Raw genomic sequence first — 55,414 nt, 5'->3', positions numbered from 1 at the left:
GCCGGGCGTTACCGCTCAAGTGGCTGAGTTCTCTGCACGATCAATAGAGGAATTTGACGCCGCTGAGACCCGCCTCGCCTCTCTCTCCGCTCTTCCCAAGGAGAAGGCACATGACTGATCTCAAACAAAGGGTGGAAAGGGGCGAGATTAAAGCGCTCAGCATAAAGCAGCCGTACCCGCATCACATCTTCCACAATGGCAAGGACGTTGAGAACCGCGACTGGCCAACGAAGGGACGCGGCTGGTTCATCATTCATGCAGGCGTGTCGAAGAGCGAGTTGGATGATGACGAGATGCATCTTCCACGTGGGGGCGTGGTTGGTATGGCGCGTATTGTCGATTGCGTCACCAAGATGGATAGCCCCTGGTTCTTTGGCCGATACGGGTTCGTGCTTCGTGACGCCTTCCCCTTGCCGCTGATCCCATGCCGAGGGCAACTCGGCTTCTTCAACTTGGGACCGGACACCTGCCGCCAAATCGCCGCCCTCCTCGCCGCCCTCCAACAGGCAGGAGAGGCGGAATGAGCAAGCTGCTGGAACTCAAGCAACGGGTTGAGACGGCGGAGGGGCCGGATCGGGAGTTGGACTATGAAATCTGGGCAGCGCTACATGGCTGGAAGATCAGGCGCCATGGGAACACCAGATTCTTCCAGACACCAGACAACTATAACTCTGTGCGCGCCCTGCGCGCCCCGAAACTCACCTCCTCCTTAGACGCTGCTATTGCTCTCTTAGAGAGGATGCTGCCGGGGTGGCACATCGACCTGCGTCGATACAGTGACGGCTGGTATGCGCGCGTCCAAGAGCGGTCGTATGCGGTCCAATATCCCGTGTCGGCACAATTCGGGAATGCGGCCCTTGCCCTCATGCACGCCCTTCTCACCGCCCTCCAGGCTTCCACTCTCGCCAATGGAGAAGGGGAATGAGCGGACTACCTGAGAACGCGAAGCCAATCGAGACAGCGCCAAAGGACGGGACGCTCTTCCGAGCCCTCCATGAGCTCGACCCAGAGCGTGAGGTTCAGGGCAGGTGGAACGGAGAGAATTGGCAGGTGTCGGAGTTCTTCATCGATACAAAGACCTTCTACATGTACACGCGGCCAACTCATTGGGCTCCCTTCTCCGCCCTCGCCCTTGGACAGGGGGAATAGGATGGGGAAGAAGCCGGACGAGCCATTGCCGCTCTACCCCACAGAGGATCAGATCGCCCGCGCTGTGCTGCCGCCTGACAATGTGAAGTCATGGGACGGCATCGCCGCCGTGCTCGAGAAGCGCGGCTTCCCCCAGATCGATCCTCTCTTTGGCGGCCGTTACTGGCCAGCCGTCAAAGCCTTTCTCGACAGAAGACACGGACTCACCGACGCTACGCCCGCGCAAGATTTAGAAGAACTGGAGAACTGGAATGCCCCGAAGTCAGGACCACGAGCTGCACGCTCCCGGTCTTAAACGGATGAAGCGCCATAATGGGCGCATCGATCTCTATTGGGTCGCAGACGAAGACCTGGTGAAGAAGGGCTACCAGCCCAAGACTATCAGGATCCTCGGCCTCGACTGGAACCTGGAGACGGATCGTGTCGAGATCGCCGCTCGCTGCCGTCACTACCAAGCTGAAATGCTGGAGTGGGCGTCAGGGGGCGATACACCTGCGAACCCGCACGGCCATGGAACGATCGCCTGGGTCTGCACGGCTTTCGAGACCGACGAGGACTCGCCGTATCACGAGAAGCGCCCAGACACTCAGCGGTTCTACAGCCAGTGGATCAAGAGCATCGTCAAAACCGTAGGACAGCGCCCTATTGCCAGCGTGATCGGTCGGGACATTCGACGGTGGCGCGTCCAATGGCAGGAGATGCATGGAGAGCGCGCCGCCCGTGCGTGCATCCAGACCCTGCGACGTTGCATCAAGTACGGAGCCGGGGATTTAGGGAACCCCGCCTGCAAGACCCTTGCTGCAATGCTGGAGGAGATGGAGTTCCCGATCACCAAAGGCCGCAAGGTCCGGGCGACGTATGACTTGGTCCAGGCATTCCGTCCCAAAGCTCACGAGTCGGGCCGTGCATCCATTGCACTCGCCGTCACCCTACAGTTCGATCTTGGCCTCCGCCAGAAGGATGTCATTGGCGAATGGGTCAGGGCCGGCGATGGCTCGCGCGAAGGGATCATGGACGGCGAATGGCGCTGGCAATGGGGCCTTACTTGGGATCAGATCGACCAGAACTGGATCCTCAAAAAGCCGACATCGAAGTCAAACGGCAACGAGATCGCTGAGCACGACCTCAAGCTCTATCCCGATACCATGGCTGAGCTGTCCAAGGTCCCTTCCCATCGCCGCATCGGCCCCGTCCTCATCGACGAGGGATCGGGCAAGCCATATCGGGCACGACACTTCCGCGACCTCTTCCGCAGGATCGCCGATGATGCCGGATGGCCGAAGGGCGTCTGGAATATGGACTCCCGCGCTGGCTCGGTATCGGAAGCGTTCGAGGCAGGAGCTGATCCGGCCGACGTGATGAAACACGCCACTCATCGGCAGATCAGCACGACCATGGGTTACAACCGCGGCGCGGTCGTGCAGTCGGCACGCGTGGCAGAGCTCAGGGTCGCGAAGAGGCAGAAGAAGGAAAAGGGCGAGTAGAACAGCCCTCGAACGGTTTCGGTAACACGCCCGGTAACACTTCTAATCAAGAAGCTTAGATTTCAGTGCTATGTCTTTGAAAACATTGGTGGGTGTACAAGGACTCGAACCTTGGACCCGCTGATTAAGAGTCAGCTGCTCTACCAACTGAGCTATACACCCGTCGCCGAAGCGCTTTCAGCGGCGCGATCTCCGCTGAAGAGGCCGTGCGTGTAACAAACCGGACGGCCCCTGTCTAGCCCATTTGGAGAGGTTTTTTCCTTAAGCTGCGGATTTCGATTTGGCGCGGTGATAACTGCCGTCACCTTGTGTCAGAATCCGATCCTCGGGCTGGATTTGCCCGGGCTCGATCTCCCCCTGCCCTTCCAGTTCCTTCCAGAGCGGAATCAGCCGGTCGAGGTCCAGGCTCGGCCAGGCTTCGATGCCGTCGAGCACGAAATAGGTCTCCTGGTAGTCATCTATCCTGTAGAGGGTGCGCATGACACGGCCAAGATCGAAGGCGACGCGGTTCGGCGACGGGCTCTCGAGCGCAAAGATCGTCTCGCCCGGGGACGAGGCGATGCCCGCGCCGACAATACGCATCCCTTGAGGAGTCTGGGCGAGGCCGAACTCCACCGTGTACCAGTAGAGCCGAGCCAGATACTTCAATGCCCCATGCTCGGCGGCCACGAGGCCTGCCTTACCGTAGGATTCGAGATAGTCCGCATAGATCGGCTGCATGATCAGCGGCACGTGGCCGAACACGTCATGGAAGATATCCGGCTCCTCGATGTAATCGAGCTGCTCGGGCTTGCGGATCCAGAAGCCTGCGGGGAACTGGCGGTTCGCCAGCATGCGGAAAAAGGCGAGATCCGGGATCAGCCCGGGCACGGCCATGACTTCCCAGCCCGTCGCTGCCTTGAGGCGCTGGTTCATGACGCGGAAATCGGGGATCCCCTCGTCGCCGATACCGAGGCGGTCGAGGCCTTCGAGGAACTGGTCGGCGATGCGGCCCTTCAGGATTTCCCGCTGACGCTTGGCCAGGGTTCTCCAGGTGGCGTGATCGGTCTCGGTATAGTTCCCGAAGCCCTGATCACGGATGTAATCGCGCGGATCATCGCTGCCGGTGGCGGTGTTCATGGCGTTCCCTCCGTCGTTGTTGTGTTGTTAGGATAACACCCGCTTCAGGTCATTGTTCGCCGGATCCCGCCTGGAAAAGCATCCACGTGGTCATAAAATGACCGGAAGGCCACAATCGATGAGATTTTCATGAAGCGCCACCTGTCTCCCTCCGACCGCCGGATCCTGCGCGCCATCCAGGGGGATGGGCGCATTCCTAATTCAGCCCTCGCCGAGAAGGTCGGGCTTGCCGCCTCCCCCTGCCTGAGACGCCTGAAGGCGCTCGAAGAGGACGGGATCATCGAGGGCTACCGGGCGCTCGTAAACCGCAAGGCGCTCGGGTTCGAAGTGGAGGCCTTCGTGTTCATTAAGCTGGAGCAATCGGAGCCCGGCTGGCGCACCCGCCTCGTGGACCGGCTGAAGGGCTATGAGGAGGTGATCGCCTGCCATGCGCTCGCCGGCGAGGTGGACATCATCGTCCATGCGGTGGCGCGGGACATCGAGAGCTTCGGCGAGTTTACGATGAACCAGCTTCTTACTCTGCCCGGGGTCGCCGATGTGCGCTCGAGCTTCGTGCTCTCGACCATCAAGCCGCAGAGCCCGATCCCGGTGCCGGATTAGCCTTGAATGAAAAGGGGCTCGGAAATCCGAGCCCCGTGTTCAAGATTACTCTGCCGCGTGCTGCGCGTGGAGGCGAGCGCCTCGGCTCAACAGCTTGTTGAGCGCGCCGAGATAGGCCTGGGCGGAGGCGACCAGCGTGTCGGGATCGGCGGCGCGTGATGTTACGCTGCGGCCGTCGGCGGAGAGGCGCACCGACACTTCGGCCTGCGCATCCGTGCCTTCCGTGACCGCGTGCACCTGATAGAGCTCCAGCACGGCTTCGTGCGGCACCAGCGCCTTGATGGCGTTGAAGGTGGCATCCACCGGGCCGTTGCCCTCCTGCTCCTCGATCACGGCCTTGCCGTCGACCTGCAGGCGCATGGTAGCGCGCTGCGGACCGCGCGTTCCGGCGACGATGTGGAGCGAGACCAGCTTGATGCGATCATGCGCGGTGGCGATGTTCTGATCGACGAGCGCCTCGATATCCTCGTCGTAGACGTGCTTCTTGCGATCGGCCAGATCCTTGAAGCGCTCGAACGCATCCTGGAACTGGTTGTCGGAGAGGCTGTAGCCCAGCTCTTCCAGCTTGTTGCGGAATGCCGCGCGGCCCGAATGCTTGCCCATGACGAGCGAGGTCTTGGACACGCCGACGCTTTCAGGGGTCATGATCTCGTAGGTCTGCGCATTCTTCAGCATGCCGTCCTGGTGAATGCCGCTTTCATGCGCGAAGGCGTTCCGGCCGACGATAGCCTTGTTGTACTGCACCGGAAACGAGGTGGCGGCCGAAGCGAGCTTCGACGCACGCGTGAGCATCGTCGTCTCGATGCCGGTCTCGTAGGGCAGCACGTCGCCGCGCGTCTTGATCGCCATCACGACTTCTTCCAGCGCCGCATTGCCTGCACGCTCGCCGATGCCGTTGATGGTGCACTCGATCTGCCGTGCGCCGCCTTCCAACGCGGCCAGCGAGTTCGCAACGGCGAGACCCAGATCGTTGTGGCAATGGGCGGAGAAGATCGCCTTGTCCGCATTGGGCACGCGCTCGCGCACGGCGCGGAACATCGCGCGATATTCGTCAGGCGTCGCATAGCCCACCGTATCCGGCAGGTTGATGGTGGTCGCGCCTGCCCTGATCGCAGCTTCCACGCAGCGGCACAGATAATCGATCGGCGTGCGCGTGGCGTCCATGGCCGACCACTCGATGTCCTCGATCAGGTTGCGCGCCTGGGTCACCGTGGCGGTAATGATCTCCAAAACCTCTTCCTCGGTCTTGCGCATCTGGTGCGCCAGATGGATCGGCGAGGTGGACACGAAGGTGTGGATGCGCGGCTTCCTGGCATGACGCACGGCCTCGCCGGCACGGGCGATATCGGCCGAGATGGCGCGGGCGAGACCGGCAACGGTCGCGTTCTTCACCTGCTGCGCGATGAGAGACACGGCCTCGAAGTCACCGTTGGAGGCGATGGGGAAGCCCGCCTCGATGACGTCGACGCCCATGGCATCGAGCAAAGCTGCGACCTCGAGCTTTTCCTCCAGCGTCATGGTCGCGCCAGGGCATTGCTCGCCGTCCCGCAGGGTGGTGTCGAAAATCAATACGCGGTCCTTGGAGGAGCCGGTGGTGGAAGCGGTCATCGTGTCAGTCCTTCTCGGAGGGAGCGCTATCCAAGGTCTTTAAGCCATGCGCTCGAGGTTGTTCTTGAGATTTTCCAAAACCCCTGAGAGCCCAGGCGACAGCGCCCAGCCGACCCTCAGGGGCGGCTAAGGAGAAGGAGGCCAAGGAGAAGCGCGCGGCCGGCCGCTGAAGCGGTGCCGTTCTTGCCAGCGCTGTGGGAGCCGATTGCCATCGCTGCCCATTCCTCCAAAGACCGCGGCCCTGCCGCGAACAACGGGCACGTTTGTAACGGGACGTTCATGGAATGGCAAGCGCTTGAAACAAACGAAAAGCCAAAGCTCGACGATGGTATAGGAAATATCGTGCGTGGCTTAGCCTAGCCGGAGGCCAGAATGCTCTAGATCAGAGCAAGCTTGGCTTTTATTCAGACCATCCCAACCGGAATATGAGGTGCCTTCGATGAAGACCGCAATCCGTGGCTTATGGCTCACCGGCCTCGTGGCCCTGCCGCTGGCCGCCTGCAACCAGACCGCCTCGGGCTCAGGCGCAGCGCCCGCCAGCACAAGCGTCACACCTTCCAGCTTCCACATGCCGGACGGCTCCGGCTGCCGGGGCGAGATCGCCCGCTACCGGGCCGTGATGAGCAACGATCTCGCCATGGGCCACGTGAACCAGACCGTCTATAACCGTGTGGACCGGGAGATCGGGCAGGCCGAGGCCGCCTGCGCCGCCGGGCGCGATGCGGAGGCCCAGCGCATGATCCACGCGACGAAGGCCCGTCATGGTTATCTGTGAGTGAAGACCCACTCGAAGAAGGATTGCAGAAAGAGAGGCATCGTCTTCGGGTCGATGTCCTCCACTCCGCGGATGATCCGTACATCCTGCAATTCGGGCTCTGGGTCTTTGGCGATGTTGGCGCGGATCAAGGCTGCTCCCTCCTCGACCGTCATCGGCAAAGTCACCATGCGCAGAAGTGCAATGGTCGGCCAGCGCTGGACGATGATCCACTCGTCATCCACATGGAACTCGCTCTCCTGAAGGCCTGTCTCTTCGATCAGCTCGCGTGTCAGGCTGGAGGCAAGATCGACAGTGCCGTCAGGTCTGAGATCCGAGAGATCCGGCGTGCCCGCCGCGAAATAGACACGGCCCGCATTCGTGGTATGCACGCCCATGACGCCACAGATGAAAGCGCCATCCGATCCACGTAGCGCGCCCATGGCGAAGCCGTTGGCGATGCTCCTGTCGGGATAGCCGCTGTCGATCCACGCAACGAAATCAGCGTAATTCGTCTCGAAATAGGTGTTGCGGCACAGGTCCTGCTCGAACTCCACGTTGCGGAGCAGCAGAACCTTTCCGTTGAACATTTTTGGCTTGTCAGCCGTGCGGCGTTTCCAGTTCGCCTCGATGAAGTCCCGGTTCTGCTCAGCCCATGCCCATTCCATGGGCAAGCATCTCGCTTCGACGCGCGAGACGCGCCTGATCAGAACCTCGGGCATCACGCGATGATCTCGCCGCGAGTCACCATGACGGCCGTGCCGCCGATCTCGGCGGAAACCAGCGCACCATTCTTGATGGTCATCTGCAGGAAGATTTCGCTCGGACGGCCCATCTCGACGCCCTGCTCGATGACGATGTTGTGCTCACCATCTCCGAGCGGCTCGCATTGCATGAGCGCGCCGGCAAAAGCCGCAACGGCGGAACCTGTCGCCGGATCCTCCACGATACCCATGCCAGGACCGAACATGCGGGCGCGAAAACGCAGGCCATCTGTATTCGGCACGCGGGTGTAGACATAAGCTGCCGGATGATCGCTATCGAGGAAGGCCTTGTCGAACGCCTCGCCCTGCGGCCAAGCGCGGGCCAGCGCATCGAGCGATGCGACAGGCACGAGATCGTAAGCCACACCGCCCGTGTGGCGGCTCGGCACATGCCGCTCGAAACCGACCTCCTTGGGATCAAGGCCGAGTGCCCAGGCGCAAGACGTCGTGTCCTTGCCCTCGCCCCAGGAAGACGGCAGGCGCGGCAGGCGGAAGCGGGCCTCGCCGCTCACAGCATCCTTCACCTCGACCACGCAGGGCACGATGCCGACCAGCTCCTTCAGACCAAAGGCCACGGCGCCGGGCTGGCCGTTCTGATCCAGCAGCGCGAGCAGCAGCGCCGTTCCCACGGTCGGATGGCCGGCGAAGGGCAGTTCGCGGGCCGGCGTGAAGATGCGGATATCGGCGCGCTGATGTGGATCAGCCGGCGGGAAGACGAAGACGGTCTCGGAGAGGTTGAACTCTTTCGCGATGGTCTGCATGCGCGCGTCGTCGAGCCCATCTGCGTCGAGGACGACGGCCAGGGGGTTTCCGGTGAAGCGCTCCGACGTGAAGACGTCCAGGGTGATGAAACGACGGGCCATGCGGATCAAACCTCTTCGGCGACAAAGCGATTGGTGGGCGAGACGAACTCATCCTGCGCCGCGATGGTGAGGATCTCGCGGGACCCCGCCTCCTCCGTGCGCTTCAACAAGCCGTAGACAGAGGCGGAGGCTTCGGCAAGTGCTGTCGCAACGGAGCCCGAGCGCGCATAGTGGACGAAGAACAAGGCCGCGATCGCGTCCCCTGCCCCGTTCACGCTGAGCGAGAGCTTCGGCGTACGCACCCGCCAGAAGCGCCCACCCTCACCGGCGATGAGATCGATGGAGTCCGTAGGCGTCTCCCTGGTCTCGACGGAGGTCACGAGCACAGCCCTGGGACCGAGCCGCTGCACACCCAAGACGGCCTTCTTCACGTCGCCCAAGGTTTCCGTCGTGAGGCCCGCGAGATAGTTCAGCTCGAACTGGTTGGGCGTGATGATGTCGGCAGCAGGAACCGCCTGATCCCGCATGAACTCGGGAATGCCGGGGCGCACGAAGATGCCGCGCCCGACATCGCCGATGACCGGATCGCAGCAATAGAGCGCCTGCGGGTTGAGTGCTCGCACCCGCGCCACGGCGGAGAGGATCGCATTGCCGATATCGGCGGAGCCCATATAGCCGGAGAGAACGCCGTTGCAGCGCTCCAGCACGCCGCGCTCGGCAATGCCGTCAACCAGCTCTTCGATGGCAGGCCCGTCGAAGACCCGGCCTTTCCAGGAGCCATAGCCCGTGTGGTTGGAAAACTGCACCGTATGAATGGGCCAGACCTCGACCCCAAGACGCTGCATCGGAAACACGGCGGATGCGTTGCCCACATGACCATAGGCAACATGGGATTGGATCGAGAGAACATTCATCGTTTTAGCCCCTTCTGCTTCTTGGGTTAGCGCATCGCCGATCCGGCATCAAATCAGGGGATGTGATCTTATCCATCACGAGAAGCAAACATGCCGCCCCATGGCAGTCGGCTTACGCATTCGCTACAAGCACCGCCTGAAGGGATATTCGCGTGAATCTGGAAACCATCACCATCGCCGCCGTGGAGTTCATCCGAGCGCACCAAGCCTATGCGCCCTTGATCGTGGGCTTGATGACCTTTGGAGAATCCTTCGCCTTCGTCTCGCTCATCCTGCCCATGATCACCATTCTCGTGGCGGTGGGCTTTGCGCTGGCGGCGGCTGATGTCCCGTTCTGGCAGGTCTGGCTCGGCGCTGCGGCGGGGGCCTTCGTGAGCGCTTGGATCTCGTACGAACTCGGCTTCAAGGTGAAGAAGCGGGCCTATGGCGTCTGGCCCCTCTCGCGAAACCCAGACATGATCGAGAGAGGCGAACTCTTCTTCCAGCGTTTCGGCCCCTGGGCCATGTTCCTGGGCCGCTTCTTCGGTCCCACCCGCGCGATTCTCCCGCTGATCGCCGGCATCTTCATGATGCCGCGCGTGCTCTTCCAGGCTGCCAACATGGCGTCAGCCTCGGTCTGGGCTTTTGCCCTCCTTGCGCCCGGGGCCGGGCTGGCACACTACGTGCTCTGGTAGGGTTTTTTGGAACCGGGTCAGGTAAGGCTCATTAACCTCCCGTACCAAACGGAGGTTTCCTATGGGCAAAGGCAAGATGAGCGGCGACAACTCCGCCGAGAGCAAGAAGCACCCCGGCACTCACATCCGCGGCTCGGGCGGCACCATGAAGAATCGCACGGATCCCGGCAAGCAGGACAACAACAAGGCCGCCAACACCAAAAGCAACCAGCAGTAATGCCGGTGCTTTTCGGTTTCCTGATTTAAAGGCTCTCCATTTCCGGATGGTGGCAAATGCCTTCCGCAACGTTAATGAAGAGATATAATATCTCATAAGCATTGCTGGGACAGTGCGCCCAAGTGTGGACTTTCATCTCTGCATGCCGGTCACGATAGCAGCCTTGGTCGGACACTCGCTCTGATCCGCTGAAAAATAAGCAAAAAAGAAGGGGCGGAAACTTCCGCCCCTTTTGATGTCTGCTTTTACAGAAATCAATTCTTGGTCTTGTCGACCAGAGCCTTCTCCTTGATCCACGGCATCATGGCGCGCAGGCGAGCACCCACGTCCTCGATCGGGTGAGCAGCGTTGCGGGCGCGCACGGCCTTGAACGAGGTCTGGTTGACCTTGTTCTCGAGCATCCAGTCGCGGGTGAACTTGCCGGTCTGGATGTCCTCCAGAACGCGCTTCATCTCGGCCTTCGTCTCGGGCGTAATGATGCGCGGACCCGTGACGTACTCCCCGTACTCGGCGGTGTTCGAGATCGAGTAGTTCATGTTGGCGATGCCGCCCTCGTAGATGAGATCGACGATCAGCTTCACTTCGTGCAGGCACTCGAAATAGGCCATCTCGGGGGCATAGCCCGCCTCGACGAGGGTCTCGAAGCCGGCTTTGATCAGCTCGACGAGGCCGCCGCAGAGAACCACCTGCTCGCCGAAGAGGTCGGTCTCGCACTCTTCCTTGAAGGTGGTTTCGATGATGCCGGCGCGGCCGCCGCCGTTCGCGGAAGCATAGGACAGCGCGATGTCATGGGCATTGCCCGTGGCGTCCTGGTGGATCGCGATCAGGGTCGGCACGCCGCCGCCGCGCTGGTACTCGGAACGCACGGTATGGCCGGGGCCCTTCGGGGCGACCATGAGCACGTCGAGGTCCTTGCGGGGCTCGATGAGGTTGAAGTGCACGTTGAGGCCGTGGGCGAAGAGGAGAGCCGCGCCCTGCTTCATGTTGCCGTGCAGCTCGTTGCGGTAGATGTCGGCCTGCAGCTCGTCCGGAGTGAGCATCATGACCACGTCGGCCCACTTGGCGGCCTCGGCCACTTCCATCACGCGGATGCCGGCAGCCTCGGCCTTGGCAGCGGAGGGAGAGCCCTTGCGCAGCGCCACGACGATGTCCTTCACGCCGGAATCGCGCAGGTTCAGCGTATGGGCATGCCCCTGGCTGCCGTAGCCGACGATGGCGACCTTCTTGCCCTTGATCAGATTGATATCGGCGTCGCGATCGTAATAGACGCGCATGGTGCTCTAGTCCTTGTGTTTCAGGGGGGCGTTCCCCGGTCCTCATGGCATTGCGGTCAGGCCCAAGCCCTCGCGCAACATTTGTTTTGTCCTGCGCCGCTTTTAGCGAACAAAACTGCGCTGACAAGTCGAAGTTTGTAGGAAAGATGCGGAAATTGCCTCAGTTTGGCACTTTCGCCTCACCCACAAACGGTCCGAGCCCGGAGAGTTCAAAGAGCTCTCCAATGCTCTAGATTGGCTTCAAAGCGATCCCCCTTCGAAAGGACAAGCCGCATGCAGCGCCTCGCCACTCCCGATGAAGTCCTCGCCTTCTGGCGCAATGCCGGGCCGGAGAAGTGGTTTTCAAAGGACGAAGCCTTCGACCAAGACTGCCGGGACCGTTTCATGCCCACCTATGAGGCCGCCGCGAGGGGCGACCTCAACGAATGGGAACTCACCCCCGAGGGTGCGCTCGCCGTGATCCTTCTTCTCGATCAGTTCCCGCGGAACATGTTCCGCGGAACCCGCCAAGTCTACAAAACCGACCCCGTCGCCCTGATGGCGGCGGACCGCGCCATCGAGAGAGGGTTCGACCGAAAGGTGCAACCGGAGCTCCGCCGTTTCTTCTACCTGCCCTTCATGCACTCCGAGTCCTTGCGGCACCAAGAGCGCTCGGTGGCCCTGAACGAAGCCCTCGGCGAGGAAGACTCCATCAAATGGGCGCGCCACCATCACGACATCATCGCCCGCTTCGGTCGCTTCCCCCATCGCAACGTCATTCTTAGGAGAGAGACGACGCCGGATGAAGAAGCCTTCCTGAAAGAGAGCGACTTCAGAGGCTAACTCCCTACAGAATTCCTTCCGCTCCGCGTGCCATGGCGGCAACGCCGGTGCGGGACACTTCCACGAGTCCCACCGCCGTCATGAGCTTGATGAAGCGCTCGACCTCGTCGGTCGTGCCCGTCAGCTCGTAGACGAAGGATGTGAGCGTCGCGTCGAGCGTGCGTGCGCCGAAAGCGGAAGCGAGTCGCATCGCCTCCACGCGATGATCGCCCTTGCCGACCACCTTCACGAGACACAATTCGCGTTCCACAGCCTCGCCGGTCATCGTGAGATCCACCACGCGATGCACTGGCACGAGACGCTCGAGCTGGCTCTTGATCTGCTGGATGATGCTGTCCGTGCCCGTGGTGACGATGGTGATGCGCGAGATATGCGCCTCGTGCTCGGTTTCCGTTACGGTCAGGCTCTCAATGTTGTAGCCCCGGCCAGAGAAGAGGCCGGCGATGCGGGCGAGAACGCCCGGCTCGTTGTCGACGACCACCGCAAGAGTGTGCCGGTTGACGGGCTCGACGCGGTGCGCATCGGGATAATGGGTTTTCATCTGGAGCATGGTTCGTTGTCCGGCTTTATATTCTGGCTTCAGGCTGCTTTGCGGTAATTCTCGACTGCGTCTTCATCGACTTCGTCGGCGTCGACGATCCAGGTCTCGTTCAGCGCGGCGGCGCGCCATTCCTCGAAAGCGGGAAGCGAGAGGATCGTATCGGCATAAACGCGCGTCGGCGCATCGAGAGGAAAAGAATAGGTATCGAGGCGTGTCACGAGCGGCGCATACATGGCGTCCGCCGCCGAGAACGCGCCGAAGAGGAACGGCCCGCCTGTACCGAAGCGCTCACGCGCCTGTCGCACGACTTCGCAGAACCGTGCCACATCGCGCGCGACGGCCTCGCCGCGATCCTTTTGCGCGTACTTCTTGCCCAGATTCATCGGACACGCATTACGCAAAGCGAAGAAGCCAGCATGCATCTCCGCCGCGACGGAGCGCGCCATGGCGCGGGCCTTGCGATCCTCGGGCCATACAGGAGCACCGAAGGCATCGCCCACATATTCCATGATGCTGATGCTCTCCCACACGGTCACATCGCCATCGATGAGGATCGGCACTTTGCCGGCGGGAGAATGCCTGAGCACTTTCTCCTTCGTATCCGGCAGATCGAGCGGGATCGTAATCTCGTCGAAGGGGACGCCCAGCTGCTTCATCAGCAGCCAGGGACGCAGCGACCAGGACGAGTAGCACTTGTTGGCGATGACGAGGGTCGGCATAATTAGACGCTTTCCCCCTCTCCCATTTGGGAGAGGGGCCAGGGGTGAGGGAAAGAAGGTTCAGAAGGCACCGCAGCCTTCGCAATCATCCCCATAACAGATTCTAAATCGTTCATGACTTCACCATTTGTGAAGCGAATGATCGCAAAGCCGTGACGCTCGATCTCCTCTGTTCGGCGAGCATCATACTCTGCATACCACTCATGCTGCTTTCCATCGATTTCGATGATCAGCTTTCGCTCGACACAAAGAAAATCGACAGTGTAGTTCAGAAATGGCACCTGCCGCCTGAACTTGAGGCCTTGGAAACGCCGCCCACGAAGAGCCTGCCACAACACGTCCTCCGCAGACGTGGGCGCCTTGCGGAGATTGCGTGCGAATTGGCGCGGTTCTTTAATCATGAAATGGCAATCCCTCACCCCTGCCCCTCTCCCACCCGGGAGAGGGGTTCTTTCCTCTAAACGAGCATCTTGCCCTTCTCGTCGATCACGGAGCCGATATCGGCACCGGTCTCGCCGAGATAGTCATTCAGCAGCATCTCGTTATGGGCCTTGCCCGACGGAATCATCGGGAAGCAGTTTTCCGTCTTGTCGACGATGCAGTCGAAGATCACCGGGCGGTTCACGTTGATCATTTCCATGATCTTCGCATCGAGCTCGGCCGGGTTGTCGCAGCGGATGCCGACGCCGCCATAGCCTTCCGCGAGCTTCACGAAATCGGGGAGCGATTCCGAATAGCTCTGCGAGTAGCGGCCGCCGTGCAGCAACTCCTGCCACTGACGCACCATGCCCATGTACTCGTTGTTGAGGATGAACACCTTGATCGGCAGGTTGTACTGCAGCGCCGTCGACATCTCCTGCAGCATCATCTGGATCGAGGCTTCGCCTGCGATGTCGATGACGAGCGCGCCGGGATGCGCGAGCTGCGCGCCAACGGCTGCCGGCAAGCCGTAGCCCATGGTGCCGTGACCGCCCGAGGTCATCCAGTGGTTCGGATCCTCGAACTTGAAGTACTGCGCCGCCCACATCTGGTGCTGCCCGACCTCGGTCGTGACATAAGGCGCTCGATCCTTGGTGAGCTCGTAGAGACGCTGGATCGCGTATTGCGGCTTGATGGTTTCCTTGGAGTTCTTGTAGGCGAGGCAGTTGCGGGCGCGCCAGCCCTCGATCTTGTCCCACCACTCCTTCAGCTCCACCTTGTCCGCCTGGTGCGCGCCCTGGCGCCACAGGCGCACCATGTCTTCCAGCACATGCGCGCAATCGCCGACGATCGGGATGTCCACCTTCACCGTCTTGTTGATGGAGGACGGGTCGATATCCACGTGGATGCGCTTGGAATACGGAGAGAACGCGTCGAGGCGGCCCGTGATGCGGTCGTCGAAACGCGCACCGATATTGATCATCACGTCGCATTCGTGCATCGCGAGATTGGCCTCGTAGGTGCCGTGCATGCCGAGCATGCCGAGCCACTGCTTGTCCGAAGCGGGGTAAGCACCCAAGCCCATCAGGGTCGAGGTGATGGGAAAGCCCGTAAGATGCACGAGTTCGCGCAGCAGCCCAGAGGCATGCGGGCCGGAATTGATGACGCCACCGCCGGTGTAGAACACAGGACGCTTCGCTTTCGCCATCAACTCGATCGCGGCACGGATGTGACCCATGTCCCCCTTCACCGTCGGTCGATAGGTCTTGTGCTGGTTGTTGGTGGGGCGAACGTAGTTGCCGGCCTTGAATTGAATGTCCTTCGGCAGGTCCACCACCACCGGGCCGGGGCGGCCGTTCTGCGCCACGTAGAAGGCTTCGTGCAGAACGCGCGGCAGGTCCTCGATGGATTTGACGAGATAGTTGTGCTTCGTGCAGTGGCGCGTGATGCCGACCGTATCGCATTCCTGGAACGCGTCGGAACCGATGAGATGGGTTGGCACCTGACCGGTGATGCAGACCAGCGGGATCGAGTCCATCATCGCATCGGCCAGCCCCGTGATGGCATTCGTCGCGCCGGGGCCAGAGGTCACCAGCACCACGCCCGGCTTGCCCGAAGAGCGCGCATAGCCTTCCGCTGCGTGAACCGCGCCCTGCTCGTGACGGACGAGAACGTGACGCACCTTCTCCTGGTGGAAGAGCGCATCGTAAATGGGAAGAACCGCTCCGCCCGGATAACCGAAGACATGCTCGACTCCCTGGTCCTGCAGGGCTCGGATCACCATTTCGGCTCCGGTCATCGTCTCGCTCATGGTACTTAGCTCCGTCGGGTCTGTCGTGTTTGTCTGCGTTGTTCTGGTGTTGCGGGCAATAAAAAAGGCCCCTGAGGGGGCCTGTGCGCCATCGCCGGACCTGCGGGGATCAGTCCCGCTCCGTCGATGGCGCTCGTACTACGAGAATAAGCTTGCGCATTTGGGCAGCTCTCGGTTCAAAAGTTGCGCAGACGCTATCTGATCCATTTCATTCGGTCAAGCGGGGTCAGGTTGGCAGATTGCAGCGTGGCTTTTAAGGTGCGCTCCCTATTTTAGTCGTATGACCATGATCGATACCATCTCCTCGACCGGCGTTCCGATGCAAAATCAACGCCTGACCGCCCGCGCCCTCCTCTTGGGCGACCGCCTCGACGTGGCAGGGCTCGAGCGCAGCGACGTTCTGTCCACCACCCCCCTCGCCTTTCGAGCCGGCCAGGATGGGTTCGTGGCCCTGTTCCGCTACGGCGTGGCCGTTCTGGTGGGCCTCACGCCCCTGGAGGAGGACGAGGTCATCCGCGGTCTGCGCCAGCGCATCCAGGGCGAGTTCGCGCGGCATGAGGAGGAGACCGCGATCATCGAGATCTCGCCGGACCGGGACGACCAGATCCCGCCGGGCGGCCCGATCTATATCAAGCAGCTCTCCACCGAACGGCTGATTGTCATTGCCGACGCCCTCTCCAAGAGCGCGACGCTGGCCCGCGACGAACGCGAGGCGACCGCTGCCTTCGAGCTGGTGGAGCCCTCTGTCGAACATCTGGCCGCCAAAGGCCGCCGCCCCAGCGACCGCCGCAAGATCCTCAGGCATGTAGGCCGCGCCCTTCTCGTGCGTCAGCGCATGTCAGGACGTGTGGCCGTGGAGGAAAAGCCGGACGTGCTTTGGGACCGGCCCGATCTCGAACGTCTCTATGCGCGCCTTGAGGACGAATACGAACTCAAGGAGCGCGCCGCCGCGCTTCACCGCAAGCTCGAGGTTCTGGGCGATACGGCCCAGGCGCTCACGGACATCATCGACACGGAGCGTTCCTTACGTCTCGAACTGATCATCGTGCTCCTGATCGTGTTCGAGATCTTCATCACCTTCTACCAGATGTTCACGGGCGTCTCGGGGCATTGAGGCTAGCCCTCACCGCCTCATAGCCCCGCTCTGGCTCCACCCATTGCCAATCCGGCAGCTGGTGCCGGAACCAGGTGAACTGGCGTTTGGCGTAGCGGCGCGTGTCGCCCTGCCCCTTGGCGATGGCCTCGTCGAGAGGAATCTCGCCCCGCAGATAGCTCAGCAAGCCCGGCACACCGTGCGCCCGCATGGCGGGGAGCATCGGGTCGAGGTTTCGTTCGCCCAACGCCCTCACCTCATCGAGCGCGCCCTGTTCCATCATGGCGAGGAACCGCTGGTCGATGCGCCTGCGCAGTTCCTCCCGCTCGGGTGACAGGAACAGTTTGATGACGGGCACATCGCTCAACGGCCCTGGCTGGCGGGCCCCGTGGAAAGAGACGAGCGGCTGGCCCGTGGCCGCGAAGATCTCAAGCGCCCGCTGCACCCGCAGCCGGTCGGAGGGGCGCAAGGTGCTTGCCGTTTCGGGGTCCCGCTCAGAGAGGAGGCGGTGAAGCTCGGGGGTTTCCAGCCGCTCGCTTTCCCGGCGCACGTCTTCGCGGACTTCCTCCGGCACCGGCGGAATATCTGAGAGGCCCTCGGTCAGCGCCTTGAAGTAGAGCCCGGTCCCGCCCACGAAGATCGGCAGCTTTTGGCCCCGGATCTCCTCTAGAACCTGGACGGCATCGGCGACATAGCGCCCCACGGAAAAATTCACGGCGGCATCCACGTGGCCGTAGAGGCGGTGGGGAGCCTGAGCCTCCTCCTCAGGCGTCGGGCGGGCCGTGATCACCCGCAGGTCGCGATAGACCTGCATGGAATCGGCATTGATCACCACGCCGTCGAGTCCTTGAGCCAATTTGATGCCTAGAGCGGACTTGCCTGATGCGGTCGGTCCTGCAATGAGAACGGCGCCGATCCTAAACCCACTCACAGCCCGGTCTCCCCATGGCGTCTTCTCAAGAATCCCTCGTTGCGACCCTGGTCGCCAACCCGTCCCAGCCGATCGTCACGGACGACCTCGTGGCCATGGCGGCGCGCGCGCTTGGACATGAGACGGAACGCACCATTCTGGCAAGGGGAATCGCAGCGGACCTGATCCTCCCCGCCCCTGCCGAGGCCAAGGCCGTCGAGGCAAACCTCCGCGCTGCCCTTCGGGGACAGCCCGTCGATATCATCGTGCAGCCCCTGGCCACCCGCCGCAAGCGCCTGTTCCTGGCGGATATGGATTCCACCATGATCGGCCAGGAATGCATCGACGAGCTGGCCGATTACGTGGGCCTTAAACGCGAGGTTTCGGAAATCACCGAGCGCGCCATGCGGGGCGAGATTGCCTTCGAGCCGGCGCTCCGTGAGCGCGTGGCGCTGCTGAAGAACCTGCCCGTCGGCGTCGTCGACGAGATCATCGAGAAGCGCATTACCCTCACCCCCGGCGGTCGCGCCCTGGTCCAGACCATTCGAGCCAATGGCGGCTACACGTGCCTTGTCTCCGGCGGCTTCACGCTTTTCACCGGCCCAGTGGCCGCGATGGTTGGTTTCAACGAGCACCGGTCCAACCACCTGACCGTCGAAGACGAGAAGCTGGCCGGCCTCGTGGAAGAGCCGATCCTGGGCCGCGAGGCGAAGCTCGCGACGCTCATCGAGCTGCGGGAGCACTTCAAGCTCGCTCACCACGAGACCATGGCCGTGGGCGATGGCGCGAATGACCTCGCCATGCTGGGCGAAGCAGGACTCGGCGTTGCCTTCCGTGCAAAACCCGCTGTGGCGGCCGCTGCTCACGCCCGCATCGATCACGCGGATCTGACCGCGCTTCTTTATGTACAGGGACACCGGGCAGAGGAGATCGTTGCGGCGCCGGCTTAAGCAAAACCCAGGCGCCGCAACATCTGCACTACTCTTGAATGAAGGTGAGCAGGTCGTTGTTGAACTGCTCGACCTGGATCTGCGCCAAACCATGCGCTCCGCCTGGATAGATCTTCAGCGTCACATTCGGCACGATCTTGGATGAGAGCATGGCCGACGCCGCGATCGGCACGATCTGATCGTCATCACCATGGATGATCAGCGTCGGCACATCGATCTTCTTCAAATCTTCCGTGAGGTCGGTCTCGGAGAACTGCTTGATGCAATCGTAGGCCGATTTGATGCCGGCCTGCATGCCCTGCTGCCAGAAGGCCATGCGAAGACCTTCGGAAACCTTCGCCCCCTCTCGATTGAAACTGTAGAAGGGAATGGTGAGGTCGTAGAAGAACTGCGACCGGTTGAGATAGGTGTTCTTTCGAATGTCGTCGAAGACCTCAAGTGGTGTCCCCTGAGGATTCGCATCCGTCTTGAGCATCAGCGGTGGAATCGCGCCTACCAGCACGGCCTTTGCTACACGCTGCGTTCCATGGCGACCGAGATAGCGCGTGACTTCGCCTCCGCCTGTCGAGTGGCCGACGAGCACGGCATCCCGCAGGTTCAGATGGTCGATCACGGCGGCGAGATCATCCGCATAGGTGTCCATGTCGTTGCCGGTCCAGGTCTGGCTCGAGCGCCCATGCCCGCGCCGGTCGTGCGCGATGACGCGATAGCCCCGTTCCCCGAAGAAAAGCATCTGCGCATCCCAGGCGTCAGCACTCAGCGGCCACCCATGAGAGAAGACGATGGGCTGACCATCGCCCCAGTCCTTGTAGAAAATCTCCGTGCCGTCTCTTGTCGTAATCGTGCTCATAGCTCTGCTCCTGATGCCCCTTTGTGGAACGCGGGCAGCTCATTCGCGCGCTCGGCTTCACGGCCAGCGGCTGTGCCTCATTGGGTTTTCACTGAACTGACTGGAATACTGAACTGGACAAGAATGTCGTCGGATTGCGGGAGGCACGATCCGTGCGGGCTCTCCGGCATCAACATATCCTGATGAGCTATGACCTTTATGACAAAGGTATGGCGGTCAGGCTTTCTGGACCTGCATCCGCCTCACGATATCCGCCACCACGGTGGGATCGGCCACAGTCGACGTATCGCCATGGTTCTCAAAGTCACCAGCCGCGATGCGCGTGAGGATGCGGCGCAGGATCTTGCCTGAGCGGTTCTTCGGCAGTTGCGCTGCCCACTCGATGCGATCGGGCGTCGCGATGGGGCCGATGCGGGTGCGAACGATCTGGATGAGATCGCGCTGCAATTGCTGGCTCTCGGCGACACCTTCCTTCAGCGTCACGAAGGCGAAGATGCCCTGCCCCTTGATCTCGTGCGGGAAGCCCACGACGGCAGCTTCTGCCACGGACGGATGTGAAGCGAGAGCCGCCTCCACCTCGACCGTCCCGAGACGATGACCGGAGACATTGATCACATCGTCCAGGCGGCCTGTGATCCAGTAATAGCCATCCGCATCTCGACGCGCGCCATCGCCGGTAAAGTAGAATCCGGGATAGGTGCTGAAGTACGTTTTCAGGAAGCGCTCGCGATCGCCATAGATCGTGCGTGCCTGTCCTGGCCATGAATCGGCAAAGCACAAGCCTCCTGACCCCTCGCCTTCAACGATCTTGCCGTCGCTGCCCAGCAACGCGGGACGCACGCCGAAGAACGGCTTCGTTGCGGAGCCCGGCTTCAACGCCATCGCACCCGGCAGCGGGCACAGCAGAACCGCGCCCGTTTCCGTCTGCCAATAGGTGTCGATGATGGGGCAGCGCCCACCGCCGGCAACCTCGTGATACCAGAGCCACGCTTCCGGGTTGATCGGCTCGCCCACGGAGCCCATGATCTTCAGCGACGAGAGATCGTGCTTGCGCACCGGACTCTCGCCTTCGCGCATCAGCGAGCGGATGGCAGTGGGCGCGGTGTAGAAGATATTGACCTTGTACTGCTCAATGATCTGCCACCAGCGCGATGCAGCGGGCCATGTGGGCACGCCTTCGAAGAGCACGATGGTCGCGCCATTCGCGAGAGGCCCATAGATCAGATAGGTATGCGCCGTCACCCAGCCCACATCCGCCGTGCAGAAGTGGATGTCGCCGGGGTGATAATCGAACATCGCCTTGAAGCTCGCGGCCGCATGCACGAGATAGCCGCCGGTCGTGTGCAGCATGCCCTTCGGCTTTCCCGTAGAACCGGAGGTATAGAGAATGAAGAGCGGATCCTCCGCACTCACCTCCACCGGCTCGCAGACATCCGGCACTTCCGCCAGAGCCTCATCGTACCAGCGGTCACGTCCGGCCTTCATGGGAACATCGCGCCCCGTGCGGCGAACCACGAGCACATGTTCGACGAAAGGAAGGTGTTCGAGAGCCGCATCCGCATTCTTCTTCAGCGGAACATGTTTGCCGCCGCGCATGCCCTCATCGGCCGTGATGAGAACGCGCGAGCGGCAATCCTCGATGCGCCCTGCAAGCGCCTCCGACGAGAAGCCGCTGAAGACGACCGAATGGACAGCACCGATGCGTGCACAGGCGAGCATCGCGGCGATCGACTGATGAACGACCGGCAGGTAAACGCTGACGAAATCGCCCTTCTTCACGCCGAGCTTTTTCAGCGCATTCGCAAGGCGGGAGACCTCGCCGTGAAGCGCGCTCCATGTGATCCGTTTCGTCTCGCCAGGCCTATCGCCCTCCCAAAGGATCGCGGCGTTATTCCCGCGGACGGCGGCGTGGCGATCGAGACAGTTGAAAGACGCATTCAGCCGGCCATCGGCGAACCATTCAATGACGACATCCTCGGGCGAGTAATGCGTGTTCTTCACCTGCGTGAACGGCTTCGACCAGTCGAGGATCTGCGCCTGCTCCCGCCAGAAGGTCTCCGGATCGTCAATGGATTGCCGATAGAGCCTCTCATAGGCCTCGGCATTAACGTGAGCTGATGCTTGCAGGCTGGCGGGTACGGGGAAAACGTTCTGGGTCATTGAAGATCATCGCTGGATTCACGAGCGGCTCAAGGCTCGTTGAGGAGGCAATGGCCCCCAGATGCCTCCATGGCGGACGCTATGTCAACCAAAACGTTCTTTATTTAGAACATTGCATCATGAAAAAGGCGGCCGAAGCCGCCTTTCTTGAGAGATTTCAGATAGTTACTCGATAGACAAAGCCACGAAGCGAACCTCGCCCTGAGGATTGGCGACCAGGAGCAGCGCAGACTTGCGCCCTTGAGCCTTCAGGTCGTCGATCTTCTTGGTCACGTCCGCCGGGTTCGTCACCGGCTCCTGATTGACCTCCACGATCACCTCGCCGGCCTGGATCCGCTTGTCGGAGGCCGAGGAATTCGGATCGACACGGGTGATGACCACGCCCTTCAGGTCGTCCTTGAGGCTGAAGCGGCGGCGCAGCTCGTCCGTCATGCCGGACATGCTGAGGCCGAGAGCCTGGCGCGTGACGCTCGGGGCTTCCGCAGGCGGCTGCTGCAGGCTCGCCTGCTTTTCACCGTCCTCGAGGCGGCCCAGGGTCACTTTCTTGGTCATTTCCTGACCCTTGCGCACGATGGCTACATCGACCTCCTTGCCGACAGGCGTAGAGGCGACGATGCGCGGCAGGTCACGGGAGTCCTTCACGTCCTTGTTATCGAATTTGACGATCACGTCGCCGACCTCGAGACCGGCGGGCTTGGCGGGACCTTTCTCGTCGACCCCAGCGATCAGAGCACCACGGGCAGAGCCGAGGCTCAGGGCCTCGGCGGTGGCGTCATCCACATTCTGGATGCGCACGCCCAGCCAACCGCGACGGGTCTCGCCGAACTCTCGCAACTGATCGATGATCGGGACAGCCGTGGAAGCCGGAACGGCAAAGCCGATACCGACCGAGCCGCCGGTGGGCGACAGGATGGCCGTGTTGATGCCGATGACCTCGCCGTTCATGTTGAACAGCGGGCCGCCGGAATTGCCCTTGTTGATGGCGGCATCGGTCTGAATGTAGTTGTCGTAGGGACCGGACTCGATATTGCGGCCGCGTGCCGACACGATACCCGCCGTCACCGATCCGCCGAGGCCGAACGGGTTGCCGATCGCCATCACCCAATCGCCAGGGCGAAGGCCATCGGAATCGCCGAACTTCACGGCCTTCAGGGGCTTGTCCGACTTCACCTTGAGAACGGCGAGGTCGACCTTGGAATCCTTGCCGACGATCTCGGCCTTGAGCCGTGTGCCGTCGGAGAAGATGACACTGATGTCGTTGGCGTCGCCGATCACGTGGTTGTTCGTGACCACGATACCCGACGGGTCGATCACGAAGCCGGAACCCAGCGAGTTCGAGCTGCGCGGACGCGGAGGCGTGTTGTCACCATTGCCCTGGCCACGGCGGTTGAAGAACTCCTCGAAGAGGTCCTCGAACGGGGTTCCCGGCGGCAGCTGAGGCAGGGTGCGGTTCCGGGCCTCGACAGTGGTTGAAGCGGAGATATTGACCACGGCGCCGGTCACCTCCTCCGCCAGATCGGCAAAGGACTCGGGCGCCGAGCGGGCTGAGGCGGGAAGCGGCATGGCGGACGCGACAAACGTCATGGCCGCAAAGAAAGATGCCGCCAGCCGGCTTACGCGGCGCGGAGACGGCGCCTTAGCGCATCGTGCGGAAAAGTGGTCCCGGCATTCGCTAGCGCGGCCCTTCGGGTCGCTGACGCGGACCTCCGGTTCCGCATCAACGATGCGCTCGTCAATGGGAGAGAGCATCGGATTGACCCCAAAAGTGCATTCCACTTTTGGGTCCGATGCTTTGGCGGAGAGCGCCAGCGCATTCGTGGCTTGAGTCATCGAAAACCCTCTTTTGAGAATGAGATATAGATTGTCGTTCTTGCCCGCCATTCAAGCGGCGAATGCGGCAGAAGCTGGGCCGTTGCCTTAAGCAAACCAGCGCACCAGCCATATGATGCCAAGGCCGATGAAGGCCGACACTATGCCGACAAGACGCATCTGATCGCTCGGGCTGTGCGCGGCCTCGTACATGGCACGGCGCATTCCATCAGGGAAGGCCGCAAACAAAAGGCCCTCGACCGCGAGAGCGAGGCCGAGGGCTGCAATCAAGTCCAACATCAGGTCTTACTGAGCAGGAGCCGGCTGGGGAGCCGGGGTTGAGGGAGTGCCTCCATTGGGCCTGCCCGCAGACCCGTTGAAGTAGCGGAAGAACTCTGAGTCGGGGCTCAGAACAAGGCGCGTGCTGGTTCCCTTCAGGCCTGCTTCATAGGCCTGCATGGAGCGGTAGAAGGCGAAGAACTCGGGATCCTGGCCAAAGGCCTCGGCCAAGATGCGGTTGCGATCCGCATCACCCTGGCCGCGCAACTCTTCAGCTTTGCGGTTGGCCTCGGCGCGAATGATCGTGGCCTCGCGCTCAGCCTGTGCCCGAATGGTTTGAGCACGCTGCTGGCCATTGGCCCGCAGATCCGCCGCCTCGCGCTCACGCTCGGTACGCATACGCTGATAGACGGCCTGACTGTTTGCCGCAGGCAAATCGACACGTGTGAGACGCACGTCGATCATCTCGATCCCGAGGCTGCGTGCCTGGCGGTTCACGTCTTCCTGAATCCGGTTCATCAACCCACCACGTTCCGTGCGAACGATGGCATCGCGCGAGGCATTGGCCAGAACATTGCGCATGGCCGAGTTAGTGAAGCTCTGCAGGCGCTGATTGGCAAGAGCGATGTTGCCGACAGCCTGATAGAAGCGGAGCGGATCGTTGATGCGGTAGCGCGTGAATGCATCGACCTCGAGGTTCTGGCGGTCGGCGGACAAGACGGTCTGCACCGGCAGATCGAGATCGAGCACCCGTTTCTCGAAATAGGTGACGTTGTCGATGAGCGGCATCTTGAACTTCAAGCCCGGCTCGGAGATCGCGGATTGCACGGCACCGAAGCGCAGCACGAGTGCATATTGCGTCTGCTGGACGATGTAGATCGAGCTGTAGAGAACGATGGCGACTAGAGCCAGAAGGATCAGGAAACCTGTGCGAAGCGCAGAGTTATTCATCGCGTGGCTCCCTGACTGGTGGTGGCGCTACTCTGGGATTGCGGCACTTGGTTGAGCGGCAGGAAAGGCACGACCCCCTGCCCGTTCTGATCGACGATGATCTTGTCGACGCTGCCGAAGACACGCTCCATCGTCTCGAGGAAGATACGCTCGCGGCTGACGTCAGGCGCCTTGCGATACTCCTCATAGACCTGACGGAAGCGCGCAGCCTGACCGCTGGCGTCGGCCACGGACTGCTCGCGATAGGCTTCCGCCTGCTGGATGGTGCGGGACGCTTCGCCCCGCGATTCGGGAACGATGCGGCTGGCGAAGGTCTCCGCCTCGTTCTGCACGCGCACCGCATCCTGCTGTGCGGCGTTCACATCGAAGAAGGCCTGCTGGACCTCGGACGGAGGACGGGCTGCCTGAAGCTGCACCACGTTGATCAGCACGCCTGCGCCATAGGCATCGAGCGCTCCCTGCATGATCTGGCGCACTTCCTGGGCGACACTCGCCTGCTCGGTCGTAAGGATAGCTTGAATGTTACGCCGGCCGATCACCTCGCGCATGGCGCTCTCGGCGACGGACTTGATGGTGCCATCGGGGTTCTGCAGGTTGAACACGTAATCCTGCGGACGCGCGGGATTGATCTGCCAGACCGCATCGAAATCGATGTCCACGATGTTCTCGTCGGCGGTGAGCATCAGGCTTTCCTCGATCACGTCGCGGGCGCGACCCTGGCCGGTCGCCGTGGAGCGGTAGCCGACCTCGACGCGCTGCTGCGCGGTCACGTTCGGCTTGATCACCCGGCCGATCGGATAGGGATAGTTGTAGCGCAGGCCCTCGCCGCTCGTGCTGCTGTACTGGCCGAAGATCATATTGATGCCGACTTCGTTAGGCCGGACCGTGTAGAAGCCGGTCAGCAACCAGATGGCGACGACGCCGAGGACGAGGAGGATCAGGCCCTTGCCGCCCATGGAGCCGCCGGGGATGAAATCCTTCAGGCGATCCTGGCTGCGGCGCAGGATATCCTCAAGATCGGGCGGATTTCCGTTGCCCTGCGGGCCGCCGGAGCCCCACGGGCTCTTGCCGCCTGATCCGCCACGCTGCCCCCAGGGGCCACCGCCGCCGCTTTGGTTACTCCAAGGCATAGGACGCCTTTCCTCACTCTGAAAAGACCGGCTGCGAAGCCGATGGGAACTTAAGACGGTTTTGGGTTTTGCCTATTCCGCCTGTCAAGCCTGCGAATTGGGGATTCAAGCGCCGTTCGTCAACCTTAAGCAAGTCAAGAGCGCCTTTCGAGATCAATAAAGGTAAACGGATGCTCGTCATCAGGACCCTTGGGATGTGCAATCCGGGCCGTTTCGCGGAAGTGTGAACGATCGATCGGCGGGAAGAAGGCATCCCCTTCCGGAGCGGCAGCGACTTCGGTGAGGTATATTTTCTGCACATGCGGCAGGGCGATCTTGTAGATCTCGGCACCTCCCACCACGGATATTGCGTCGGCGGCCATCGTCTTGGCAAGCTCCTCTCCCTTGGCCACGGCCCCGTCCCAGCTGTGGACGACATGAACGCCCGGGGCGGAGAAGCTGACATCACGCGTGAGCACGATGGTCTCACGCCCCGGCAAAGGCTTGCCGATGGATTCAAAAGTTTTGCGACCCATGATCATGGGCTTGGCCATGGTGAGTTCGCGAAAGCGCTTCAGGTCCGAGCGAAGACGCCAGAGCAGCTTGTTGTCGCGTCCGATGACGCCGTTCTCGGCCACAGCGACAACCAAGATGAGAGGAATCGCCATCACGCCTCCGCCAGTTTGCTGAGCGCTTCGCCCGTCACGCGCTGGACTGTCCATTCGTCCATCGGCACGGCGCCGATGGAGCGATAGAATTTCAGCGCCGGCTCGTTCCAGTCGAGCACCCACCATTCGAGGCGCGGCAGACCCTCGGCCACACAGCGTTGCGCCAGATGCCTCAGCAACGCCTTGCCGATGCCGTTCGAGCGGAACTCGGGCCGGACGAAGAGATCTTCCAGATAGATGCCGTGACGCCCGCGGAAGGTGGAAAAATTGTAGAACCACAGGGCAAAGCCTGCGGACCTCCCCTCCCACTCGGCGATATCCGCAAAAGCGCGCGGGTTCGACCCGAACAGCGCCTTCGCAATATCGGCCTCGGTCGCGTCAACTTCGTGAACCAGCCGCTCGTACTCGGCGAGTTCCTTGATGAAGGCGACAATCAGCGACGCGTCGCGCTCTTCAGCTTTGCGGATGGTGAGGGTCATTGGGCTTGTACTGAAACTCGAAATTGCCGTGGATTCAATCCGCTTCGTCCTCAGCGAGGACACGGCGCGGCGATCCCCATTCCTCCAGAATGGCATTCATGTCGTCGAGCACGAAGAAGCGGGCGCTGTCCACGTCGTATCCTTCGTCGAGCAGATTGTCGTAATCGGTGAGCCTGTGGCGGATATACGAGGTGATCGAGAGCCACGCCGCCGTCTCGGGCGAAGCCGTGTGGAGGCCGCGGCTGCCGAGGGCGTGATCCATCACGGACTCGAACTCATGCTTCGGGATTCGTGGAGCCAGAACCCGGATGGCGCCCTCGATAGCTTCGCGCCTGTTCATGCGCGTCAAACCGCAACAGGCGCCTTGATGGCGGGATGCGGATCATAGTCCTCGATGGCAATATCATCGAAGGTGAAATCGAACAGCGACCGCACAGCCGGGTTGAGTCTGAGCTTCGGCAGAGCCCGCGGCTCGCGCGAGAGCTGCAGGCGCGCCTGCTCCAGATGGTTCAGGTAGAGATGCGCATCGCCGAAGGAATGCACGAAATCGCCCGGCTGAAGCCCTGCGGCCTGCGCCATCATATGCGTGAGCAGCGCGTAGGACGCGATGTTGAACGGCACGCCGAGGAACACGTCCGCCGAGCGCTGGTAGAGCTGGCAGGACAATCGTCCTTCCGCCACGTAGAACTGGAACAGGCAGTGGCAGGGCGCGAGCGCCATCCTGTCGAGATCCGCCGGGTTCCAGGCGGAGACGATCAGGCGGCGGGAATCGGGATTGCGGCGGATCTCGTCGAGCACCCATTGGATCTGGTCCACGGTGCCGCCATCGGGCCGGCCCCAGGAGCGCCACTGCTTGCCGTAGACGGGACCGAGATCGCCGTTCTCGTCCGCCCATTCGTCCCAGATCGTGACGCCGTTCTCCTGCAGGTAGCGGATATTGGTGTCGCCCTTCAGGAACCAGAGCAATTCGTGAATGATCGAGCGCAGGTGAAGCTTCTTGGTTGTGACGAGCGGGAAGCCCTCGCTCAGATCGAAACGCATCTGATGCCCGAAGACGGAAATCGTCCCGGTTCCGGTCCGGTCGTCCTTGCGGACGCCCTCATCCATGATGCGGCGGAGAAGGTCGTGATAGGCGTGCATGGGGTGCTCCTGCCCTCATCATATGGCAGCCACCCTGCCCTTCCGAGTCACTTTTAACTGCTCTTCGGGTTATCCCCGCTCTTTCAATTCGGATTTCCGCCACCTATATTGGGGTTGCCGGTCGCGAGACCGGCTATGGCGATAAACGGCTATCGGAATAAACCCATCGGACCCGGGGGCGGTACCCGGCGCCTCCACCAAAGCCCAAGCCCAACTTGGGTTTCGGCGGGGGCGAAATAGGATCGACGAGGGCGTAAAGGATAGACTTTCGCTCGGCATGGTTCCGCCGACATCGGGCCGATTCAATAGTTGCCAACGACAACTATGCTCCGGTTGCAGTGGCTGCGTAACGCAGTCCCTAATACCGACTCAAAGCCCTAGCGGTTAGCACCGTTAGGCGGGGTTCGGAGGCACCTGGCAACAGAAGCCTCCACTTCTATTTCTGAATAGGGACCGCCTATGGCCGGCAAAGACCTGATCCGCTACGATCTTCTGGTGCAGGACGCGCTGAAAGGCGTCGTGCGCAAAGTGCTGATCGATGCAGGCAAGGACGGCCTTCCGGGCGAACACCATTTCTACATCTCCTTCCAGACGGATTATCCCGGCGTTCGGCTCTCGAACCGCCTGCGCGAAAAATATCCTCAGGAGATGACCATCGTGCTTCAGCATCAGTTCTGGGATCTGAATGTCACCGAGCATGCCTTCGAGGTGGGCCTCTCCTTCTCCGGCATTCCCGAGCGGCTGCTCATCCCCTTCGATGCGCTTACCGGCTTCTTCGATCCCTCCGTCCAGTTCGGCCTGAAGTTCGATGGCCAAGATGAGGAGGAGGACGAGATCGCCGAGGCTCCGCCCGCGCCGCAGCCTGTGCGCGGCTCCGAGCCCGTGGAGCTGAAGCAGCCCCGTAAAGCCCCCGCGGCTGCGGAGAAGAAGTCCGCTCCCGAGAAGGCCCCGGTCACCAAGGTCGAGCAGACCGAAGCATCTCCTGCTCCCAGGCCGGAATCGGCAGACGCCAATTCCTCCGGCAGCGCCGAGGTCGTGAGCCTCGACGCCTTCCGCAAGAAGAACTGACCCTCACTCCTGATACAGTCCAGAACGTCCCTCCTGTCATGGCGGTCCCGGGACGTGATCCGGGATCAGCCCCGATCCTCCGCGTGTGTTCGCCTCGTCTAGACTACCCTCCGCGTCATGGCCGCACCTGTTGCGGCCATCCACGTCTTAAGAGCCCCTCGAGGGTGAAGACGTGGATCCCCGGCCCAAGCCCAGGGATGTGACGCGGGAGATATCGGATGGGGCACCGTATGTTCTCACTTTGTTCTTGACTTCTGTCCTAAGCTCGGCTATATCGTGTCTTGTCCCGGCTCACCGAGGGGCGCGCTCGCGAGGCGTCGCAGGTTGTGGAGCCGGGGCACGGTCCTGCGGAGGAGGCTGAACGCCAGCCCACCGGCAGGAGGCCGCCCGCAGGTCCCGAGCGACCGCTGCGGTGTCCGCCTAAAGAAGCCGTGCGCGAGGAGCCGTCGGGTTCCAAGCATCATCATCAGACATCGAGCCGGACCGCTCCTCGCGCCCCCTCGACCCATTCACCCTCGGCAGGCTCGCCAGCCGAGGCCGCTTCCGTTTGGCTCTTTGACATCCTATGCCCGTGCCATCCCCCTGGCAGTCCGAAGGCCCCGGAAAGGGGATCCCTCGCGCAGCGCGTGCGAGTCGATTCCCTTCCCCTCCGATGGCTACGCCATCTCCGGCCGGGAATGACGGGGGTGCATGAAGGGCTGCCACGCTTGCTGTCGCTCAAGGCGAGCGATGCGTCAGGCGCATCGGCAGACCGCCGCGCGGTCTCAAGGTGATTCTCTGCACGGGCATCACCTCATGGCCTTCGATAAGATCGAGCCGCACCGCCCGGGCGATGGTGGCAAGCACGATGACAGCCTCCTGAAGCGAGAAACTCGCACCGATGCAGACCCGAGGACCGGCTCCGAAAGGCAGGTAGGCGAAGCGGTCGATGCGGCTCCGCTCTTCCGGCAGGAAGCGCTCGGGCCTGAAAGCGTCGGGCTGATCCCACAGCTTCCGATGCCGATGAAGAACATAAGGCGCAATCGCGACGACCGAGCCGGCAGCAATAAGCAGATCCCCGATCCGATCATCCTGGATCGCGGTCCGGCTCATATAAGGTGCAGGCGGGTAAAGACGGATCGCTTCGTCGATGACCGCGCGCGTATAGATGAGCCGGTCAAGATGACGTGGCTCGAAGGGCCCCTGCCCCAACACCTCATCCACCTCCTGCTCGATCCTGGTGCGGGCCCGCTCATCCTGAGACAGGAGATAAAGCGACCATGAGAGGGCGTTGGCCGTCGTCTCGTGCCCGGCCCCGATGAAGGTCACGATATTCGCCCGCACCTCAAGGTCGCTCAGGCCCTTGCCGGTTTGGGGATCCGAAGCCTCCAGGAGAAGGGTCAGCAGGTCCCGAGGAGCAGGCTCGCCGCGGGCAAGCAAAGCCTTTCGGCCCTCGATGAGTTCGTTGACCGTCTCTTCGAAGAAGCGAATGGCCGGTCTGGCACGCAGGCGGCCTATCCTCGGAATCCACTCCGGAAAACCGAAGATATCGAGAGGGTCGACCCGCCCCAGACTGTTGAAATAGCGCGTAATGGCCCGTCCGAGCGCGTCCGGGTCCTGCGGCACCCCATGGGTGAAGATCGTCCGCTCCAGCACGTCCAGCGTCACGCGGGTCATCTCCAGCGGGGCATCGACCACGCGCCCCTCCGGGCGTCTTTGCCAGCGTCGGACGAGGTGTTCTGCTGCCTCGGCCATAGCCGGGAAGAAGCCGCTGACATTGCGGGGCGTAAAGAGCGGCGAAATGGTGCGCCGCTGGAGCTTCCACTCCTCTCCCTCGGCTGTAATGAGACCGCGCCCGAAACCTGGCGCAAGGATACGGATCTGGAGGTCGTCTTTCCGGTAATTGGCCGCGTTGTCGACGAGGATATAGCGGATGATGGCCGGGTCGTGCACCACGGTCAGATGACCTAAGGCGCCCTCGCCCGCCAGGACCAGTTCCTCGAAATGCTGCTCCATCCAGGTGGTGATGGGGTTTTCGCGAACGGCTCTCAAAAAGGCCAGGGTCCCGAGCGGCTCTGTCCGTGGTTTTGGGGCCGGTGGGCGGAAAAGCGGGGCCTCCAGGGCGTCAGTCATCCGAATTTACAAGCCCGTTATGCGGCCTTCGCTGTTGCGAGCGCCTGAGTTTGAGATAAGAACACGCAACTCCATCGAAAGAGGTCAGGATGTCGCCCTCAACCCGCACCGAAACAGATACCTTCGGCCCCATCGAAGTTCCCGCCGACAAGCTCTGGGGCGCTCAGACGCAGCGTTCCCTCCAGAACTTCCGCATTGGCACCGATCGGATGCCCCTCCCCCTCGTTCATGCGCTGGCCATCGTGAAGCAGGCCGCCGCCCTTGTGAACAAGGATCTCGGCAAGCTGGATCCCCGCCTCGCTGACGCCATCGCCTCGGCGGCCGCCGACGTGGTGCAGGGCAAGTATGACGGTGAGTTCCCCCTCGTGGTCTATCAGACGGGCTCGGGTACCCAGTCCAACATGAACATGAACGAGGTGCTCTCGAACCTGGCCATCGAGCGCCTGGGCGGCGAGCGCGGCAGCAAGAAGCGGGTTCATCCCAACGATCACGTGAACATGGGCCAGTCGTCCAACGACTCGTTCCCGACAGCCATGCACATCGCCGTGGCACGCGAGATCAACGACCGCCTGCTTCCCGCCCTCAAGCACCTGCTGAAGGCGCTTGAGGACAAGGCCGAGGCCTTCAAGGACCTCGTGAAGATCGGCCGCACGCACCTGCAGGATGCGACGCCGGTCACGCTCGGCCAGGAATTCTCCGGCTATGCCGCTCAGGTCCGTCTCGGCATTGCCCGCATTGAGCAGACGCTGCCCGGCATTTATGCGCTTGCCCAGGGCGGCACTGCCGTCGGCACGGGCCTCAATGCGCACCCCGAGTTCGCCGACCGTTTCGCTGCGAAGGTTGTTGAGCTGACCGCCCTTCCTTTCACCTCGGCCACCAACAAGTTCGAGGCCCTCGCCTCCAACGACGCGCTCGTCTACACACACGGCGCGCTGGCGAGCCTGGCTGCTGGCCTCTTCAAGATAGCCAACGACATCCGCCTCATGGGTTCCGGCCCACGCTCGGGCATCGGCGAGATCTCGCTGCCTGAGAACGAGCCCGGCTCGTCGATCATGCCCGGCAAGGTGAACCCCACCCAGGCCGAGGCCATGACGATGCTGTGCTGCCAAGTGGCCGGCAACCAGACCACGGTGACCTTCGCCGGAAGTCAGGGCCATTTCGAGCTCAACGTGTTCAAGCCAGTGATCGTGAATGCCGTGCTGCAGTCGATCCGCGTGCTCGCGGATGGCGCGATCAGCTTCACCGACAACTGCGTCGTCGGCATCGAGCCGAACAAGGATCGCCTGAAGGAGCTGATGGAGCGTTCGCTCATGCTCGTGACGGCGCTCGCTCCGAAGATCGGCTACGACAAGGCCGCAGCGATTGCGAAGTCCGCGCATAAGAACGGCACGACCCTGAAGGAGGAGGCCCTCAAGGCTGGCGTGTCATCTGATGACTTCGACGCTGTCGTTCGTCCCGAGACGATGCTTCAGCCGGGCGAATAAGCGACAACCGCGCCATGGCTGAGATCATCAATCTGCGCCAGGCGCGCAAGCAGAAGGCGCGGGCCGAGAAAGAAGCCCGCGCCGAACAAAACCGTATCACCTTCGGCCGCACCAAAGCGGAGAAGGATCTGACCAGGGCCGAGCGGGATCTGGCGCGACGCCGCCTCGACTCCCACAAGCGCGACGAGAACGAGAAGCCTTGAATGGGCTCTGGCATCGTCAAGCGCTCCGTCTCCATTGCCGGTCACCGGACCAGCATCTCTCTCGAAGAGCCGTTCTGGCAGATTTTGCGCGAGATCGCCGAGCGCGAGAAACTTTCCATTCAAGCCCTGATCGGACGCATCGACGCCGAGCGCGGAGAGCAGAACCTCTCCTCGGCCATTCGCGTGTTCGTTCTGATGGATCTCCGCAGCCGCGGATGAGAGCCGCAGAGAGGCGCTCCTTGCCGAAAGGCTGAAAAAACTTATCGTTCAGGATTGTCGTAGATGCGCGGCGGAGCATCGAGCTCCACCGGCGGATTCAGCGGCGGCACCGATGTTTGCGCGGGCGCTGCTTCTTCCTCCGGTTGTCGCTGTTGCTCGGATTGTAACCGCTCTGCCTCACGGCGCGCCCTCTCGGCCTCTGCCTGAGCCCTCAGCTGGCGGGCAGCTTCTTCAGCGGCGGCTTTCGCGCGCTGACGCTCTGCTTCCTGCTGCGCCTGGATCTGGCGCTGACGCTCGGCGGCAGCGCGCTCGAAGGCTTCGATCTTTTCGAGCTCACGCTTGAGCACGATGGCGGCGAGCCCGTTGCGGAATGGCCCCGCATCCACCTCGCGCACGGGAGCGGCCATCGGACCACGCCAGTTCAAGCCAATGGACGGCGGAGCGCCGGTCCATCCGGCAGGCGATGTCCTGGAAACGAGCGAACCCCGCGCATCGAGTTCCAACCTATTGAGATCGAACGTCACCCCACCTTGCCAAGTCGACGGCCCGCTTTCGATCGCGAAAGGCGAGAGCCGCAACGATCCGCCCACGAGTGCCGCCGATGTCTTGACCGTTTGCGCGGTGAGCGCAGCACGGCCCAACTCAGCATTGATGATGGCTTCGGCCTTACCCTCGACGAGAGGTTCGTTCTCGGCCAAGGCGCGCTTGAGCGCACGGTCGAACACGGCAGGATCGGCATTCGGTACGCGCAGCTTCGTGATCGTCCAATCACCTGCACCACCAAGGGCCGATACGAGTTCGGACGTGCTCTCTCCCGCTGTACCGAATCTGAGATTGCCGGACAGGATCGCCTCGATGGGCGACGAGCCACCAAGAGCCCAAAGCGGCACGCTATCGAGCGCGCCTTCGCCGACGACCGTCGCCGTCGCGCCTTGGCGTGTGATTGTGGTGGAACCCGTGAGGCGACCGGTGCCGATGCTGGTGTCGAGATTGCGGATCGAGATGCCGTCGCTTTGAGCCTCAATCATGAAGCTCGCACGCGTGCTCTGAATGCCGCGCCCGAGATCGAGGTTACCAACCCTGAACGTCACCTGCCCACCGCTTACGAGCCGCCCGCTCTGACCGAACGTGGCGTTGGACCAGATCGCGGTGGCATGAGGATCGCCCGGCACGTTGAGCGCCAGCGCCGCCGTGAGCCATGGCAGCGAAAGCCTGTCGAGAGAAACCTCACCGCCGATCTCCGAACGGGAGCGGACATTGAGGCTCGCCTGCACGGTGTTGCTGGCGACCTGCCCCGTCACATCAACGCGGCTCGCATCGCGTTCGCGTCCCAGCGTGATGCGGGCCTTCACCGGAACAGGCGGATTCACGCCCGCGCCATCGCCCAGCAACAGCAGGAAGGGGGTGACATCGGCTGTCACGAACTCCGCTTCGCCGCTATCCACCACGTCATCATTCTCGCTCAGAGAGAAAGGCCGCAGAGTAGCAATCTGCGCCCCTGCCACCTCACCGGCGAAAGTGACGTTGAACTGGCCGGAGCCGACGCGGGTGCCGCGAAGATCGATCCGGGATGGACGATGAAGACCCGCCATGCTGCTGCGGTTCACCCAGCGGCCCGTATTGTCCGTTGCGAGAGTAAGATTGAGGTTTTCGGTCCGGCCATCGACAGAATCGACGCTGCCCTCGATCGTGCCACCTGCCGCCGTTCCCTTCATCATCGTGCGCAGGCGCAGCTCAGTGGAGCCAGGAGGCGGAGCGACGCGCTCGGTGCCCACCTGCACATTGAGTGCACCTTCACGCAGGAAATGCGGCACGAGCTTGGAGACCCCGCCCACCCACACGCTGCCGAGCAGATCGATGAGAGGAGCAGCGCGCTGTGCAGTCACCTTGCCGGTGATGCTGCCGGAGCCATCAGGCGCGATGCGTCCACTCACACGAGCATTGGCACCAGCGAGATCCACGATGTCGAGGTTCTCGACCAGCAACGCCGGGCCATCGGAGAGAATGCGTGCGGTGATGCGGCCAGTCGCCGAGCTCTTGCCCGCGCTGACGCCGCGCGCCTCGAGGATGAAGCCGACATCGACATTCTGCGTCGCCTCGAACACGCTGGAGAGCTGCGGCAGGTGATCGAGGTTCAGGTTCTGGACCGCAACCTGCGCTTCCAGCTTGCCGCGTTCATCGGCGTCGGGCGCGGTATAGCGCAGATTACCGGTGGTAACGGCATCGCCGATCTTCACGCGCATGCGGTTGAGCGAAAGAACCGGATTGTTGAAGACGATATCCGACGATGCTTCGACAGGTCGCCCATCGAGGACGTCGAGGAAAGGCGAGCGGATCCTGATACGGTCGAGATAACGCGCCAAACGATCCGATGCGTTTGAAGCGAGTGCCACCTTGCCTTCGATGCCGCCCTGTGTCGTCAGACCGAGCTGACCTTCGAGCGCCACCCGCGTCTCGCCGGGAGCGTTGAACTCGATGCGATCGAGCCGCGCCTTGCCCCGCTCGAGGGACAGGCGGAGATTGGCATTGGAGAGATCCTCCTGTCCCAAACCGATGCTGTCGATCTTGAGGTCGAGCTCGATGGGAACGGTGATCGGAGGAAGCGACCAATCCTTGAGGCGCGAGGCGAAATCCCGACCGCTCGAGGACAGAATGAAACTGTCCGCATCGAGCCGCCGTCCTTCTAGCTTCAACGCAATGCGCGGATCGGTGATGCCGATGCTTCCCTCGCCGGTCATACGCAAGCTCGCGCCGCCCTCGCCTGCCTCCAACGTCACGGAACTCAGGGCAACGGCGCCATCAGCCGTCGTGAAGTCAGTTTCGACAGCGATCGGAATGGGAATGCCTGCCGCTGCGACCTGAGCCGGAGGGCCGAACAGAACCTTCGCCTTGCCCGAAATATTCGGAATCGTGGCTCCGGCCGCCGCATCGTCCAGCGCGAGACGAGAATCGATATCGAAGCGGGGATAGATATCGCCGCCTCCTGAGAGCTTGATCTGGACGGTCTTGTCCTCGCCCAGCTCACCCGTCACGAGACGGAACGGTACGCCTGACGTGGTGCCCTCGACTCGCCACGGGCCGATGAGCTTCTGCCCCTCGATCTGGACATTTTCCGCAAACGCCTGGTTCGTGTGGCCCGTGGTCGTCCTCTGCGTCGTGACCAGAAGCTGGCCGATATTGAGGCTCTCGATGGCCCATTCGCGGCTGCGCCCGCTGCCTGAAACGAGATCGGGCGGCAGGCGCCAGTCACCTTTGCCTGAAACCGGAACCTGGATATCGGCCCGGCCGATCTGAGTTGCTGTAAAGCGGACCTCGCCCCGCAGAAGCGGCGTAAGCGCGATCTCAGCCAGAACGTTATCGGCCGTCAGAATGGGGGAATCGGGTGTCTTGCCGCCAAGTTGCAGCCGGTCGAGGACGATCCTCGGCTCCGGCAGCAGACGAATACCGATGCTGCCCTGCGTGCGCGCCTCTGTTCCCGAGGCACGCGAAATCATCCCATCGATCGTGTCGCGGTAATCCTCCCAGGTCATGAGAGGAGGCGCCGCAACGGCAATCGCCAGGATCAGGATCACAATGCCTGCGATGATCGTCAGGATATCGCGCAAGAGGTTTATTGTCTCCGTTTCACCTTATCTCTTAGCTCACGGATCATGGGATCGGGAGCGCTCCGAGCGCTCCTTCCACCATCAAAGTGCAACGATCTTGCCCGGATTCATGATGTTGTGCGGGTCTATCGCCCGTTTCAAGACGCGCATGAGGTCAAGCGCGGCTTCTCCATGCTCAATCTCCAGATATTTCATCTTTTTCTGTCCAACGCCGTGCTCGCCGGTGCAGGTGCCTTCCATGGCAACGGCCCGCTTCACGAGCCGGTCAACGAAGGCCTCACAGGCGGCGATTTCCGCAGGGTCATCCGTATTCACAAGCGGTTGAACATGGAAATTGCCGTCACCCACATGGCCCACGATGGGAGCGATCATGCCGCTTTCCAGAATGTCCTTCTTCGTCTCGTCCACGCATTCGGCGAGCCGCGATATCGGCACGCAGACGTCGGTCGCCACCGATTGCGCGCCGGGGCGCAGGCCTCGGGCTGCCCAATAGGCATCGTGCCGGGCTTGCCAGAGGCGCGAGCGTTCTTCGGGCTTCGTGGCCCATTCGAAGGGCTGGTCAGTGAACTCCGCCGCAATCTCTCCGAAGCGCTCGGCCTGTTCCTGCACGCTGACGTCGGTGCCGTGGAATTCAAGCAGGAGCAAGGGGCTCTCCGGCAGGGAGAGCTTTGAGTGAAGGTTCACTGCCCTCACCTGCACCTCATCGAGCAGCTCGATACGTGCTACCGGGATGCCGGACTGAATCGTCATGATCACCGCATCACAAGCAGCCTTGACCGTCGGGAAGGGACAGATGCCCGCCGAGATGGCCTCCGGAATGCCCTGCAGCTTCAGGGTGATCTCGGTAATGACGCCGAGCGTGCCCTCGGAGCCGATCATCAGCCGGGTGAGATCGTAGCCTGCCGAGCTTTTCTTCGCGCGGCTTGCGGTCTTCACGATCTCGCCGTTCGGCAGCACGACGGTCAACGAGAGCACCACGTCCTTCATCGTGCCGTAGCGGACGGCATTGGTGCCGGAGGCTCGCGTGGCGACCATGCCGCCGATGGAGGCATCCGCTCCCGGATCGATAGGGAAGAACAGGCCTTTGTCGCGCAGGTGTTCGTTCAGCTCCTTTCGGGTCACGCCCGCCTCGACCACGCAGTCCAGATCTTCGTCATGGACGGCGATAATCCGTTTCATCAGGCTCAAATCGATGCAGACGCCGCCATCGGGCGCGTTGATGTGGCCCTCGAGCGATGTGCCCGTACCGAAGGGAATGATCGGCACCCCCTTCGCTGCGCAGAGCTTGACGATCTCGGAGACCTCCTCCGTCGTACGGGCATAGACCACGATATCTGGAGGCTGGTTCTTCACCCAGGTCAGCGTATGGCCGTGTTGCTCGCGTACGGCAGCAGAGATCACCACCCTTTCGCCGAAGCGGCTGGAGAGTTCCGCCGTCAGGTCAGAAATGGCGGCTTCGGAGGGTTTGGGGCGGCCAGGTGAGAGAATGGCGTTCATCTTGAGATTGCGTTCCGATTACGGGGCTCGTTATCCATACCTACCAAAACCTTCCTGAACGCAATACGCTAAGCCGCAAATGGGCCAATTAGCCCATGCATGACTGGTAGATATGTGCTAACATTCGCGTCCTGGCTAATGAGAGGGTGATGCTTGTGACCGGCATCGAGGGAAGGAACTGACTATGGAGAAGAGGACCCCGGTGTTCTTCTTCGCCCCGTTCGTGTCGTCCATAATGGGTGTCGAGCCAGCCTGGATCGACTACAACGGCCATATGAACATGGCTTATTACCATGTGCTGTTCGACCGCGCCCTCGATGAGGGCTTCAGTCTTCTCGGCCTTGGCCCGGAGTATGTGGAGGAGCAAAAGGCCTCCTTCTTCGCCGCCGAGATCCACACTCTCTACAAACGTGAACTGAAGGTGCGCGACCAAGTGCGCGTAACCGTTCAGCTCGTCGATTACGACGAGAAGCGCGTGCACTATTACATGGAAATCCGCCATGCGGCGGAGGGTTGGGTAGCCGCCTCCATGGAAGGTCTGTCCCTTCACGTGGACATGGAAACCCGGAAGGTCTCACCCTTCCCTGACGATATCACCGCCAATCTCGCCGTGATGAAGGCCGCCCATGCCCGCTTAACGAGGCCTCAGGCCTTGGGCCGCATCATCGGCATTCCGGCCCGCCTCGAGAAGCACGAAACCCTGCTCGCCTCCGGCACCCGTCACTAGCGCCTCCTGCGGAACCGGAGGTCCGCGCCCGTGAAAAGCGGACCCGGGTTTCCGCCAACTACGATCCGCTCCTCAGACAATGGGCAGCGGATGAATCCCCAAAGTGGATTCCATTCCACCTTTGGGTCCGATGCTCTAGCAACGGACCGCGCCGGGAGGGCAACGATAAGGAGAGGTGATCGGCGGACTGGAAAACAGCCTCTGCCGCTCGATGTCCTGCCTGATCTGCCCGCTCTTGAGCCGAAAATCCTGCTCCAGGGATTGGATACGCCGCTCCTGCTGCATATTGCGGTTGAGCTCCTCCACGTGACGCTCTGCCCGGCTCTTGCGCGGCAGGCGCTCTGTTTGAGCATCAACCGGCAGAGGCAGAGCAAAACTGAAGCCAATCAATGCTGTGACAAGGAAACGCATGGGACATTCCTTTCGGAACCTTCTCTCCCCATATGGCGATGAAAGTCTTTTCCGACAACGTTCGCACCCAAAGCCGTCCCCGCTACAGGGTTGACGGCATTTACGGGCTCGACGCCGTTCGCCTTTTGATCCATGGTCGCGCCGATGAATCAGCCTGATAACAGCCCCCAGTCCCAGGACGATCTTGCGCACCAGCCGTCCCCCGGTTCCTTGAGCGCCCGCGCCCGTGCGGCGGTTGCGCCCCAGCTCGCCTATCTGAACGGCCTGAATCCCGAGCAGCGCGCCGCCGTGGACGCAACCGAAGGCCCCGTCCTCGTGCTCGCCGGCGCGGGCACCGGCAAGACCCGCGTGCTCACCACCCGCATCGCCCATCTGATTGCCACCGGCAAAGCTTGGCCGTCGCAGATCCTCGCCGTGACCTTCACCAACAAGGCCGCCCGCGAGATGCGCGAGCGCATCGGCCGGGCCATCGGCGAAGTGGCCGAGGGCATGCAATGGCTCGGCACCTTCCACTCGATCGGCACCAAGATCCTGCGCCGCCACGCGGAACTCGTGGGCCTGCGCTCGGACTTCACCATCCTGGGCACGGATGACCAGCTGCGCCTGATGAAGCAGGTGATCGAGGCCGAGGGCATTGACGAGAAGCGCTGGCCTGCGCGCCAGCTCGCCGGCCTCATCGATGCCTGGAAAAACCGCGGCCTTGGCCCCGATCAGGTGGCTGCCGGAGAAGCTGGAGCCTTCGCCAACGGCAAGGGCGGACGGCTCTACCGCGCCTATCAGGAGCGTCTGAAGGTTCTGAACGCCGTCGATTTCGGCGACCTGCTGCTTGAATGCCTGCGCCTATGGCGTGAGCACCCGGACATTCTCGAACAATACCAGGACCGCTTCCGCTACATGCTGGTGGACGAGTACCAGGACACCAACGTCGCGCAATATCTCTGGTTGCGCCTGCTCGCGCAGAAGCGCAAGAACCTGTGCTGCGTGGGCGACGACGACCAGTCGATCTATGGCTGGCGTGGTGCGGAGGTCGACAACATCCTGCGCTTCGAGCACGACTTCCCCGGCGCGACCGTCATCAGACTCGAGCGAAACTATCGCTCCACCGGTCATATTCTTTCTGCGGCCTCCGTGTTGATCGCCAAGAACCAGGGCCGCCTCGGCAAGACGCTTCGCACCGAAGACGAGCTCGGCGAGAAGGTGACGATCACCGGCGCCTGGGACTCGGAGGACGAGGCCCGTCTCATCGGCGAGGAAATCGAAGCGCTGCATGCCAAGAAGCATCCGCTCTCTGAGATCGCCATTCTCGTGCGCATCTCGGCGCAGATGCGCGAGATCGAAGATCGCCTCGTGCAGCTCGGCGTGCCCTATCGCGTCATCGGCGGCCCCCGCTTCTATGAGCGCGCGGAAATTCGCGATGCGCTGGCCTATTTGCGCGTCGTGAACCAGCCTGCCGACGATCTCGCCTTCGAGCGCATCGTCAATGTGCCCAAGCGTGGCCTGGGCGATGCAACGATCCAGGTGCTGCATAACCATGCCCGCGCCGCGCGCGTGCCAATGATGGAGGCCGCGCGCTTCATCGTCGAGACTGACGAGCTGAAGCCGAAGCCGCGTGCGACCTTGCGGGATCTCCTGATCTCCTTCGGACGCTGGTCGAAGCTCTCCGAGACCATGTCGCAATCCGAAGTGGCGCAGATTGTGCTGGAAGAATCCGGCTACACCGACATGTGGCAGAAGGAAAAATCCGCCGATGCCGCGGGCCGTCTCGAAAACCTGAAGGAACTCGTGCGCTCCATGGAGGAGTTCCCGGATCTGCAGAGCTTCCTGGAACACGTCTCGCTCGTGATGGAAGCGAACGAAAGCGACACCTCCGAGCGCGTGAGCCTGATGACGCTTCACGCCGCAAAGGGCCTGGAGTTCGACACGGTGTTCCTGCCCGGCTGGGAGGAAGGCCTCTTTCCCAATCAGCGCGCGCTCGACGAGAGCGGCCGTGCTGGTTTGGAAGAAGAACGTCGTCTTGCCCATGTGGGTCTCACTCGCGCAAAGCGGCGTGCGAAGATTTACTTCGCCTCCAACCGACGCATCCACGGCTTGTGGAACTCGACCGTGCCAAGCCGCTTCATCGACGATCTGCCGGAGCGCGATGTCGAGATCGTGGAAGCGCCCGCGAACTTCTCCTATGGTGGCGGATACGGCGGCGGCTCGCGCTTCGATCGCATGCAGCCCTTTAGCGGCTCGTCCTACCAGACGCCCGGCTGGCAGCGTGCACAGGCGCATCGCGCGAGTACGGAGGACGGCGGCTATTCAGCTCGTCGTTCCGGCGACAGGCGAGGCCCGATGATGATCGAAGGCGAGCTGGTGGCGAAATCCACCGGCAGTTCAGGCTTTACTGTCGGCGGTCGCGTGCTGCATTCGAAATTCGGCCCTGGCACCATCGAGGCGGTGGACGGCAACAAGCTGACCGTCGAGTTCGATAAAGCCGGGCGCAAGATGGTGCTCGACAGTTTCGTTGAGGCATTGGGGTAAAGCTCTCGACTCCTCAGATTCCGCCGTTTGCAGAGTGCTCTGACATGACTTGTTTTAGGAGTTCCGCGTCGTGGCAGGTAACTGGCCAAGAGCCGCTTTTGAACGCAGTGGCGGCCGGGCAGGACAGGTCGCGAGCCAAGTTTGTAATGGGCGAGCTTGTTGCGTATGAAACGATTCAGAGCGGCTGAAATTTTGGTTGTTACCTCCCAATCCCAGGCATCGACAGATCCAAGATCCTCCCGATCATCCCAATAGACATGCTCCCAGGATTTGGCTCTACGGGCCGTGTTGTGATTGCTGTGTGAGAGGACCAGACCTTTTGGTCCGATTCCGCCAAGATTAAGAGAAATCACCCCCCATCCAGAGATAGCGTATCGGAATGTGTGACCGTCGCATTTCTCGGGATCCAGCTCGATACGACGCACATTGCACAAATGCATCGCGTCGGGGGGAACCAAGGCCAGAAGAACTGACGGACCGTCACCTGCACAGCGTCCAATCCCATATCGGGCTGCAATAGAGCTTGGGCTGTCGAATTCCACAATATCGGAACCGAAAGGCGAGTAACTCTCGAATACGCGACAGCCGGAATCCGCAAATACGTAATCGAGAACAAGGTCGAAGTCCTTACCCACGGCATAGAAATCTATATTCGGCATCGGAGAGCGCTTAAGGAAAATACCAGCATCTTGTTGGTAGGCATTAGATCAGAATTATTTGTTACTTCATAACAGAAAATACATATGTCACGCTTGCCGGAACGCCCTCAGGAGTCGTTACGGGACAGGCGTCATCCCTAGGGCAAGCCTAGGGATGACTTGAGACACCAGTGTATCTGTGCCGCTACTCCGCAGCGGCTGGCGGCACAGGCGCGGGCGGCGTGCCGTAGACACGCGGATCGATGGGGTTGAGCTCGCCCTCGTCTTCCGTGTAGGCAGGAGGACGATCCACGTAAGTGAACTGGCCTTTGCCATCCGGCGAGGGACCGTTGGCCCAACGACCCTGCTGGCTTTCCACACCTTCCGAGTGATTGAGGAATTGATAGGCGACTTGGCTCTTTTCCAGATCTTGCGGAAAATTCGAGGGCACCGGTGTCATCTCCAGCCCGTCTTCCTCCAGCTCCCTGATGGCGGCAAGCCATTGGTTCTGGTGCATCGTGTCGCGCGCGATAAGGAAGGACAGCATGTCGCGCACGCCCGTGTCATTGGTCATGTTGTAGAGCCTGCTCACCTGAAGCCTGCCCTGACTTTCCGCCGTCACGTTGAAGCGAAAATCAGCGAGCAGATTGCCGCTCGCGATCGTGTAGGCCGATGTCCAGGGATTGCCGATGCTGTCCGATGGACGTGCACCGAGGCCAGCGACGATGTAGTGCTGAGGATTCATGCCAGCCACAATGGCATCCTCTACGCGCGCACCGCCCATCACGGCTCCGACGACGGAGTTCTTCGCCATGTCTTCCTGCTGCTCAACAGGAGATGTTTCGAGCAGGCGCGCGATCATGGTGGCGAGCATCTCCACGTGACCGATCTCCTCGGTTCCGATATCCATGATCATGTCCTTGTACTTCTGCGGACCGCGGCAGTTCCAGCCTTGGAACAGATACGTCATCATCACGCTGATCTCGCCCCATTGACCGCCAAGAGGCTCCTGCAACATCTTGGCGAAGAGCGGATCAGGTCTTTCGGGCTTGGCATGGTATGCCAGCTGCCGCTGACGGAAGAACATCGGCTAGCTCCTGGTTAAGTTTAGTGAATTGACCCTTATGGCCTTGCAAGAGTCAGCCTTCCAACCAAGGCCTCCCGCCGTTGTTCCCAATCAATCCGAGTAACCTCTACTTTAGATCAGTTCTGGTTTTCTGAGCCTCTAGCCAAGCTCCTTGAAGTGTGGAACCATCCCGGCCCAGCTGATGCTTACCCGTGAGGCCTCCGATGTTTCCCCTCTCTCATATGATGAAATCCTTTGTACGTACCGGCACGTTGAAAGTCATCGATGCAGAGGGCAAAGCGCATGTCTTCGGTGGGGAGGAGCCTGGCCTAAACGTCACCATGCGGCTGACGGATCCGTCGCTCTATTACAAGCTCTTCCTCAATCCGGAACTGCATGCAGGCGAGGCCTATATGGATGGGCGTATGAGCTTCGAGGAAGGCTCGACCTTGCGGGACTTCCTGAACCTCTTCTCTCAGAACCGCTCGACGCTGGCGAACTACCCCTTGCAGAGCGTGCTGAAACGTATTTCGCGGACCGTGAAGCGATTCCAGCAGGCGAACCCCGTCGGCAAGGCGCAGCAGAATGTGGCGCATCATTACGATCTCGGGAACGACTTCTACAGGCTCCTCCTCGACAAGGGGATGCAATATTCCTGCGCCTATTTCATCAACGATGACGATACGCTGGAAGAGGCGCAGCAAAACAAGCTGCGCCTTATTGCGTCGAAACTGCAGCTAAAGCCTGGCCTCAAGGTTCTCGATATCGGCAGTGGCTGGGGCGATCTCGCGCTCTATCTTGCCGCCATGGAAGATGTGGATGTCACGGGCGTCACGCTCTCCAAGGAGCAATACGAACTGTCGAACGAGAAAGCACGGCGCGCGGGCCTGTCACACCGCGTACGTTTCGAGTTGCTGGATTACCGCAAGGTCGACGAGCGTTTCGACCGCATCGTGTCGGTAGGCATGTTCGAGCATGTGGGCGTGCATCATTACGGTGAGTTCTTCGCCAAGATCAACACGCTGCTCGACGATGACGGACTGATGGTGCTGCATTCCATCGGCAAGATGAGCCCGCCGGGCACCGCAAGTCCGTGGCTGCGCAAATACATCTTCCCAGGAGCCTACTCCCCTGCCCTATCCGAAGTCTTCCCTGTCACGGAGCAGAACAGCCTCTGGGTGACGGATCTCGAATTCCTGCGCCTTCACTATGCCAAGACTTTGAACCATTGGCACAAGCGTTTCGAAGCCAACCGAGAAAAAATCGCCGCCATGTATGACGAACGCTTCTGCCGGATGTTCGAGTTTTATCTGATCAGCGCAGAGACTATGTTTACCACGGGCAGCCAGCTCGTGTTCCACATGCAGCTCGCCCGCAAGCGCGATGCCGCGCCCATCGTGCGCGATTACATCACGGATCTCCAGCGCCATTACAAATCCATCGAGCCTGAGCGTCTCAAGATACTCGAAAAGGCCAAGGAACTGATGCCGGCATAAAGCCGGCATCCGACCGATCAGGTGAGCGTCTCGTAATCCTTGTTCTTCAATCCGTCATGCGAGTGACGCGTGGGCAGCGTGCTCTTCGGCTGCTTCTTGAAATGCGAGGATGCCTTCATGCCGACGGGTCCTTTGCCGATCGTGATGCCGCCGTCCACCGTGTAGAGCGCGCCGGTGACGAAACTCGCTTCGTCAGACGCAAGGAAGCAGAACACGTTCGCAACCTCTTCCGGCGTACCACGACGACCCATGGGCGTGGCCTGCGTGATCATTGTGGCAAGTTCCGCATCCATCGGCCCCGTTGATTTATGCGTCCAGGCCGTATCAATGGGACCAGGGCAGACGCAGTTCGCGCGCACGCCGTAAGCCGCCTGCTCGGCCGCGATGCCTTGCATGAAGGAATGGATGAAGGCCTTCGTGCCTCCGTAGATCGCGTTCTTCGGGTGCCCTATCATGCCGGCTTCCGAACCTGTGGAGACAATGTTGCCGTAAGTCTCCTGCAAATGCGGCAGAGCGAACTTCGTCATGAGAAAGACGGAGCGCACGTTCGAGCGGAGTGTCTCGTCGAACTTGTCGATGGGATAGTCCTGCGCTTCGGCGACAGCCAGAAACACACCAGCGTTGTTTATGAGAATGTCGATGCGTCCATACGCATTCACGCAAGCCTCGACCGCAGCTTGGGCGTGATGCTCCTCAGCGATATCGCCAAGGTACACTTCCGCGAAGCCCCCTGCGCCATTGATGAGCCGCGCCACGTCCTCCACTGGATCATCAGGCAGGCCGACGAGGAGAAGGCGCGCGCCCTCGCGAGCGAATTTCAGGGCAATGGCTTCGCCGATGCCGGTGCCGGCACCGGTGACGATGGCAACCTTGTCGAAAAGACGTCCGGACATGGGATCTCCTACGGGCACAAGGCACCGTTTCAAGCATCATGGGAACAGGCTTGGCGTTTGCAAAACGGGCGCTGCTCCGGAGGGTTCCGGCCAAGCCCTCAATCGTGATCGCTTGAGGCACGGCACAGGGGGTGCTAGAGCAACGTCCATGCTTGAAGGTCTGCACCCCAATCGCCCTACCCACGTCTTCCGCATCACCACGGACGAGCGCTCCGCGCGCGCCATGACGGATCTGATCGGAGAGATCTTCGATCCCGCCGAGACGGCTGTTGCCGCTTTCGAGACGGTGGAGGACGGCCCCTGGCTGCTCGAGGCCTATTTCGCCCATGAGCCGAACGAGACCGCCATCCGCGACCTCGTGCGTCCCATCGTAGGCGAGGAAGCTGACAAGGGCGTGTTCCTGCCCCTGGAGCAGAAGGATTGGGTCAAGACTTCTCTCGAAGGCCTCAAACCTGTGCGTGCCGACCGCATTCTCGTTCACGGCTCCCATGATCGGGAGCAGCGCCGCAGCAACGACATCGCCATCGAAATCGAGGCAGGCTTGGCCTTCGGCACGGGCCATCACGGCACGACGCTGGGGTGCCTCAAGGCCTTCGTGGATGAGCTGAAGATCCGCACGCCCCGCCATGTGCTCGACGTAGGCACCGGCACGGGCATCCTGGCCTTTGCCGCGGCCAAGGTCCTGAAGCGGCCCGTGATTGCCGGCGATATCGATCCGGAAGCTGTGCGGGTCGCGAAGGAGAATGCGCGTCTCAACGGCATCGGGCCGTGGATGAAGCTCTATGTCGGCCCCGGCACGCGCAACGCGGAAGCCAACCGGCCGGGCCATTTCGACCTCGTCTTCGCCAACATCCTCGCAAAGCCTCTGCGAATGCTGGCGCCCTCGCTGGCGCGGGTGGCGAGCAATGACGGAACGCTCATTCTCTCAGGGCTTCTGGCCCATGATGTTCCGGGAGTGCTGTCTTCTTACGCGCATCAGGGCTGGTATTTCCAGCGCCGGTACGATCTTGAAGGCTGGGCCGCTCTCGTGCTGAAGCGGGGCAGCGCACGTCCGCAACCCCGCCGATAACAGATTAAGGACTTACTCGGCGATGAGGCCGGGATAACGCTTCATCAGCTCGCGGCGGAGCTTGAAGGTGTCGGCGATAATCTCGCGGATGGCTTTCATGGCGACGACGATCAACATGGCTTTTCTCTTTTCTTTCGTACGTAATTCTCGTCTCAGATCTTGAACGGCAGATCATTGCTCTGGATCAAGAAATCCGCGGAATGATCCTGCCTGCGGCCGAGATCGGCCATGAGTGCTTTGTGACGGCGCAGCTCACGCGCGGCGCTCCGTGCGCGGCTCTCGGCAAGAGCACTCATCATGCCCTTGACGATCAGTGAGAACGTGGACGGCGTCCGGGTCTGACCGGCGTAGACGGACGACAAAATGGCTGTGTTCATGGGCTCATCTCCAACAGGTTGGTGTTGAGACCCTTCAGTTCAGCGTTCCTCTGTTCTTGTTACGCTATACATAAGCCATGCCCGACTTTAGTTGTAGGCGGGCGAATTGCATGCGAGCCATGCGCATTTTGCAGCGCATGGCCAGAAAATATTAACCTCTAGGCATCTGGCGCATGATGGACGGGCAGATTGCCTGTTGCATATGCAGGTCTCAGGGCAGCATGGCGGTTGCGGGGCCTCTCCCTCCATCATAGCGTGCTGCCTTCCTCAATTTCTGTTCCGGTGCTTCTCGGATGGCTCAGTTTCAATTCTTTGACGATACAACTTCCCCTTCGCAGGGCCCCGCCCACATCGCCAAACTGCGGGCCGAATTGAGCCGACGCGGCTTCGACGGGTTCATCGTGCCCCGGGCCGATGAGCACCAGGGAGAATACGTGCCGAAGAGCGCCGAACGCCTGGCTTGGCTCACGGGCTTTACGGGCTCCGCCGGCACCGCCGTGATCCTGAAGGACACAGCTGCCCTCGTGGTCGATGGGCGCTACACGGTCCAAGCCGCCGAGCAGGTGGACACCTCCATCATCACGCCTGTGCAACTTGCCGAAATGTCGGCCGAGGACTGGATTGCCGCGAATCTGCCGGAAGGCGGGACCCTTGCCTATGACCCCTGGCTTCACACGAGCGATGGCCTGAAGCGCCTGGAGAAGGCCGTAGCGAGAGCAGGCGGCAGGCTCGCTCCGGTCGATATCAATCTGGTCGATGTGATCTGGATTGACCGCCCTGCCCCGCCCCGGGCGCCCGTGCGGCCGCATCCGCTCGACTATGCCGGCGAGACCGCCGATTCGAAGCTGGAGCGCATCCGCAAGAAGATGGCGGAGGCCAAGCTCGATGCGCTCGTGATCTCTGACCCACACAATCTCGCCTGGGCCTTCAACCTGCGCGGCGGTGACGTAGGCCATACGCCCCTGCCCCTCGGCTATGCGGTGTTGCCGCGGGAGGGCCGCGCGAGCCTGTTCTTCGACCCCGTCAAGATCACCAATGAAGCCGGAGCTGCTGTCGGCGACCTCGCCGAGTTCGCCCCCATCAGCTCCTTCCAGAGCGCGCTTGATGCACTGGGTCAGAAGGGCGGCAAGGTCCGTGTGGATTCCGCCACGGGTGCCGTTGCCCTGATCCGCCGCATCGAAGCCGCGGGCGGCACAGTGGATGTGGGCGCGGACCCTATCGCACTCATGAAGGCAGTGAAGAACAAGGCCGAGATCGCAGGCTCGCATGCAGCCCATCTGCGCGATGGCGTAGCAGTGGCGCGCTTCCTCGCCTGGCTCGATCGTGAGGCGCCGAAGGGACAGCTTACCGAAATCGATGCCGTCGAAGCCTTGGAGGCATTCCGCATCGAGACCGGCGCATTGAGGAACATCTCCTTCCCAAGCATCTCAGGCGCAGGCCCCAATGCCGCCCTGCCCCATTATCGCGTCACGGCTTCGAGCAACCGGACAATCGAAAGCAATCAGATCTTTCTCATCGATTCCGGTGCGCAATACGAGGACGGTACGACGGATATCACGCGCACGATCATCGTGGGTGAACCGAATGCTGAGATGAAGGACCGCTTCACCCGTGTGCTGCAGGGCCACATTGCGATTGCACGCGCCGTGTTCCCGAAAGGCACGACGGGCGCGCAGATCGATGCGTTCGCCCGCAAGCCCCTGTGGGAAGCCGGCCTGGATTTCGATCACGGCACGGGCCACGGCGTCGGCAGCTATCTCTCCGTGCATGAAGGCCCGCAGCGCATCGCCAAGACCGGCACAACGGCGCTCGAAGCGGGCATGATGCTCTCCAACGAGCCTGGCTTCTACAAACAGGGTGATTACGGCATCCGTATCGAGAACCTGATCCTCGTGGAGCCGCGCACCATTCCCGGCGGCGATCGCGAGATGCTGGGCTTCGAGACTCTCACCTTCACGCCCATCGATCTGCGCCTTGTCGAGCCCGCGATCATGAAGGCGGATGAGATTGCGTGGCTCAACGACTATCACGCCCAGGTGCGCGAAAAGATCGGGCCGCATCTCGACACCGAGACGCGCGCATGGCTTGAGGACGCCACCCGCGCGATCGGCTAGATCAGATTGCGCAGCACCACAACAGACACGACGCCGGCGGCGATTGTTGCGAGCAGCGGCAATCGGAAGGCGACCACAGCGGTGATGGCGGCGGCGATCGCTTCCGCCCATCCCGTTGTCAACGCCGTCGGCGCAATCACCGAAACCAGTACGGCAGGCGGGATGGCATCGAACGCCGCTTTGGCGCGTCCCGTGAGAACGAGGCGATCCGCCACGAAGAGCCCCGCGATACGCGTGATGTAGGTCACCACGGCCATGGCGATGATGGCGAGAAGAGTCGTCATGTCGAGGCTCATGCGCGCGGCTCCTCCGAGGCGGAGAGATAGGCGGCGGCGATCCCCGCAAGCGCTCCCGACGCGACATGCCAGGGCGCTCCGATGAAATGGTGCACGAGCGCGGCCACTGCAGCGCTGGTGCCAACAGTCACCAGAGTCACGCGGCTCCGCCCGAAACCTGCCACGAGGCCGATGAAAAGTGCGGTGAAGGCGAAGTCCGCGCCGATACGTGCAGGATCCCCCATGAAGGAACCGAGCACGGCTCCCAATGTCGTCGAAAGGGTCCAGTTCCCCCAGAGCACGAGAGCCATGGCGGCCCAATAAGCACCGGTCACGGGCCGCTCCAGCGCGCGCCGCTCGGAGAGCGCCCAGGCCTCGTCCGTCAGGAAGAAGAAGGCGATGAACCGCTGGATGCCCTTCAGATGCATCTTCGGTCCGAGTGACGCTCCCATCAGCACATGACGCGCATTGATGAGAAGCGTTGCAAAGGCGAGTGCCGCAATCGGCGCGGGATGTGCCCAGGCTTCGATAGCCGCGAACTGCGCGCCACCTCCATAGACGAATGCGGACATGAGCGCGACTTCCAGCGCAGAGAGTCCTTTGGCGACAGCCACGGCGCCGAAGAGAAGGCCGATGGGAACCGCAGCGACAGCGACAGGCGCAATGTCGCGCAATCCTGCGCGGATCTCACGTTTATAGGTGGTCATGGGCGCTCCTGTGCAATTCACGACCCATTGCGCCCGACCAGCGCGAACCAGCCGTCCTCGTCCATGACCTGAACGCCAAGCTCGGCCGCCTTGGCGAGCTTCGAGCCAGCGCCCGGGCCTGCCACGACGATGTCCGTCTTCTTGGAGACGGAGCCGGCCACTTTGGCGCCGAGACGTTCGGCCATGGCCTTGGCCTCCTCCCGGGTCATCTGCTCGAGAGAGCCGGTGAAGACCACCGTCTTGCCTGCCACGGGCGAGTTGGCTGTGGCGGACGCTTCCATGGGCTCGACATTCACCTGCGCCAGCAGCGCATCGAGCATCTCTTCGTTGTGTTCCTCCTTGAAGAACTCGATGATGGCCTCAGCGACCACGGGACCAATCCCGCCGATGAAGGTGAGATCCGCATGCGCCTCCGAAGCCGGATCGGATGCGGCTTTGGCCGTTTCACGAAGAGCTTCGAAGGTGTGGAAGTGCCGAGCAAGCAGCCGCGCCGATGTCTCGCCAATATGCGGAATGCCGAGCGCGAAGATGAAGCGGTTGAGTGCAATCGAGCGTCGTGCCTCGATGGCCGCGAACAGGTTGCGCACACTCGTCTCGCCCCACCCTTCCCTATTCTCCAAACGCTTGAGGCCGCGCGCATTGCGCTCTGCGAGCGTGAAGATGTCCTGCGGGCGCCGCACCAAGCCTTCTTCGTAGAATTCATCGATGCGCTGCTCGCCCATGCCTTCGATGTCGAAGGCGTTGCGCGACACGAAATGCTTCAGGCGCTCACGTGCCTGCGCCGGGCAGATGAGGCCGCCCGTGCAGCGGCGCACGGCATCTTCCTTGCCGGTGCGCGGGTTGACCTCTCGCACCGCGTGGCTGCCACAGGCCGGGCAATGCGTCGGAAACTCGTAAGGCTTCGCGTCGGCGGGGCGCTTTTCCAGCACGACGTCGAGCACTTTCGGAATCACGTCGCCCGCACGATTGATGATGACGGTGTCGCCGATGCGGATATCGACGCCATTGCGGATCTTCTCGCCGTTGCCGCCGATGCCTTTGATGTAATCCTCGTTGTGCAGCGTCGCGTTCGACACCACGACGCCGCCCACCGTGACCGGGCGCAAGCGCGCAATCGGGTTGAGCGAGCCCGTGCGGCCCACATTGATCTCGATGCCTTCGAGCACCGTCACTGCTTTCTGCGCAGGGAACTTGTGTGCCAGCGCCCAGCGCGGCGAGCGTGAGACGAAACCGAGACGCTGCTGAAGATTGAGATCATCGACCTTGTAGACGACTCCATCGATGTCGTAGCCGAGATTGGCGCGATCGGTCTCGATGGCATGATAATGCTCGAGCATCTCAGCGACGCTGGAGCAGCGGCGCGTGAGCGGATTCACCTTGAAGCCGAAATGCTTCAGCGCATCCATCATGCCATGCTGCGTATTCGCCGGCATCTCGCTCACCTCACCCCAGGCATAGGCGAAGAAACATAATGGGCGTGATGCCGTGATCTTCGGATCAAGCTGGCGCAGGCTGCCGGCCGCCGCATTGCGCGGATTGGCGAAGAGCGGCCTGCCCGCGGCCTCCTGTCGCTCGTTGATGGCCGCGAAATCCTTGTGCGAGAGATAGACCTCACCGCGCACCTCGAACACGTCGGGAATGTTCGAGCCTTTCAGAACATGCGGAATGTCGTCGACCGTGCGGGCATTCGCCGTCACGTCCTCGCCTTCCGTGCCATCGCCGCGCGTGGCTGCAGTCACGAGTTTTCCCTTCTCGTAGCGGATGCTCAGCGAGAGGCCGTCGATCTTCGGTTCTGCCGTGAAGACCAGCGGCGCATTGGCCTTCCACTGCAGGAAGCGGCGGATTCGCTCGACGAACTCCTCCACCTCCTCATCGGCAAATCCGTTGGCCAGCGAGAGCATCGGCACGCGATGCCGGATCTTGGCGAATTTTTCGGAGACCTTGGCGCCGACTTTCTGTGTCAGGCTCTCGGGGGTCTTGAGCTCGGGAAACAGTCCCTCCAGCGCCTCGTAGCGCTTGCGCAGGGCATCGTATTCCGCATCCGAAATGGTAGGCGCGTCTTCTTCATAATAGCGCCGGTCGTGCTCCGCGATTTCGCGCCCGAGCGCCTCGTGCTCGGCACGGGCTTCGCGAGGCGTCAGTTCGTCGATGGACTTCAGAGAGGGGGCGTTTTTTGCGGACATGATCGAATCGTGTGTGAGGTTGCTTGAACCATAGCGCTCTGGCCGAGACTCTCCAGAGGATGAAGCCGAATGGCTCACCACATTCATCCATTCCATGCTCAGGCGGCTTCGCGCCCTGGGGGCGCAAAGGGCTTCCGGCTGGTCCTGGCTTTGTCCGTCGCGGACGAGGGAAGCGCGGGACGCGTTCGGCTTCGCGGGCCCGTGACGGAGCGCGCGAAAGGTGTTCGGGGCGGGAGAGCCGCCCGGGCTCGGGAAGCGCAACGCATCCCGCGCACGGCTTTTCGATCCCGGCCTCGACGCTCCGGCGCCATCAGGGACGAACCCTCAGAGACGCTTCACGGCGCTTGTTGCAAGCGCAGCCCTGGAGTTGACTCCAGCACTGGCGAGGCTGAGGGAGCGTTGACGCAGCCTGCCCGATCAGGCTCAGCGCCTCTTCCTCCCTGCTCGGGACCCTGAGGTCCGGGGGTGCGACTCCCCGGACGCATCAGAACCGCATCCCCTCTCCACGACCGACGCCTCGGGCGCGTCCCTCGGAAGAACCGGACCCGCAGAGATATGGCCCAGCTTAGGAGAATTGTCAAGAACAAAAGAGGAACATGACTGTTGCCGCGAGAGGCACGCGGCCTCTCCCATCATCCCCGGGCTCGTCCCGGGGATCCCCGTCTTGTTCGCACCGAGGTTCCCAAAGGCGGGGATGGCCGGGCTTGTCCCGGCCATGACGACGGAGGGTGTCATTCGCGGCCAGAGATAGCGAATGCCATCGGAGAGGAAGGGAATCCACTCCCAAGCGCTGCGCTATGGCTCTCCTTCCCTACCCTTACGGGTTGCCGGGGATGACATCGGGAGGACAATGCCTAATGCGCAGCCGCCTCGAGCAAGCGAGCCGCCGCAGCGCGCGCTTCCTCGGTGATTGTCGCGCCGGCAAGCATACGGGCGATCTCCTCGCGGCGGGGCGCGGCTTCCAACGGAATGACCCGGGTCGCGACGCGATCCTCGGCCCCGTTCACGCCCTCCTTGGCGATAAGGAAATGGCTTTCGGCCCGGGCGGCTACCTGCGGGGCATGGGTGACGGCCATGACCTGAACGCCCTTTGCCAGACGCGCGAGACGCTGGCCGATGGCATCCGCGACGGCACCGCCGACGCCGGTATCGATTTCGTCGAAAACGAGGGTCGGGGCCGAGCCCTTGTCGGCCAGAACGACCTTCAATGCCAGCATGAAGCGGGACAGCTCACCGCCCGAAGCCACCTTCATCAGCGGACCGGGGCGGGTGCCGGGATTGGTCTGAGCCCAGAACTCCACCCGCTCGAAGCCCGCCGGATCGCGGCTGTCCTCGTCGGTCTGGATTTCCGTGATGAAGCGGGCGCGTTCCAGCTTCAGGGGCGGAAGCTCGGCCTGCACGGCGGCATCGAGGGCCCGGGCAGCTTTCTTGCGGCCTGTGGACAGTTTCCTTGCGGCAGCGAGGTAAGCCTGATCGGCTTCCTTGAGTGCGGCTTCGAGGCCAGCCAGTTGCTCTTCGCCTGCATCAATGGCGGCCACATCGCTCTCGAACCGCTGGCGGAGGGCCGCGAGTTCGTCGGCGGGCACATCGTATTTGCGGGCAGCGGCGCGCAGCGCGAAGAGACGCTCCTCGGTCTGTTCCAGCTCGCGCGGATCGTATTCGGTGGCGCGGATCGCCTCTTCGAGAGCAGCCCGTGCCTCGTCGATGGCGACGAGCGCGGCATCGAGGGCTCTGACGCTGGGCTCCACGAGGGCCGGGGCCTGGGCGCCGCGGCGCTCCAGCTTGCGCACGGCAGCCGAGAGCTCCGGAACGGGCGATGCGGTGCCGGCCACCGCCTCATAAGCCTCGTTGAGGTCCTGGGCCACCTTCTCGGATTGCATCATCACGACCCGGCGCTCGGCCAGAATCTCCTCCTCGCCGGCTTGCGGGTTGAGGGTGGTCAGCTCCTCCACGGCGTGGCGCAGGAAGTCGGCCTCCCTGCGGGCCTTCTCGATGCGGCTGCGGTGCTCCTGGAGGGCCGCGCGAGCCTCCCGCACCCGGCGCGCAGCCTCGGCCACGGCCTGGACCTCATCGGAGAGGCCACCGAAGGCATCGAGAATGGCGCGGTGGCTGACGGGATCGACGAGAGCGCGGTCGTCATGCTGGCCGTGGATTTCGACCAGGGCCGACCCGATGGCCTTGAGCACCTGAACGCTCACGGGCTGATCGTTGACGAAGGCGCGGGTTCGCCCGTCCGCCACCTGGACGCGACGCAGGATCAAATCGCCGTCCACATCGATATCCGCCTCGCGAGCGATGCCGCGTGCCGGATGGTCCATCGCGCAATCGAAGACAGCCGTGACCTGCCCTTGAGATTCGCCATGGCGGACGAGGCTTCCGTCACCGCGCCCGCCGAGAGCGAGGGCAAAGGCGTCGAGCAGGATGGACTTGCCCGCGCCCGTTTCACCCGTGAGGACGCTCAGTCCCTCACGGAAATGAAGCTCAAGCCTGTCGATGAGGACGATGTCGCGTATCGCCAGCTGGATCAGCATGGAATGTGAGGCTTACCCCGCCCGCTGACTGACCTGGGGAACGCCACGGAACGCCTTGCTGATCCAGGACTGCGAATCCTCGCGCGGCTCAACACCGCCCCTGGTCAGCAGGGCATAGGCGTCCTTGTACCAAGGACTGTCAGGGA

The 55,414-nt window shown here is 62.0% G+C and carries 55 protein-coding genes, 1 tRNA gene and 1 other RNA gene (2 of these 57 only partly in view); 23 read left to right on the top strand and 34 right to left on the bottom strand.

Annotated features, from left to right (window positions below):
- The 6 genes in view from DC522_RS05715 to DC522_RS05690 are tightly spaced (at most 1 nt apart) and all read left to right on the top strand, a layout consistent with a single transcriptional unit that may run on beyond the window.
- Positions 1–118: the end of a hypothetical protein gene (locus tag DC522_RS05715; protein WP_116527731.1), read on the top strand. 575 nt of this gene lie to the left of the window's left edge; 118 of the gene's 693 nt are visible here — the last part of the coding sequence; its start codon lies off the left edge, out of view; the stop codon is at positions 116–118.
- Entirely contained in the window at positions 111–524 is a 414-nt protein-coding gene (locus tag DC522_RS05710) for a hypothetical protein (protein ID WP_116527730.1), read from the top strand. The genes DC522_RS05715 and DC522_RS05710 overlap by 8 nt, the downstream gene beginning before the upstream one ends.
- On the top strand, positions 521–925 hold the full coding sequence (locus tag DC522_RS05705) for a hypothetical protein (protein ID WP_116527729.1): 405 nt from the start codon (positions 521–523) through the stop codon (positions 923–925). Before DC522_RS05710 ends, DC522_RS05705 begins: the two co-directional genes overlap by 4 nt.
- Positions 922–1,149 carry a hypothetical protein gene (locus tag DC522_RS05700; protein ID WP_116527728.1) on the top strand — a complete coding sequence of 76 codons (228 nt, stop codon included), beginning with the start codon at positions 922–924 and terminating at the stop codon, positions 1,147–1,149. The genes DC522_RS05705 and DC522_RS05700 overlap by 4 nt, the downstream gene beginning before the upstream one ends.
- A 1-nt stretch (position 1,150) precedes the next feature.
- A complete protein-coding gene (locus DC522_RS05695; protein WP_245443989.1) occupies positions 1,151–1,444 on the top strand; it encodes a hypothetical protein in 294 nt (97 codons plus the stop codon).
- Positions 1,401–2,633 (top strand): integrase, encoded by a 1,233-nt coding sequence (locus DC522_RS05690; RefSeq protein ID WP_245443987.1) that lies wholly within the window; start codon positions 1,401–1,403, stop codon positions 2,631–2,633. The genes DC522_RS05695 and DC522_RS05690 overlap by 44 nt, the downstream gene beginning before the upstream one ends.
- 86 nt (positions 2,634–2,719) lie before the next feature.
- Here DC522_RS05690 and DC522_RS05685 read toward each other — a convergent pair.
- A tRNA-Lys gene (locus tag DC522_RS05685) sits at positions 2,720–2,795 on the bottom strand.
- Between the two features lie 99 nt (positions 2,796–2,894).
- On the bottom strand, positions 2,895–3,752 hold the full coding sequence (phhA, locus tag DC522_RS05680; RefSeq protein WP_116527726.1) for a phenylalanine 4-monooxygenase: 858 nt from the start codon (positions 3,750–3,752) through the stop codon (positions 2,895–2,897).
- 129 nt (positions 3,753–3,881) lie between these two features.
- On the opposite strand from phhA, the gene DC522_RS05675 reads away from it, so the two are divergent.
- Positions 3,882–4,352 (top strand): Lrp/AsnC family transcriptional regulator, encoded by a 471-nt coding sequence (locus DC522_RS05675; RefSeq protein WP_116527725.1) that lies wholly within the window; start codon positions 3,882–3,884, stop codon positions 4,350–4,352.
- 45 nt (positions 4,353–4,397) lie between these two features.
- Here the strand turns inward: DC522_RS05675 and DC522_RS05670 are convergent, their stop codons facing one another.
- Entirely contained in the window at positions 4,398–5,960 is a 1,563-nt protein-coding gene (locus DC522_RS05670; RefSeq protein WP_116527724.1) for a 2-isopropylmalate synthase, read from the bottom strand.
- Positions 5,961–6,399: 439 nt separating this feature from the next.
- On the opposite strand from DC522_RS05670, the gene DC522_RS05665 reads away from it, so the two are divergent.
- Positions 6,400–6,735 carry a hypothetical protein gene (locus DC522_RS05665; RefSeq protein WP_116527723.1) on the top strand — a complete coding sequence of 112 codons (336 nt, stop codon included), beginning with the start codon at positions 6,400–6,402 and terminating at the stop codon, positions 6,733–6,735.
- Here the strand turns inward: DC522_RS05665 and DC522_RS05660 are convergent.
- The 3 genes from DC522_RS05660 to pdxY are packed head-to-tail and all read right to left on the bottom strand — an operon-like array spanning position 6,726 to position 9,195.
- A complete protein-coding gene (locus tag DC522_RS05660; protein ID WP_116527722.1) occupies positions 6,726–7,436 on the bottom strand; it encodes an NUDIX hydrolase in 711 nt (236 codons plus the stop codon). The two genes, DC522_RS05665 and DC522_RS05660, sit on opposite strands and share 10 nt — an antisense overlap.
- Positions 7,436–8,341: a PhzF family phenazine biosynthesis protein gene (locus DC522_RS05655; RefSeq protein ID WP_116527721.1), complete on the bottom strand. Its 906-nt coding sequence runs from the start codon at positions 8,339–8,341 to the stop codon at positions 7,436–7,438. The genes DC522_RS05660 and DC522_RS05655 overlap by 1 nt, the downstream gene beginning before the upstream one ends.
- A gap of 5 nt (positions 8,342–8,346) precedes the next feature.
- Positions 8,347–9,195 carry a pyridoxal kinase PdxY gene (gene pdxY / locus DC522_RS05650; RefSeq protein WP_116527720.1) on the bottom strand — a complete coding sequence of 283 codons (849 nt, stop codon included), beginning with the start codon at positions 9,193–9,195 and terminating at the stop codon, positions 8,347–8,349.
- 152 nt (positions 9,196–9,347) lie between these two features.
- Between pdxY and DC522_RS05645 the strand changes: the two genes are divergently transcribed.
- A complete protein-coding gene (locus DC522_RS05645) occupies positions 9,348–9,869 on the top strand; it encodes a DedA family protein (protein ID WP_205769513.1) in 522 nt (173 codons plus the stop codon).
- 61 nt (positions 9,870–9,930) lie between these two features.
- A complete protein-coding gene (locus DC522_RS34655) occupies positions 9,931–10,086 on the top strand; it encodes a hypothetical protein (protein ID WP_160310428.1) in 156 nt (51 codons plus the stop codon).
- A gap of 254 nt (positions 10,087–10,340) precedes the next feature.
- Here DC522_RS34655 and ilvC read toward each other — a convergent pair whose 3' ends face one another.
- Positions 10,341–11,360: a ketol-acid reductoisomerase gene (gene ilvC, locus DC522_RS05640; protein ID WP_116527719.1), complete on the bottom strand. Its 1,020-nt coding sequence runs from the start codon at positions 11,358–11,360 to the stop codon at positions 10,341–10,343.
- A gap of 273 nt (positions 11,361–11,633) precedes the next feature.
- On the opposite strand from ilvC, the gene DC522_RS05635 reads away from it, so the two are divergent.
- Entirely contained in the window at positions 11,634–12,182 is a 549-nt protein-coding gene (locus tag DC522_RS05635) for a DUF924 family protein (protein ID WP_116527718.1), read from the top strand.
- A gap of 4 nt (positions 12,183–12,186) precedes the next feature.
- Here DC522_RS05635 and ilvN read toward each other — a convergent pair whose 3' ends face one another.
- Genes ilvN through DC522_RS05615 form a run of 4 tightly spaced genes read right to left on the bottom strand, consistent with a single transcriptional unit; the run spans position 12,187 to position 15,672 of the window.
- Positions 12,187–12,732: an acetolactate synthase small subunit gene (ilvN, locus tag DC522_RS05630; RefSeq protein ID WP_047188691.1), complete on the bottom strand. Its 546-nt coding sequence runs from the start codon at positions 12,730–12,732 to the stop codon at positions 12,187–12,189.
- A gap of 29 nt (positions 12,733–12,761) precedes the next feature.
- The gene (locus DC522_RS05625; RefSeq protein ID WP_116527717.1) at positions 12,762–13,442 is read right to left on the bottom strand and encodes a glutathione S-transferase family protein; all 681 of its coding nucleotides are present in this window, start codon (positions 13,440–13,442) and stop codon (positions 12,762–12,764) included.
- A gap of 2 nt (positions 13,443–13,444) precedes the next feature.
- Positions 13,445–13,843 carry an endonuclease domain-containing protein gene (locus DC522_RS05620; RefSeq protein ID WP_116527716.1) on the bottom strand — a complete coding sequence of 133 codons (399 nt, stop codon included), beginning with the start codon at positions 13,841–13,843 and terminating at the stop codon, positions 13,445–13,447.
- A gap of 56 nt (positions 13,844–13,899) precedes the next feature.
- On the bottom strand, positions 13,900–15,672 hold the full coding sequence (locus DC522_RS05615) for an acetolactate synthase 3 large subunit (protein ID WP_116527715.1): 1,773 nt from the start codon (positions 15,670–15,672) through the stop codon (positions 13,900–13,902).
- 286 nt (positions 15,673–15,958) lie between these two features.
- On the opposite strand from DC522_RS05615, the gene DC522_RS05610 reads away from it, so the two are divergent.
- Complete coding sequence (locus tag DC522_RS05610; RefSeq protein WP_116527824.1) at positions 15,959–16,786, top strand: RMD1 family protein; 828 nt, start codon at positions 15,959–15,961, stop codon at positions 16,784–16,786.
- Here DC522_RS05610 and miaA read toward each other — a convergent pair.
- The gene (gene miaA, locus DC522_RS05605; protein WP_116527714.1) at positions 16,764–17,696 is read right to left on the bottom strand and encodes a tRNA (adenosine(37)-N6)-dimethylallyltransferase MiaA; all 933 of its coding nucleotides are present in this window, start codon (positions 17,694–17,696) and stop codon (positions 16,764–16,766) included. The genes DC522_RS05610 and miaA overlap by 23 nt on opposite strands.
- 14 nt (positions 17,697–17,710) lie before the next feature.
- Between miaA and serB the strand changes: the two genes are divergently transcribed.
- Positions 17,711–18,625 (top strand): phosphoserine phosphatase SerB, encoded by a 915-nt coding sequence (gene serB / locus DC522_RS05600; RefSeq protein ID WP_116527713.1) that lies wholly within the window; start codon positions 17,711–17,713, stop codon positions 18,623–18,625.
- A 28-nt stretch (positions 18,626–18,653) separates the two neighbouring features.
- Here serB and DC522_RS05595 read toward each other — a convergent pair whose 3' ends face one another.
- The 10 genes from DC522_RS05595 to DC522_RS05550 form a co-directional block, all read right to left on the bottom strand.
- Positions 18,654–19,475: an alpha/beta fold hydrolase gene (locus DC522_RS05595; protein ID WP_116527712.1), complete on the bottom strand. Its 822-nt coding sequence runs from the start codon at positions 19,473–19,475 to the stop codon at positions 18,654–18,656.
- Positions 19,476–19,691: 216 nt separating this feature from the next.
- Positions 19,692–21,635, bottom strand: a complete 1,944-nt coding sequence (gene acs, locus DC522_RS05590; protein ID WP_116527711.1) for an acetate--CoA ligase — start codon at positions 21,633–21,635, stop codon at positions 19,692–19,694.
- A 165-nt stretch (positions 21,636–21,800) separates the two neighbouring features.
- Entirely contained in the window at positions 21,801–23,465 is a 1,665-nt protein-coding gene (locus DC522_RS05585; protein ID WP_245443985.1) for a DegQ family serine endoprotease, read from the bottom strand.
- Positions 23,466–23,552: 87 nt separating this feature from the next.
- Entirely contained in the window at positions 23,553–23,744 is a 192-nt protein-coding gene (locus DC522_RS05580) for a DUF2065 domain-containing protein (RefSeq protein ID WP_116527710.1), read from the bottom strand.
- Positions 23,745–23,750: 6 nt separating this feature from the next.
- Positions 23,751–24,674 (bottom strand): protease modulator HflC, encoded by a 924-nt coding sequence (hflC, locus tag DC522_RS05575; protein WP_116527709.1) that lies wholly within the window; start codon positions 24,672–24,674, stop codon positions 23,751–23,753.
- The gene (hflK, locus tag DC522_RS05570) at positions 24,671–25,804 is read right to left on the bottom strand and encodes an FtsH protease activity modulator HflK (RefSeq protein ID WP_116527708.1); all 1,134 of its coding nucleotides are present in this window, start codon (positions 25,802–25,804) and stop codon (positions 24,671–24,673) included. The genes hflC and hflK overlap by 4 nt, the downstream gene beginning before the upstream one ends.
- A gap of 134 nt (positions 25,805–25,938) precedes the next feature.
- Positions 25,939–26,451 (bottom strand): dihydrofolate reductase, encoded by a 513-nt coding sequence (locus DC522_RS05565; RefSeq protein ID WP_116527707.1) that lies wholly within the window; start codon positions 26,449–26,451, stop codon positions 25,939–25,941.
- Complete coding sequence (locus DC522_RS05560) at positions 26,451–26,930, bottom strand: GNAT family N-acetyltransferase (protein ID WP_116527706.1); 480 nt, start codon at positions 26,928–26,930, stop codon at positions 26,451–26,453. The genes DC522_RS05565 and DC522_RS05560 overlap by 1 nt, the downstream gene beginning before the upstream one ends.
- Before the next feature lie 34 nt (positions 26,931–26,964).
- Positions 26,965–27,270 carry a DUF2293 domain-containing protein gene (locus DC522_RS05555; RefSeq protein ID WP_116527705.1) on the bottom strand — a complete coding sequence of 102 codons (306 nt, stop codon included), beginning with the start codon at positions 27,268–27,270 and terminating at the stop codon, positions 26,965–26,967.
- A 5-nt stretch (positions 27,271–27,275) separates the two neighbouring features.
- Complete coding sequence (locus DC522_RS05550) at positions 27,276–28,070, bottom strand: thymidylate synthase (protein ID WP_116527704.1); 795 nt, start codon at positions 28,068–28,070, stop codon at positions 27,276–27,278.
- A 77-nt stretch (positions 28,071–28,147) separates the two neighbouring features.
- On the opposite strand from DC522_RS05550, the gene ssrA reads away from it, so the two are divergent.
- Together ssrA and DC522_RS05540 are read left to right on the top strand one after the other, a co-directional pair.
- Positions 28,148–28,505, top strand: a transfer-messenger RNA (tmRNA) gene (gene ssrA, locus DC522_RS05545).
- Between the two features lie 24 nt (positions 28,506–28,529).
- The gene (locus DC522_RS05540; protein ID WP_116527703.1) at positions 28,530–29,138 is read left to right on the top strand and encodes an SspB family protein; all 609 of its coding nucleotides are present in this window, start codon (positions 28,530–28,532) and stop codon (positions 29,136–29,138) included.
- Between the two features lie 717 nt (positions 29,139–29,855).
- Here DC522_RS05540 and DC522_RS05535 read toward each other — a convergent pair.
- Entirely contained in the window at positions 29,856–31,250 is a 1,395-nt protein-coding gene (locus DC522_RS05535; RefSeq protein WP_116527702.1) for a cytochrome P450, read from the bottom strand.
- Positions 31,251–31,339: 89 nt separating this feature from the next.
- Here DC522_RS05535 and fumC point away from each other — a divergent pair, with 89 nt between their 5' ends.
- From fumC to DC522_RS05520, 3 genes are read left to right on the top strand one after another with little or no spacing between them, the layout of a single operon-like run.
- Positions 31,340–32,734 carry a class II fumarate hydratase gene (fumC, locus tag DC522_RS05530; RefSeq protein WP_116527701.1) on the top strand — a complete coding sequence of 465 codons (1,395 nt, stop codon included), beginning with the start codon at positions 31,340–31,342 and terminating at the stop codon, positions 32,732–32,734.
- A 14-nt stretch (positions 32,735–32,748) separates the two neighbouring features.
- On the top strand, positions 32,749–32,937 hold the full coding sequence (locus DC522_RS05525; RefSeq protein WP_116527700.1) for a DUF4169 family protein: 189 nt from the start codon (positions 32,749–32,751) through the stop codon (positions 32,935–32,937).
- Positions 32,938–33,156: a ribbon-helix-helix domain-containing protein gene (locus DC522_RS05520; protein ID WP_116527699.1), complete on the top strand. Its 219-nt coding sequence runs from the start codon at positions 32,938–32,940 to the stop codon at positions 33,154–33,156. It abuts the gene before it with no gap.
- Positions 33,157–33,197: 41 nt separating this feature from the next.
- On the opposite strand, the gene DC522_RS05515 is transcribed toward DC522_RS05520, so the two are convergent.
- Together DC522_RS05515 and DC522_RS05510 are read right to left on the bottom strand one after the other, a co-directional pair.
- Complete coding sequence (locus DC522_RS05515) at positions 33,198–36,761, bottom strand: AsmA family protein (RefSeq protein WP_116527698.1); 3,564 nt, start codon at positions 36,759–36,761, stop codon at positions 33,198–33,200.
- A gap of 81 nt (positions 36,762–36,842) precedes the next feature.
- Entirely contained in the window at positions 36,843–38,258 is a 1,416-nt protein-coding gene (locus tag DC522_RS05510; RefSeq protein ID WP_116527697.1) for an FAD-binding oxidoreductase, read from the bottom strand.
- A gap of 184 nt (positions 38,259–38,442) precedes the next feature.
- Between DC522_RS05510 and DC522_RS05505 the strand changes: the two genes are divergently transcribed.
- Positions 38,443–38,985 carry a thioesterase family protein gene (locus DC522_RS05505; protein WP_116527696.1) on the top strand — a complete coding sequence of 181 codons (543 nt, stop codon included), beginning with the start codon at positions 38,443–38,445 and terminating at the stop codon, positions 38,983–38,985.
- A gap of 135 nt (positions 38,986–39,120) precedes the next feature.
- Here DC522_RS05505 and DC522_RS05500 read toward each other — a convergent pair whose 3' ends face one another.
- Positions 39,121–39,396, bottom strand: coding sequence for a hypothetical protein (locus DC522_RS05500; RefSeq protein WP_116527695.1), 276 nt, complete (start codon positions 39,394–39,396; stop codon positions 39,121–39,123).
- A gap of 144 nt (positions 39,397–39,540) precedes the next feature.
- On the opposite strand from DC522_RS05500, the gene DC522_RS05495 reads away from it, so the two are divergent.
- The gene (locus DC522_RS05495) at positions 39,541–41,919 is read left to right on the top strand and encodes an ATP-dependent helicase (RefSeq protein ID WP_116527822.1); all 2,379 of its coding nucleotides are present in this window, start codon (positions 39,541–39,543) and stop codon (positions 41,917–41,919) included.
- 843 nt (positions 41,920–42,762) lie between these two features.
- On the opposite strand, the gene DC522_RS05490 is transcribed toward DC522_RS05495, so the two are convergent.
- Positions 42,763–43,644 carry a manganese catalase family protein gene (locus DC522_RS05490; RefSeq protein ID WP_116527694.1) on the bottom strand — a complete coding sequence of 294 codons (882 nt, stop codon included), beginning with the start codon at positions 43,642–43,644 and terminating at the stop codon, positions 42,763–42,765.
- A 203-nt stretch (positions 43,645–43,847) separates the two neighbouring features.
- Between DC522_RS05490 and DC522_RS05485 the strand changes: the two genes are divergently transcribed.
- Positions 43,848–45,119: a cyclopropane-fatty-acyl-phospholipid synthase family protein gene (locus DC522_RS05485; RefSeq protein WP_116527693.1), complete on the top strand. Its 1,272-nt coding sequence runs from the start codon at positions 43,848–43,850 to the stop codon at positions 45,117–45,119.
- Between the two features lie 17 nt (positions 45,120–45,136).
- On the opposite strand, the gene DC522_RS05480 is transcribed toward DC522_RS05485, so the two are convergent.
- Complete coding sequence (locus tag DC522_RS05480) at positions 45,137–46,012, bottom strand: SDR family NAD(P)-dependent oxidoreductase (protein ID WP_116527692.1); 876 nt, start codon at positions 46,010–46,012, stop codon at positions 45,137–45,139.
- Between the two features lie 148 nt (positions 46,013–46,160).
- Here DC522_RS05480 and DC522_RS05475 point away from each other — a divergent pair, with 148 nt between their 5' ends.
- Entirely contained in the window at positions 46,161–47,081 is a 921-nt protein-coding gene (locus DC522_RS05475) for a 50S ribosomal protein L11 methyltransferase (RefSeq protein WP_116527691.1), read from the top strand.
- A 152-nt stretch (positions 47,082–47,233) separates the two neighbouring features.
- On the opposite strand, the gene DC522_RS05470 is transcribed toward DC522_RS05475, so the two are convergent.
- Entirely contained in the window at positions 47,234–47,458 is a 225-nt protein-coding gene (locus tag DC522_RS05470; RefSeq protein ID WP_116527690.1) for a hypothetical protein, read from the bottom strand.
- 293 nt (positions 47,459–47,751) lie between these two features.
- Here DC522_RS05470 and DC522_RS05465 point away from each other — a divergent pair, with 293 nt between their 5' ends.
- Positions 47,752–49,572, top strand: coding sequence for an aminopeptidase P family protein (locus DC522_RS05465; RefSeq protein WP_116527689.1), 1,821 nt, complete (start codon positions 47,752–47,754; stop codon positions 49,570–49,572).
- On the opposite strand, the gene DC522_RS05460 is transcribed toward DC522_RS05465, so the two are convergent.
- From DC522_RS05460 to DC522_RS05440, 5 genes are all read right to left on the bottom strand, one after another.
- Positions 49,569–49,868 carry an AzlD family protein gene (locus tag DC522_RS05460; RefSeq protein ID WP_116527688.1) on the bottom strand — a complete coding sequence of 100 codons (300 nt, stop codon included), beginning with the start codon at positions 49,866–49,868 and terminating at the stop codon, positions 49,569–49,571. The genes DC522_RS05465 and DC522_RS05460 overlap by 4 nt on opposite strands.
- Positions 49,865–50,554, bottom strand: coding sequence for an AzlC family ABC transporter permease (locus DC522_RS05455; protein WP_116527687.1), 690 nt, complete (start codon positions 50,552–50,554; stop codon positions 49,865–49,867). The genes DC522_RS05460 and DC522_RS05455 overlap by 4 nt, the downstream gene beginning before the upstream one ends.
- Before the next feature lie 17 nt (positions 50,555–50,571).
- The gene (gene ligA, locus DC522_RS05450) at positions 50,572–52,737 is read right to left on the bottom strand and encodes an NAD-dependent DNA ligase LigA (RefSeq protein WP_116527821.1); all 2,166 of its coding nucleotides are present in this window, start codon (positions 52,735–52,737) and stop codon (positions 50,572–50,574) included.
- 854 nt (positions 52,738–53,591) lie between these two features.
- The gene (gene recN / locus DC522_RS05445) at positions 53,592–55,268 is read right to left on the bottom strand and encodes a DNA repair protein RecN (protein ID WP_116527686.1); all 1,677 of its coding nucleotides are present in this window, start codon (positions 55,266–55,268) and stop codon (positions 53,592–53,594) included.
- A 12-nt stretch (positions 55,269–55,280) separates the two neighbouring features.
- Positions 55,281–55,414, bottom strand: the end of a protein-coding gene (locus DC522_RS05440) for an outer membrane protein assembly factor BamD (protein WP_116527685.1). 763 nt of this gene lie beyond the right edge of the window; the window shows 134 of its 897 coding nt (coding positions 764–897); its start codon lies beyond the right edge, outside the window; it ends in the stop codon at positions 55,281–55,283.

This window comes from Microvirga sp. KLBC 81 (assembly GCF_003075415.1).
Classification (GTDB): Bacteria; Pseudomonadota; Alphaproteobacteria; order Rhizobiales; family Beijerinckiaceae; genus Microvirga.
This window is presented reverse-complemented; position numbering and strand designations above follow the sequence as displayed.

Excerpts from the sequence above, each read along its gene's own strand:
- DC522_RS05510 (WP_116527697.1), bottom strand. The coding sequence starts at position 38,258 with ATGAACGCCATTCTCTCACCTGGCCGCCCCAAACCCTCCGAAGCCGCC.
- DC522_RS05540 (WP_116527703.1), top strand. The coding sequence starts at position 28,530 with ATGGCCGGCAAAGACCTGATCCGCTACGATCTTCTGGTGCAGGACGCG.
- phhA (WP_116527726.1), bottom strand. The coding sequence starts at position 3,752 with ATGAACACCGCCACCGGCAGCGATGATCCGCGCGATTACATCCGTGAT.
- DC522_RS05655 (WP_116527721.1), bottom strand. The coding sequence starts at position 8,341 with ATGGCCCGTCGTTTCATCACCCTGGACGTCTTCACGTCGGAGCGCTTC.
- DC522_RS05700 (WP_116527728.1), top strand. The coding sequence starts at position 922 with ATGAGCGGACTACCTGAGAACGCGAAGCCAATCGAGACAGCGCCAAAG.
- DC522_RS05615 (WP_116527715.1), bottom strand. The coding sequence starts at position 15,672 with ATGAGCGAGACGATGACCGGAGCCGAAATGGTGATCCGAGCCCTGCAG.
- serB (WP_116527713.1), top strand. The coding sequence starts at position 17,711 with ATGGCGTCTTCTCAAGAATCCCTCGTTGCGACCCTGGTCGCCAACCCG.
- DC522_RS34655 (WP_160310428.1), top strand. The coding sequence starts at position 9,931 with ATGGGCAAAGGCAAGATGAGCGGCGACAACTCCGCCGAGAGCAAGAAG.
- DC522_RS05635 (WP_116527718.1), top strand. The coding sequence starts at position 11,634 with ATGCAGCGCCTCGCCACTCCCGATGAAGTCCTCGCCTTCTGGCGCAAT.
- DC522_RS05480 (WP_116527692.1), bottom strand. The coding sequence starts at position 46,012 with ATGTCCGGACGTCTTTTCGACAAGGTTGCCATCGTCACCGGTGCCGGC.
- DC522_RS05675 (WP_116527725.1), top strand. The coding sequence starts at position 3,882 with ATGAAGCGCCACCTGTCTCCCTCCGACCGCCGGATCCTGCGCGCCATC.
- hflC (WP_116527709.1), bottom strand. The coding sequence starts at position 24,674 with ATGAATAACTCTGCGCTTCGCACAGGTTTCCTGATCCTTCTGGCTCTA.
- DC522_RS05585 (WP_245443985.1), bottom strand. The coding sequence starts at position 23,465 with ATGACTCAAGCCACGAATGCGCTGGCGCTCTCCGCCAAAGCATCGGAC.
- DC522_RS05555 (WP_116527705.1), bottom strand. The coding sequence starts at position 27,270 with ATGAACAGGCGCGAAGCTATCGAGGGCGCCATCCGGGTTCTGGCTCCA.
- DC522_RS05665 (WP_116527723.1), top strand. The coding sequence starts at position 6,400 with ATGAAGACCGCAATCCGTGGCTTATGGCTCACCGGCCTCGTGGCCCTG.
- DC522_RS05520 (WP_116527699.1), top strand. The coding sequence starts at position 32,938 with ATGGGCTCTGGCATCGTCAAGCGCTCCGTCTCCATTGCCGGTCACCGG.
- ilvC (WP_116527719.1), bottom strand. The coding sequence starts at position 11,360 with ATGCGCGTCTATTACGATCGCGACGCCGATATCAATCTGATCAAGGGC.
- ligA (WP_116527821.1), bottom strand. The coding sequence starts at position 52,737 with ATGTCCGCAAAAAACGCCCCCTCTCTGAAGTCCATCGACGAACTGACG.
- DC522_RS05565 (WP_116527707.1), bottom strand. The coding sequence starts at position 26,451 with ATGGCGATTCCTCTCATCTTGGTTGTCGCTGTGGCCGAGAACGGCGTC.
- DC522_RS05495 (WP_116527822.1), top strand. The coding sequence starts at position 39,541 with ATGAATCAGCCTGATAACAGCCCCCAGTCCCAGGACGATCTTGCGCAC.
- DC522_RS05710 (WP_116527730.1), top strand. The coding sequence starts at position 111 with ATGACTGATCTCAAACAAAGGGTGGAAAGGGGCGAGATTAAAGCGCTC.
- hflK (WP_116527708.1), bottom strand. The coding sequence starts at position 25,804 with ATGCCTTGGAGTAACCAAAGCGGCGGCGGTGGCCCCTGGGGGCAGCGT.
- DC522_RS05670 (WP_116527724.1), bottom strand. The coding sequence starts at position 5,960 with ATGACCGCTTCCACCACCGGCTCCTCCAAGGACCGCGTATTGATTTTC.
- DC522_RS05550 (WP_116527704.1), bottom strand. The coding sequence starts at position 28,070 with ATGCACGCCTATCACGACCTTCTCCGCCGCATCATGGATGAGGGCGTC.
- fumC (WP_116527701.1), top strand. The coding sequence starts at position 31,340 with ATGTCGCCCTCAACCCGCACCGAAACAGATACCTTCGGCCCCATCGAA.
- DC522_RS05705 (WP_116527729.1), top strand. The coding sequence starts at position 521 with ATGAGCAAGCTGCTGGAACTCAAGCAACGGGTTGAGACGGCGGAGGGG.
- DC522_RS05505 (WP_116527696.1), top strand. The coding sequence starts at position 38,443 with ATGGAGAAGAGGACCCCGGTGTTCTTCTTCGCCCCGTTCGTGTCGTCC.
- ilvN (WP_047188691.1), bottom strand. The coding sequence starts at position 12,732 with ATGCTCCAGATGAAAACCCATTATCCCGATGCGCACCGCGTCGAGCCC.
- DC522_RS05560 (WP_116527706.1), bottom strand. The coding sequence starts at position 26,930 with ATGACCCTCACCATCCGCAAAGCTGAAGAGCGCGACGCGTCGCTGATT.
- DC522_RS05455 (WP_116527687.1), bottom strand. The coding sequence starts at position 50,554 with ATGACCACCTATAAACGTGAGATCCGCGCAGGATTGCGCGACATTGCG.
- DC522_RS05475 (WP_116527691.1), top strand. The coding sequence starts at position 46,161 with ATGCTTGAAGGTCTGCACCCCAATCGCCCTACCCACGTCTTCCGCATC.
- DC522_RS05535 (WP_116527702.1), bottom strand. The coding sequence starts at position 31,250 with ATGACTGACGCCCTGGAGGCCCCGCTTTTCCGCCCACCGGCCCCAAAA.
- DC522_RS05525 (WP_116527700.1), top strand. The coding sequence starts at position 32,749 with ATGGCTGAGATCATCAATCTGCGCCAGGCGCGCAAGCAGAAGGCGCGG.
- DC522_RS05620 (WP_116527716.1), bottom strand. The coding sequence starts at position 13,843 with ATGATTAAAGAACCGCGCCAATTCGCACGCAATCTCCGCAAGGCGCCC.
- DC522_RS05690 (WP_245443987.1), top strand. The coding sequence starts at position 1,401 with ATGCCCCGAAGTCAGGACCACGAGCTGCACGCTCCCGGTCTTAAACGG.
- recN (WP_116527686.1), bottom strand. The coding sequence starts at position 55,268 with ATGCTGATCCAGCTGGCGATACGCGACATCGTCCTCATCGACAGGCTT.
- DC522_RS05580 (WP_116527710.1), bottom strand. The coding sequence starts at position 23,744 with ATGTTGGACTTGATTGCAGCCCTCGGCCTCGCTCTCGCGGTCGAGGGC.
- acs (WP_116527711.1), bottom strand. The coding sequence starts at position 21,635 with ATGACCCAGAACGTTTTCCCCGTACCCGCCAGCCTGCAAGCATCAGCT.
- DC522_RS05485 (WP_116527693.1), top strand. The coding sequence starts at position 43,848 with ATGTTTCCCCTCTCTCATATGATGAAATCCTTTGTACGTACCGGCACG.
- DC522_RS05460 (WP_116527688.1), bottom strand. The coding sequence starts at position 49,868 with ATGAGCCTCGACATGACGACTCTTCTCGCCATCATCGCCATGGCCGTG.
- DC522_RS05625 (WP_116527717.1), bottom strand. The coding sequence starts at position 13,442 with ATGCCGACCCTCGTCATCGCCAACAAGTGCTACTCGTCCTGGTCGCTG.
- pdxY (WP_116527720.1), bottom strand. The coding sequence starts at position 9,195 with ATGAATGTTCTCTCGATCCAATCCCATGTTGCCTATGGTCATGTGGGC.
- DC522_RS05470 (WP_116527690.1), bottom strand. The coding sequence starts at position 47,458 with ATGAACACAGCCATTTTGTCGTCCGTCTACGCCGGTCAGACCCGGACG.
- DC522_RS05610 (WP_116527824.1), top strand. The coding sequence starts at position 15,959 with ATGATCGATACCATCTCCTCGACCGGCGTTCCGATGCAAAATCAACGC.
- DC522_RS05660 (WP_116527722.1), bottom strand. The coding sequence starts at position 7,436 with ATGCCCGAGGTTCTGATCAGGCGCGTCTCGCGCGTCGAAGCGAGATGC.
- DC522_RS05500 (WP_116527695.1), bottom strand. The coding sequence starts at position 39,396 with ATGCGTTTCCTTGTCACAGCATTGATTGGCTTCAGTTTTGCTCTGCCT.
- DC522_RS05490 (WP_116527694.1), bottom strand. The coding sequence starts at position 43,644 with ATGTTCTTCCGTCAGCGGCAGCTGGCATACCATGCCAAGCCCGAAAGA.
- DC522_RS05595 (WP_116527712.1), bottom strand. The coding sequence starts at position 19,475 with ATGAGCACGATTACGACAAGAGACGGCACGGAGATTTTCTACAAGGAC.
- DC522_RS05465 (WP_116527689.1), top strand. The coding sequence starts at position 47,752 with ATGGCTCAGTTTCAATTCTTTGACGATACAACTTCCCCTTCGCAGGGC.
- DC522_RS05695 (WP_245443989.1), top strand. The coding sequence starts at position 1,151 with ATGGGGAAGAAGCCGGACGAGCCATTGCCGCTCTACCCCACAGAGGAT.